The sequence below is a fragment of the Amycolatopsis sp. NPDC004747 genome (genome assembly GCF_053601335.1).
Map to the genome: position 1 here is coordinate 108,161 of NZ_JBSGBQ010000016.1, position 53,720 is coordinate 161,880.

Below are 53,720 nucleotides of genomic sequence, written 5' to 3' on the forward strand. Positions count from 1 at the left end.
CGGGGTGTTCATGGGCCTGGCCAACGGGCTGCGCACCGGCGACGTCGGCGGCTCGCTCGCGGACACCCTGGCCGGGATGCTGGTCCAGCTGCCCGCGGCCTGGGTGGTCGTGGCGCTGGCGGTGGCGATCTTCGGGCTGCTGCCGGGCTTTTCGGCCGCGGCCTGGGCCGTCGGGGCGCTCGCGCTGCTGCTGAGCCTGTTCGGCCCGGTCGTGAACCTGCCGCAGGCGGTGCTGGACGTCTCGCCGTTCCAGCACCCGCCGAAGCTCCCCGGCCAGGCCTTCACCGCGACCCCGCTGGTCTGGCTCGTGGCGGTCGCCGTCGTCGCACTGGTCGCCGGCCTGGCCGGCTGGAAGCGCCGGGACGTCGGCTAACGCACCCGCAGCTCGTGGTCGGGACCGGCCACGAGCTGCGCCTGCGGGCCGTCCTTCCCGCAGCCGGGCCCGTTCGCCTCGGTCAAGGCCGGGGTCACCTCGACGGTGTGCGGTTTCCCGTCGTCGAACCGGACGGTGACCTTGACCGGTTCGGCGGGCAGGCCCGGGATGTCCGCGAAGCCGTGCAGGCCGCCGGTGGGGACCATCGACGTGCCGCAGGAGCTGTCCGGGCCGGTGCCCGTGCAGGTCGTCGCGCCCGCCGACGTCTCGGGGTACAGGCCGACGTCGCGGGTGACGCACTGGCCGCGCCAGCAGGCTTCCAGCGTCGCCTTCGAGACGCCGTTCGGCGCCGGAACGGACAGGCTGATGCCGATCGGGACGCCGATCGCCGTGCAGGCGCGCTCCGGCCCGGCACACCCGGCCACGGCGGTGGCGAGCACCGCGAACCCCAGAACCCAACGCATGCCGACCAGACGGCGCCGGCGGCCCGCCGGGTTGCATCCTCAGTCGCGCCAGATCGAGGTCAGCGGCAGCGGGGGCGAAGTCGAGGTGGGCGTGACGGAGGTCGCCGAGGTCGGCGGCTGCACGGTGACCTCGACGACGCTGGTGGTGGTCGTCGGCGACGGCGTCTCGACCGAGGTGACGGTGGCCGGTGGCGCGGACTCGGTCACCGTGACGGGCACCGCGGAAACGGTCCTGGTCGGCGGCGCGGGCGTTTCGACGCTGCGCGGAGCGGGCCGCCCGGCGACGAGCATGGCGGCGACGAGCAGCCCGGTGGCGAACCCCGCGAGGCCGGTGACCGCGGCGGAGCCCCAGGTAGGTCGGCCGCTCATCGGGCACCCCCTCGCCACGCGCAGCGCAGGTACGAGGACTAACTCGCGTTGATCTTACGTGGTGTTACCCGATGTGCACCTTGAGCGGATGAGCCTCAAGTTTCTTGCGCCGACTACGCTCATGTGCCAGCTTGGAACGATGGGGGTACTGAGGAACCGAGACTTCCGCCGTCTTTGGCTCGCCGACCTGGTGAGTCAGCTCGGCAGCCGGATCGACGTCTTGGCCGTGCCGCTGCTCGCGGTCACCGCGCTCGGCGCGCCGGTCTTCGAGGTCTCGCTGCTGCGGACCGCGCAAGCCCTGCCGTACCTGGTGCTCGGCCTGCAGGTCGGCGCCTGGTGCGACCGGATCCGCCACCGCCCGGTCCTGATCGCCGCGGACGCCGGGCGGGCCGTGCTGATCACCTCGGTCCCGGTCGCCGCGCTGTTCGGCGTGCTCGGCATGGCCCAGCTGCTCGCGGTGGTCCTCGGCGTGGGCCTGCTCGGTGTCTTCTTCGACGTCGCCCACCAGACCTACGTCCCCCGGCTGGTGGCGTCCGGACAGCTGCCCGAAGCCAACGCGCGGCTCCAGACGAACCGCTCGATGGCGGCGGTCGCGGGCCCCGGCCTCGCCGGGGTGATCGTGCAGGCGCTCGGCGTGGCGGCGGCGCTGGCCGTCGACGCCGTCAGCTACCTCTGGTCGGCGCTCTGGCTGCGCCGGATCGAAACACCCGACACGCGGCCCGCGCCGCGGGAGCGGCGGCTGTGGCGCGAGATCGGCGAGGGGCTGCGGCTGGTGCGCGGCGACCGCGTCCTGCTGGCGATCAGCGCGCACGGCGCCGTGTCGAGCTTTTTCCAGTCTGCGCACCTGGCGATCGTGATCGTCTTCCTCGCCCGCGACCTCGGGCTCTCGCCCTGGGTGATCGGGGTGCTCGGCACCGCGTCGCTGACCGGCGCCGTCACCGCCGGGTTCACCGCGCGCCGGCTCGGCGACCGGATCGGCCAGGCACGTGCCCTGTGGGGTGCGGCGGTGCTGTTCGGCCTGGCCTACCAGCTCTACCCGTTCACCGGCCGCGGCTGGGCGCTCACCTGCTACGTCCTCGCCGGCTTCTTCACCAGCTACAGCGTGATCGTGCTGAGCGTGTTCGGCGTGAGCTTCCAGCAGGCCGTGACACCGCCGGAGCTGCTGGGCCGGGTCAACGCCATCTCGCAGACGCTGGTCTACGGCGTCGTGCCGCTCGGCAGCCTGCTCGGCGGCGCGCTGGCCGGCCCGATCGGCATGCGGGCGACCCTGCACGTCGCCGCGGCCGGCGTCCTGGCCTCGGCGGCGATCATGGTGTGGTCGCCGCTGCGGAAGCTGCGCGATCTGACGCCCGCAGGCCGTCGATGACCACCCGGACCAGGTGCGCGCTCCCCGGCGCGTACCGCTCGACGGCGAGGCAGCCGACGATGAGCGCCCGCAGGTCGTCGCCGTCGATGTCGGCGCGGACGGCGCCGGCCGCCTGCGCACGGGCGAGCAGCTCGGCCAGCGCGGCGCGGAACTCGTCGCCGGCGCCGGCCTTGACGGCGTGGCCGCCGGACTCGGCGAGGGCGTCACAGATGGCCCGGTTGAGCGACGCCTGCTTGATGACGCGGACGAAGTACTCGACGAACACTTCGCCGGGATCGTCGGCTTCGGCGAGCGCGCGGGCTTCCTCGGCGAACTGCTGGATGCGTTCGAGGACGACGGCCTGGAACAGCGCTTCCTTGCTGGGGAAGTGCCGGTAGACGGTCCCGGCCCCGACCCCGGCGAGCCGCGCGATGTCGTCGAGCGGCACGGCAAGGCCGTCCAGGGCGAAGGCCTCCTCCGCGGCGGCCAGCACCTTGGCCCGGTTGCGCCGCGCGTCGGCGCGCATCTTCTCCATCACGTCTCCTCGTTGACAACCGGAACGAGTACTCCGTATCGTCGTAAGCGGGCTCACCGTTCCGATTCAACGCCAAGTCTCCCAGGAGAATTCCGATGCCGCTCACCGTGCCCGAAATCGCCGCGTTGGTCCGAACCGGAATGTCCGCTTTGGACGCCTCGCGGTTCACCTCCCTGTTCGCCGCCGACGCGGTGTTCGAGGTGCCGTTCCTGGGCCAGCGCATCGAAGGCCGCGACGCCGTGGTGTCGGCCCTGTCCGGCGGCGGCGACCGGGCGCGGGCGGCCGGCCTGACGAAAGCGGAGGTCACGACGACCATCACGGAGTCGGGGTTCGTGGTGGAGGTGGTGGTCTCCGGCCCCGGCGTGGAGTTCCCGTCGTCGGTGGGCATCGTGACCGTCTCCGACGGCGAGATCACGTCCTACCGGGACTACCCGAACGTGTCGGCCCTTTCGGGACTCACGCGCGCGGTGTTCGACCGGTTCCTCGCCGCCTCGGTGGAGAACCGGTGGGACGACCTCGCCGACCTCTACGCCGAGGACGTCACCCTCGAGATGCCCTTCACCCTCCCGGGCATGCCCCGCGTGACGAAGGGCCGGGAAGAGCTGCGCCGCCGCTTCCACGCCGCCGCCGGGCTGCGCCGGGTCACCAAGGCCGAAAACGTCGTGGTCCACGAGACGACGGACCCCTCGGTGCTGGTGGCGGAGTTCGACCTGCACCAGGAGGTCCACGGCACGGCGTTCACCGCGTCCTACGTCCTGGTCCTGACCATCCGGGACGGCCTGATCACCCACTCCCGCGACTACACCGACACCGCCGCGGCGGCCGAGCGGCTCAAGGCGTGGTCGCCTGCTGGGACGACGGCGGGATGAACAGCCGCTCGAACGTGCTCACCGTGTGCTCCCACACACCCGGCACCAGCAGCACGCCGAGCAGCGCGAACACCGGGAAGACCAACCGCTTCTCGACCTTCTTGCCGGTCCGGAAGCGCAGGGCCTTCGGCGGCCGGATCTCGTACCACGTCTCGCCCGCGATCGGGATCGGGAAGAGGAACGGGCAGCCGGCCTCCGTGAGCGCGTCACCCAGGCAGTGGGTCACGCAGCCGGCCGCCACCGCGACGCCGAGCCAGCCCGAAATGGCCGCCAGTTCACCCGCCCGGTCGGGTGGGGCGGTGAAGAACCACCACGCCACCGCCGCCCCGCTCACCGGGAGGAGCCAGTCGCCCAGCGCCCCCTCGGCCAGCATCAGGCCGAAGACCACCACGCCCACCACGGCCCAGGGACCACCTTGGACGGTCCCCCACGACGTCAGCAGGCCCAGGCCGGCCGCGAAGAGGACTGTGTGGGACAGGTGGCGATGCTTGCCGGAGACCTTCTCGTCCCGCGGGCCCTTCGTCAGCGCGTAGAAGCCCGCCGACACCCGGCGCAGCACCCACGACAACGCGCCCGTCAGCCAGCCGAGGAGGCGGGACGCGCTCGCTCCGGGGTGGTCGAGGTCGGGCAGCAGGGCGAACCCCGCCGTGGTCGCCGCGAAGACGACCGCCTGGTGCACCGAGCCCGCCCCGACCGCGGGCGCCAGGGCCAAGCCCGCGCACCAGCCGGTCAGGGCATGCGTCCGCCCCATCATCGTGCCGCCCCCAGGTCCGCGCGGAAAATCGGTCCGCGGAACCGTAGCGGGCGGTCAGGCTTGGGGGTCTTCCGACACGCTCAGGTGTTCGGCCACGCCGGTGAGCTCGATCACTCGGCTCACGGCGGGGCTGGGGACGACCGCGAGTTCGACGTCTTGCTCGCCGGCCTGGCGTTGTGCGCGGAGCACCACGTTCAGCGCGGAGGAATCGAAGAAGGTCACCCCGGTCAGATCGGCCACGACCCGCTGGGCGCGCTTGTCCGCGATCAGCCCGGCCAGGGCCTCCTGCAGCTGCGGGCTGGTGAGCAGGTCGAGCTCGCCGGTGACCACCACCCGGGGTTCCGTCGCGTCGGTGTCCAGCGTGATGCCGAACCCGGGCGGGGTGGCGTTCTGGTCGGCTGCGGGCATGCAGTTTCTCCTCGTCAGGCGCTGCTCCTGCGCCGGGTACGCGCCTGCTGTCTCAAGCGGCAACCGTGTCACCGTGCCTTCCCAAAGCTCGCGCCGGGCACGGTCAAGGCAACTCCGGGGCCAACCCTAACCCAGGAAGCGGCCACGCCCGCCACGGCCGCCGCCCTTTCGCGTGTACTGCTCACCGGCGATCAAATCCTGCCTGCTCAGCGCTCTGCTCAGTGCGCACTCATCGTCTTGCGGGCCGCCCTGCGCTGGCGCAGGAACAGCTGCCGCCGCTCGATCTCGCCGAGGCCGCCCCAGATGCCGTACGGCTCCTGTACGGTCATCGCGTGCGTGCGGCACTGGGCCAGGACGGGGCAGGACTGGCAGATCGCTTTGGCCCGCGCCTCCCGCCGCTCCCGCGCCGAACCCCGCTCGTTGTCCGTGTGGAAGAACAGGCTGCTGTCCGCACCCCGGCACGAGCCGTGCAGCTGCCAGTCCCACTCTTCAGCAACCACGTTGGGCAGCCGGCTCACGTCAGCCATGTCGTCCCCGCCTTTCCCAGGATCAGCATGTCGACCGCTACATGCCCGCCGGTGGAGCGGATCAAACCCGGGTTTGGTTTGCTCACCCCACGGGCATCTCGCTGACCGGGCGTGGCAGAGACCGCCGATCCCCGGCAGCGCGAGTGCGGAGAAAGGAACAAACGTGGAGGACAACGCCCCGCTCGTCCCGGAAGGCGCGCAGGTCATCGAGGTGCGGACGGCAGCGATCCCGCACGTCGTGCCCACGCTCCGGACCATCGTGGCCGACATCGCGATGCGCCAGGACTTCGACCTCGACGCCGTCGAGGACCTGCGGATGGCGGTGGACGAAGCCTGCTCGCTGCTGCTCCCCGCCAGCGCGGACGGCCGCCTGACCTGTGTCTTCTCCTGGAACGGGCCGCGCATCGAGGTTTCCGTCTCGGTGTTGTCCGACAGCGCCGACCACGAGGACGACGCCGGCCTGTCGTGGCAGCTGCTGACCGCACTCGCGACGACGGCCGAGCGGACGATCACCCCGGAGAACGGCCGCTACCTGTCGCGAGTGGACCTCGTCCGGGAGAGCCAGGCGGCGGACTCGTGAGCGATCCCGCCGGGAGCAGCGGGGGCGACCTCGACGCCGGCGCGCTGTTCTCCCGCCTCGCCGCACTGCCGGCGGACTCGCCGGAACGCGAACGCATCCGCGACACCCTCGTGCGCGCGCACCTGGAGCTGGCGCGGAACCTGGCCCGGAAGTTCCGCAACCGCGACGAGGCGATGGAGGACCTGGTCCAGATCGCCACGGTCGGGCTCATCCACGCCGTCGACCGGTTCGACCCAGAACAGGGCACGGACTTCCTGGCGTTCGCCGTGCCGACCATCTCCGGCGAGCTGCGCCACCACTTCCGGGACAACAGCTGGTCGGTGCGGGTGCCGCGACGGCTCAAGGAGCTGAACGCGAACATCTCCGCCGCGCGCGAGGAGCTCACCGTGCAGCTTTCGCGTGCGCCCAAGCCGAGTGAGATCGCCGCGCGGCTCGGGGTGCCCATCGAGGACGTCTACGAAGGCCTCCGTGCGGGCCAGGGGCGTTACGGCGCCTCGCTGGACCACCTGCTGGAGAACGCGGCGCACACGCGCTTCGGGGCGCCGGACGCCGAACTCGGCCAGGCCGAGCTGCGCGAGGCGCTGCGCCCGATGCTGGAGAGCCTGCCGGAGCGGGAGCGCAAGATCGTCGCGCTGCGGTTCGGCTCGGGGATGAGCCAGTCCGACATCGCCCGCCGCGTCGGGGTGTCCCAGATGCAGGTTTCGCGGCTGCTGGCCGCGACGCTGAAGAAACTGCGGTCCGGGCTGGACGAATCCGAGCTGGCCGACGGCACCTGATTAGCCGATCGGCCGCTTGGGTACTTGGCGGGCGGTACCGAACTCACTGGGAGGGGGACCGGATGACGACGTCGAAGACGCCGCAGCGCGCAGCCGCGGCCATCGCTCAGCTGAGGGTGCTCCTCCCGGCCGACGTCACGGCGCCGGCGCTGGCCCGGCACGAGGTCCGCACGGCGCTGCTGAGGTTCGGCGTGCCCGAGCGGCAGCTCGAGGACGTCCTGCTGGCCACGTCGGAGCTGGTCACCAACGCCTTCGAGCACGGCGAACGGCCCCAGCGGCTCGAGCTGGAGTGCACCGGGGGCCGGCTGACGCTGCGGGTGCACGACACCGGCCGGATGCTGCCCGAGCTGCGGGCACCGTCCCCGGCCGAGGCGCGCAGCCGCGGGCTGGTCCTGGTCCAGGCGCTGTCGCTGGACTGGGGCTTCGAACGCTGCCCCGGCGGCAAGTACGTCTGGGCCGTCTTCCCGCTGCCGGACGCCTGATCAGCGCTCCAGCAGCTCCCGCGCGGCGGTGGTCTCCGCGATCCGCTGCCGGAACGGCTTCCGCTCCAGCGCCTCGACGATCGCCGCCAGCACCCCGCGCAGCGGGTAGGGCAGCTCGGCTTCCAGCGCCTCGGACGCCTCGGTCGTCGCCGTCCACTCCGCCTCGATCAGCGGCAGCAGGCCGCGCGTCTTCTCGGTGAGCGACACGATCCGCTGCCGGGCGTCCGCGCCCGGTTCGAGGGTGACGAACCCCGCGCGGTTCATCTGCGCGACGGTCTGGCTGGCCGCCGAGTGCGTCACGCCGACCTCCGCGGCCAGGTCGCGGATGGCCAGCGGGCCGCGGGCGAGCAGCGCCCGCACCACCGGCGAGTACCGCGGCCGGTAGTCGTCGAGGCCGATGTCGACGAGGAAGCGTGCGACATCGGTTTCGAAGATCTCCAGGACGTGCCGCATCCGGGTCCCCAGTCCGTCCGGGCCCCGCCGTTCCCAGTCGCCCGTCATCGCCATGACGGCGAATCATAGGCGCCGGGCGTGTGCTTGGATCGCGCCATGGAGAACCGGAAGATCGCCCGCCTGGGCCGTGAGGTGTCCGTCGTCGGGCTCGGCTGCTGGCAGCTCGGGGCGGACTGGGGCGAGGTCGACGAGAACGACGCGCTGGGCGTGCTGCACGCGGCCGCCGACAACGGTGTCACCTTCTTCGACACCGCCGACGTGTACGGCGACGGCCGCAGCGAGCGGCTGGTCGGCCGGTTCCTCGCCGAGCGCGGGGGCGTCTTCGTGGCGACCAAGATGGGCCGCCGGGTCGAGCAGGTGCCGGAGAACTACGTCGCCGCGAACTTCCGCGAGTGGAACGACCGGTCGCGCCGCAACCTCGGCGTGGACACGCTCGACCTGGTCCAGCTGCACTGCCCGCCGACGCCGGTGTACTCCTCCGACGCGGTGTACGACGCCCTCGACGCGATGGTCGACGAAGGCCGCATCAAGGCCTACGGCGTCAGCGTCGAGACCTGCGAAGAGGCGCTGACGGCGCTGGCCCGGCCGCATGTGGCGTCCGTCCAGATCATCCTGAACTGCCTCCGGCTCAAGCCCCTGGAGCGCGTGCTGCCCGCGGCGGCGGAGGCGGGTGCCGGGATCATCGCGCGGGTGCCGCTGGCCTCCGGCCTGCTGTCCGGCCGCTACAGCGCGCAGACGACGTTCGCCGAGAACGACCACCGCAACTACAACCGCCACGGCGACGCGTTCGACGTCGGCGAGACGTTCTCCGGCGTGCCGTACGAGGTCGGTCTGGAGGCCGTCGAGCGGCTGCGCGGGCTCGTGCCCTCCGGTCAGACGCTCGCGCAGTTCGCGCTGCGCTGGATCATCGACCAGCCGGGCGTCAGCACGGTCATCCCGGGCGCCCGCAACGCTTCGCAGGCTTCGGCCAACACCGAGGCGGCCGCGCTGCCGCCGCTGTCCGCCGAAGCGGCCGCCGGCGTCCGCGAAACCTACGACGAGCTCATCCGGCCGCTGGTGCACGATCGCTGGTGAGCCCGGCATGATGGGCCGATGATGACGCCCGAAGAGCTCCTGACCACGACCAGGACCGTCCGCAAGCGCCTCGACCTCGAGCGGCCGGTGCCGCTCGACCTGGTCAAGCACTGCGTCCAGGTCGCGCTCCAGGCGCCGAGCGGTTCGAACACGCAGCGCTGGCAGTGGCTGGTCGTCACCGACGCCGGGCAGCGCGCCGCGCTCGGCGAGATCTACCGCCGGGCGTGCCAGGAGTACCTGGAGTCGCCGAACGCGGCGGGCAAGCTGTTCGCGGACGACCCGGCGCGAGCGGCGGTCCAGCAGCGGGTCGGCGACAGCGTCGCCTACCTCGCCGACCGGATGGGTGACGTCCCGGTGCTGGTGGTCCCCTGCCTGGAGACGCCGTCCTCGGAGCTGCCGGCCGGGAACCAGGCCGGGCTGTGGGCGTCCCTCCTGCCGGCGGTGTGGAGCTACATGCTGGCGGCCCGTTCGGTGACGCTCGGAACGGCGTGGACGACGCTGCACCTGAAGTACGAGCAGGAGGCGGCGGAGGTGCTGGAGCTGCCGAAGAACGTCCACCAGGCGGCGCTCGTCCCGACGGCCTTCTACACGGGCGAGGGGTTCAAGCCGGCGGCGCGCCAGCCCCTCGAGGAGGTCCTGCACCTCGACCGCTGGTGACCCGTGAAAGCCTCCTTGCCGGGGCGGTTGGGGGACGTCGGCAAGGAGGCCGTCACGGCCTTTCGGCGGTCAGGTGGCCTACCGCACGGTGAGGGTGAGCCGCTGGATGCCCCAGGCGTCCGCCTGGGACCCGGGCAGCCAGACGTCGACGATGTCGCCGGAGATCCAGCTGCCGATGTCGGCCGCGTAGCACTCGCCGTAGCCGGGGACGGAGAACCGGGTGCCCCACGGGATGTTGCGAGCGTCGACCGCGCAGAAACCCGGTCCGGCCTGGTAGCCCAGCGCCGTCTGCGCGACGTCGTTGTAGGACGTGACGCGGTAGCTCAGCGTCGTGCCCGCCGGGATGCGGTAGGCCGAGAGCCGGTTCGCGCCGTCGAGGCGGTAGGCGGTCGAGATCTGGCCGAGCGAACCCGGGGAGTTGTCCTCCGCCGTCATCGCGTAGAGCTGGTAGTTCGCGTCCTGGCAGGGACTGGCGTCGGTGACGGTCAGCGTCGGCTGGCCCCAGTCGCTGATCCACTGCAGAGCTTGACCGTTGCGGAAAGCGCGGTAGGCCTTGGCGCCGGCGACCCGGGCGAAGGTGAAGGTGACCTTGCCGTCGCTGCCCAGTCCCCCGCTGACCGAGCCGGGCGCGGGCAGGCGGTTGCTCACGTCCACGGCGCCGACGAGGGTGCCGGGACCGTGCCCGCCGGTGACCGGGCGGTCGGGGATCGGGCCGTTGTAGAAGTGCCGGCAGGCGGGCAGGGTCGCGGCCGAGGCCGCGGGGGCGACGAGGAGGCTGCCGGCGAAGGCCGCCAGCGCGAGGACGTGCGCGAGACGCATGACGGGAACCTCCGTGGTGGGGACCGGGTGGAGGTGACGCGAGCGGGTTCGCCGCTGGTCAAGACCGTAAGTGGCCTGGACCACACAGTCAATAGGTCTAGACCTTTAAGCGCCGATCGGCGCAGTCAGAGGTAGCTCACCAGCCGGTCGGCCAGCGCGGCCGGGTGGCTGAGCGGCACGCAGTGCGGGCCGTCGAGCTCGTCGGGCTCGATGCCGAGGCGTTCGCGGGCCACCCGCCGCTGGAAGTCCGGGACGAAGAACCGGTCGTCACGCGCCAGCAGCACCCGGGTCGGGACGTCCGGGTGGGCCGGGAGCGGCCACGGTTCGTCCCACTCCTTGCTGACCTGCTCGCGCCCGTGCGCCACGCACGCCTCGGCGAGTTCCGCCGGGACGCCGTTGAAGAACTGCTCGGTCTCGGTCAGGCCCTTCGGCGATTCGAAGCCGGTGTTGCCCCACCACTGCCCCGGCTGCTCCCCCGGCGCCGGGACCATCCCGGCCAAGTACACGAGCAGCCGCGCCCGGACCTTCGCCGCGACGAGCGGCGCGGTGAACCCGCCGTAGGAGTGGCCGAGGACGGCGACGTCCGTGCGGTCGCCGAGCGCCGCCAGCACCGTGCCGGTGAACTCCGCCAGCCCGGCCGAGCGATCGGTGATCGGCAGGTCCGGGGCGACGGCGTCGTGGCCGCGGGCCTGCAGCTCCGGGATGAGCAGGTGGAAGTCCCAGCCGCTGCCACCGCCACCGTGGATGAGCGCGAAAGTCGTCACACGGGCCAGCTCAGCAGCGGCGGAGCATGTCGGTCAAGGCGGTCTTCTCGGCCTGCGTGATCGTCAGCCCGTAGTAGTGCTTCACGACGATCCAGTCGGTCGCGTAGGTGCACCAGAAGGCCACCAGCGGCGGCTTCCACTGGTCGGGCGCCTTGTCGCTCTTCTGCTGGTTGACGTTGTCGGTGACGGCGAACAGCTGCGGCCGGGTCAGGTCGTTGGCGAACTGCTCGCGCTTCTCGGTCGTCCACGACTTCGCCCCGCTCGCCCACGCCTGCCCGAGCGGGACCATGTGGTCGATGTCGAGGTCGGTGGCCTTGGTCCAGGTCTCGTCGTCGTAGACGCTGGTCCAGGTGCCGGACAGCGCCTTGCAGTCCTTGTCGGTCTTGACGTCCTTGCCGTCGCGCTTGAGGACGACTTCGCGGGTGTCGCAGCCGGACCCCTGGCTGTCCCAGTGCGGGAACTTCTCGCGCGAGTAGCCGTCCATGGACGTCCGCGCGGCGATGGTCAGCTCGTCGAGCTGCTTCTGCGCGTCGGCCGCGCTGACCGGAACCGGCGCACCCGAGGTGGGCGGGGCCGCGCCCGCACCTCTCGTCGCCCAGTACCCGAAGAGCGCGACGGCGAGAACCACGATTACCAGCAGAGTTCGCTGCGTCACGCTCAGCCGAAAGCCCCGGGCCGCCACGATTTTCTCCTCTCACCTGCGCGGTCGCGCGGCGTAGTGTCACCTCTGCCGACGTGGGACAACCGCGCCGACACGACGACCTGGCGCGAATGTGACGTCGCCCACCCACGGCGGATGTGTCACACGGAGCCGATCATCTGCGACTACCGGAGCAGGACCCATCCGGAGGGAGCAGCCGATGCCCGGCCGGCTCAAGAAGTTCGACGAGTTCTTCCAGCGCAAAGCCGCGGAAGGCGGCAACGTCGTCGCCATGGCCCGGATGGGGCTGGCGATGCGCGAGCGCGGAGAGCTGGCCGAGGCCGAGTCGTGGTACCGCAAGGCCGCGATGGGCGGCGACCGCGTCTCGATGACGGCGCTGGCCCACCTCCTCGCCGAACGCGGCGCGCGGGAGGAGGCCGATCGCTGGTACCACGAGGCCGCGCTGGCCGGCGAGCCGCACGGGATGCAGCACTTCGCCAAGTCCTGCGAGCGCCGCGGCAAGCGCGAGGACGCCCGCCACTGGTACGGCGAGGCGGCGCGGACCGGCGACCTGCCGTCGATGGCCGCGGTGGGCCGGCTGCTGCGCGAAGAAGGCAAGGGCGACGAAGCGGAGTCGTGGCTGCGGCAGGCCGCCGAGGCGGGCTTCACCGGCGCGATGATCGACCTGGGCGTCGTGCTGCGCGACCGCGGCCAGGCCGCCGAGGCGGCCCGCTGGTGGCGGTCCGCCGTGCAGGCGGGCGACCTGGCGGCCACCTGCCAGCTCGGCAGGCAGGCCGAACGGCTCGGCCGGCCGGGCGACGCCGAATCGTGGTACCGCCAGGGCGCGAGCGGCGGCCACGTCGAGGCGGTCACCCGGCTCGGGCTGCTGCTGCACCGCCGCGGCGACGTCGAAGAGGCGGAAAGCTGGTACCTGGAAGCGGCCGAGCACGGCGACCCGGCGGCGATGACCAACCTGGGCGTGCTGGCCCGCAACCGCGGCGACGAGGGCGAGGCTGCCGCCTGGTACCGCAAGGCCGCGGAGCACGGCAGCATCCCGGCACTCACCAACCTCGGCCACCTCGCCGAGCACCGCGAGGACCTGGCGCAGGCCGAGCAGTGGTTCCGCCGCGCCGCCGAGACCGGCGACGTCCAGGGGATGCTGAGCCTGGCGCGCATGCTCCGGGCGCGGGGCGCCGGCCACGAGGCCGAGCTCTGGCTGGCGCGGGCCGAAACCGTGCAGGACGAGCGGGAGCACCAGCACTGACCGTTTTGCGGGTTCCGGGTGGCGGAGCCCCGGCCCGGGGCGAAGCCCCGGATGTCAGCCCTGGATGTCACAGCCTATTGTGTGATCCAATTCACAGTTCTAGCCTGAAGGCGCACCCCAGGAGGTTGCGCAATGAGGCCACGTGTCCTGGTCGCGAGTATTGGCAACGTCTTCCTGCACGACGACGGCTTCGGCGTCGAAGTGCTCCGGGAACTGGACCGGGCGGGTCTGCCACCGTGGGTGCAGATCGCCGACTACGACATCGCCGCGGTCCACCTGGCGTACGACCTGACCGGTGGCTACGACACGACGATCCTGCTCGACGCGACCCCGCACGGCGGGCCACCGGGCACGCTGTCCCTCACCTCGGCGGCCGACACGCACGACCTGCCCGGCGACGCGGTCGTCCGCCTGCTGCGCCTGCTGGGCGGCGACGCGGGCCGCGTGCTGGTCCTGAGCTGCGAACCGGCCTGCGTGGACGGTGGGCTCGGGCTGTCGGCCGCCGTCGGGGCCGCGGTGCCGTCGGCGGTGCGTGTGGTGACCGAGCTGGCGTGGGGCGCGAGCCCGGAGCTGCCGGTCAGGGAGAGGACCGAAGTCTGACCAGTTCGGGCAGGTCGGGCAGCTGCCGCAGGGCTTCGAGGACCACGTTCACGCCCGCGCGCAACGGCGTCCCGCGGCGGACCACCGCGGCGATGGTGCGCGTCACCGGTGTCGCCAGCTCGCGCGTTGCCACGCGGTAGCGCGGGTCCACCGCCAGCCACGGCAGCAGCGCGATCGACAAGCCGGCCTCGACGTGCTGCAACGTCATCAGGTAGTTGCTGAAGCGGCACACCGCCCGCGGCTCGAAGCCCGACTCGCGGCACAGGCGCAGCGTCAGGTTCGCCATGTACGACTGCGGCATGTCCAGCGCCCAGTGCGCGTCCGCGTAGGCCGACAGGTCCGCCGGGCCGCGGGGTGCGTCCGGCGGCGTCACCAGCACGATCGGGTCCGTGGCCAGCGGGACGATGTCGAGGTCGGGACCCAGCGGGAGCTCGACGAAGTCGGTCGTGGTGATGATGACGTCGGCGTCGCCGCCGCGCAGGGCTGGGATGCTCTCGTGCGGCTCCAGCTCCAGGAGCTGGACCTCCAGGTGCGGGTGCGCGAGCCGGGTCACCGCCGGGACGGCCAGGGTGTGGATCGCGCTTTGGAACGCCCCGAGCCGGACCAGGCCGACCGGCTCCTCGCCGAGGCTGCGCAGCTCCGCCTCGACCGTCTCCATGTGGTCGAGGATCACCCGCGCCCGCCGGGCGAGCATCAGGCCGGCCGGGGTGAGCCGGACCCGGCGGCCGGTGCGTTCCAGCAGCTGGGTGCGGGTCTCCGCTTCGAGCACGGCCAGCTGCTGCGACACGCTCGACGCGCTCAGGTTGGCGTCCTGCGCCACCGCGCGGACCGTGCCCAGGGTGTCGAGCCTGCTCAGCAGCCGCAGGCGCCACGGGTTCAGCATGCGGGCCATTGTTGTTCGGCAGAACCGAACAAGGAAGCCGGAATTGTGAGATGGACGTGTCGCTCGCCGCGGACTTACCGTCGATGCCATGGCTGACACCTTCTGGGGTGACGTCGACCGGCACCTCGTGCGTTACGGCGGCGCCTTCACCCGCGAGATCATCGACCACGCCGAAGGCAGTTTCGTCTTCACCGAAGACGGCCGCCGGATCCTCGACTTCACCTCCGGCCAGATGAGCGCGATCCTCGGGCACGCACACCCGGAGATCGTCGAGACCGTCCGGCGGCAGGTGGGCCGGCTCGACCACCTGTTCAGCGGCATGCTGAGCCGCCCGGTCGTCGACCTCGCGCGGCGGCTGGCCGAGACGCTGCCGGCGCCGCTGGAGAAGGCGCTGCTGCTCACCACGGGCGCCGAGTCGAACGAGGCCGCCGTCCGGATGGCCAAGCTGGTCACCGGCAAGCACGAGATCGTCTCGTTCGCGCGGTCCTGGCACGGCATGACGCAGGCGGCGGCGAGCGCGACCTACAGCGCGGGCCGTCGCGGGTACGGGCCGGCCGCGCCCGGCAACTTCGCCATCCCGGCACCGAACGCCTACCGGCCCGACTTCACCGACTCCTCGGGTGAGCTGGACTGGCGTCGGCAGCTGGACTTCGGGTTCGAGCTGATCGACGCGCAGTCGGTCGGCAGCCTGGCCGCGTTCCTGGCCGAGCCGATCCTCAGTTCCGGCGGGATCATCGAGCCGCCACCCGGCTACTTCGCCGCGCTGGCCGAGAAGTGCCGCGAGCGCGGGATGCTGCTGATCCTCGACGAAGCCCAGACGGGCTTGTGCCGCACCGGGAACTGGTACGCGTTCGAGCGCGACGGCGTCGTCCCGGACATCCTGACGCTGTCCAAGACGCTCGGCGCCGGGCTCCCGCTGGCCGCGGTGGTGACCAGCGCGGAGATCGAGCAGGAGGCGCACGACCGCGGGTACCTGTTCTTCACGACGCACGTCTCGGACCCGCTCCCGGCGGCGGTCGGCAACACGGTGCTGGACGTGCTGACCAGGGACCGCCTCGACGAGCGGGCGCTCTCGCTCGGTGCGTCGCTGCGCCGGGGCCTGGAGGAGATGGCGTCCCGGCACGAGGTCGTCGGCGACATCCGCGGCCGCGGCCTGCTGGCCGGGGTGGAACTGGTGGTGGACCGGCAGACCAAGCGGAGCTCCGATGAGCTGGGCGCCCGGGTCACGCAGCGGTGCCTCGAGCTGGGGCTGCACATGAACATCGTGCAGCTGCCCGGGATGGGTGGGGTGTTCCGGATCGCGCCGCCGCTCACGGCGTCCGAAGAGGAGATCTCGCTCGGCGTGTCCATTTTGGACCAAGCGATCGGTGACGCCGTCAAGATGTCATGAGAACGGCCTCCTTGCCCACCCGGGGAGCAGGCAAGGAGGCCGCTTGCGACAGCGTCAGAAGCCCGCTGTCACCTTCGTGAAGTCCCAGTCGTTCTGGGCGATGCCGCTGCACGCCGACTGGACGCCGCCGCCGGGGCAGCCCCGGTCGCGGTTGACCGACCAGAACGCCAGCCGGGCGATCTTGTTCGACTTGGCCCAGTTGGTGATCTGGGTCCAGGTCGACAGGTCCGTCAGCTCCTGCTGGTCGGACAGGCCGTTCATGCCCGAGATGCCGAGGTGGGCGTACGCCGTGGCGTCCGACCACCCGAACGTCGACTTCAGCTTGTCACGCAGGCCGTTCGCCGCGCTCACCGTGCTGTTGTACATGTTCGCGCCGCCACCGAAGTCGAACGGCATGATCGTGTACACGTCCACGTTCGCGCCCAGCGCCTTCGACTGGTCGATGAGCCGGTTGCCGTAGTAGTTCGGGCCGGTCGTCGACGTGCCGAAGGTCAGGATCGTCTGGATACCCGGGTTGTTCTGCTTGACGATCTTGAGCGCGCCCAGGATGCGGTCCTGCACGGCCTCGTTCTCGAACTCGTCGGAGTTCTCGATGTCGATGTCGATCGCCTTCAGCCCGTAGGCGTTGATGACCTGCTGGTACGCCCCGGCCAGCGCGGCCGAAGTCGAGCAGTTCGGGCCCAGCTTGTTGCCGCTCCAGCCGCCGAAGGACGGCACGACCTGGCCGCCCGCCGCCTTGATCTGCGAGATCGCGGTGGCGTCGGCGCTGCCCGAGAGCGGACGGCTGCTGTCCCACGCCGGGTTGCAGCCACCGGAGGCGTTGATGAACGCCATGGTGAACCACTTGATCCCGGTCGCGTTCATCACCGTCTGCGGGTTCGGCGGGCTGCCCCAGCCCATGTACAGGTAGGGCGCACCCCGGCCACCCGGCGGCGGCGGCGTGGTGGTCGTCGGCGGGGTCGTCGTCACAGGCGGCGTAGTGGGCGGTGTTGTTGTCGGGGGTGTGCCCCCGGCGGCGCACGAACCCCCGTTCAGCTTGCAGTTCGACGGCGCGACGTACGAGCCGGAGTACGCCACGTTGAACCCGAAACTGGCGCTACCGCCGTTGGCGACGTTGCCGTTCCAGGTGTTCTTCACCGTGACGTGCTGGCCGGACGCCGTGTAGCTGCCGTCCCACAGCGAGGAGATCGTCGCGCCGGAAGGCAGGTCGAACTCGACGGTCCAGGTGGCGAGCGTCGAGCCCGAGCCGTTGGCGATCGTGTACTTGCCCTCGTACCCGGTGCCCCAGTCGGAGCCCTTCGAGAAGGTCGCGGACACGCCGCCCGCCGCGTTCGCCGGCGCGATCACGAACATCGCGCCGATCGTGGCGGCCGCGGCCGCCAGCCCGAGTGCGGGCAACCACCGGCGCGTCACGACAGGCCGTTCTTCATCGCGGTGATGAGCTCGCCGCCGGTGGTGTCACCGGTCAGCTCCCAGAAGAAGGCACCGCCGAGACCCTGCTGCTTGGCGTAGGACATCTTGCCGCCGATGGTGGCCGGCGTGTCGTAGCTCCACCAGTTGCTGCCGCACTTGGCGTAGGCGGTGCCGGCGAAGGTGCCGGTCGACGGGCAGGTGTTCTTGAGGACCTTGTAGTCCTCGATGCCCTGCTCGTACGTGCCCGGCGCGGGGCCGGTCGCCGTGCCGCCCGGGGCGTCCTGCGTGACGCCGGTCCAGCCGCGGCCGTAGAAGCCGATGCCCAGCAACAGCTTGCTCGACGGGACGCCCTTGCTCTTCAGCTTCTGGATGGCCGCGTCGGAGTAGAAGCCCGGGGTCGGGATGCCGGTGAAGTTGGTCAGCGGCGAGTGCGGGGCCGTCGGGCCCTGCGCGGCCCAGGCACCGAAGTAGTCGTAGGTCATCACGTTGTACCAGTCGACGTACTGCGCGGCGCCGCCGTAGTCGGCGACGTCGAGCTTGCCGCCGCTGCTGCCGTCCGCGGTGATGGCCGAGGTGATGAGGAACGACGAGCCGAACTTCGCCCGCAGCGCGGACATCAGGTTCTTGTAGGCCGCGGCACCGCTGGTGTCGCAGGACAGGCCGCACGCGTTGGGGTACTCCCAGTCGATGTCGATGCCGTCCCAGATGTCCGCCCAGCGCGGGTCCTTGAGCAGGTTGTAGCAGGACTGCGCGAAGGCGGCCGCGTTCTGCGACGCCTGGCCGAAGCCGCCGGAGTAGGTCCAGCCGCCGAACGACCAGATCACCTTGAGGCCCGGGTGCAGCTTCTTCAGCTTGCGCAGCTGGTTGAAGTTGCCCGCGACCGGCTGGTCCCAGGTGTCGGCGACGCCGTCGACGCTGCCCGCGGCGTCGTAGGTCTTCTGGTAGTCGGCGTACGGGTCGTCGTTCGCGGTGCACTGCCCGTTCTTGACGTTGCCGAACGCGTAGTTGATGTGCGTCAGCTTGCTCGCCGAACCGGACGTCTCGATGTTCTTGACGTGGTAGTTGCGGCCGTAGACGCCCCACTGCACGAAGTAGCCGACGTTCTTCAGCCCGCCCGGCGGGGGCGGCGTGGTGGTCGTCGGGGTGGTGGGCGTGGTCGGCGTCGTCGGGGTGGTGGGCGTCGTCGGGGTCGTCGGCGTGGTGGTCGGGGTGCCGCCGCCGGCGTCGCAGGAACCGCCGTTCAGCTTGCAGTTGGCCGGGGCCGAGTAGGTGCCGGAGTAGGCGACGTTGAAGCCGAAGCTGGCGGTTCCGCCGTTGCCGACGTTGCCGTTCCAGCTGTTCTTGACCGTGACGTGCTGGCCGGACGCGGTGTAGCTGCCGTCCCACAGCGACGAGATCTTCGCGCCGCTCGGCAGGTCGAACTCGACGGTCCAGCTCGGCAGCGTCGAGCCGGAGCCGTTGCTGATCGTGTACTTGCCCTCGTAGCCGGTGCCCCAGTCGGAGCCCTTGCCGAAGGTGGCGCTGACGCCGCCGGCGGCGTTGGCCGGCACGGTGACGAGGCCGACCGCGAGCGCGCCGACCGCGGTGAAGAGACCGAGGAGGTGCCATCTCTTTCTGGACATCGCTCTCCCTTGAGCCAGGTGCAGGGTGGCGGAAACCCACACCGCCGGCGGGGACCAGGGCGGTGTTTTGCGCCGTTTGCGCAAACGTTACGTGGTCCAGACCAATAGGGGAAGCGTCACCACGGAGCGTGGCCAGTGGTCAAGACCAGTCCTCGGTACAGCCGCCGTACTGGTCCAGACCGATTACGCAGTGCAGTGGTTCCGGCACGATCCACGACCGGACGCGCCCTGGCCCAACCGAGTGAAACCCGCGGGTCGCCAGACACATTGCTTGACGGGCGTACCGCAATGAGTCCACAGTCAGGACGGCGACTGGGAGCGCTCCCAAGATGGCCGATCACTCAGCGAAGAGGAGATCATCTTGCGCGCAACGAATTCCCGTGTCCGGCGGACGATGGCCGTCGTGGCGGCCGTGGCGGTGACGACCGCGCCCGCCGTGGCCGGCACGGCAGCGGCCGCCGCGGCCGCCGCCGGATGCCGGGTCGACTACACGATCGGTTCCCAGTGGCAGGGCGGGTTCGGCGCCGCCGTGACGGTGACGAACCTCGGCAGCGCGGTGAACGGCTGGCAGGTGACGTGGACGTTCTCCGGCGACGAGCGGATCACCCAGCTGTGGAACGGCACGCACACGCAGTCGGGCGCCCAGGTGTCGGTGACCAACGCGTCGTGGAACGGCGCCGTCGCCACGGGCGGAACGGTTTCCTTCGGCTTCAACGCCACGGCCGGCAGCAGCTCGGCCGCCCCGTCAGCGTTCACGCTCAACGGCGTCGCGTGCACCGGCTCGGTACCGACCCCACCGGCGGGTGGCGACCCCGCGGTGAACAACAACTTCCCGGTCACCCGCGAGGCGGCGTACGGCGACAACCGGTACACCGTGTTCCGGCCGTCGAACCCGCAGGCGGTGGGCGCGCCGATGCCGGTGCTGGCGTTCGGCAACGGCGCCTGCGCGCACACGGACAACAGCGAGGTCACCCGCGCGTTGACGGTCATCGCGTCGAAGGGCTTCGTCGTGGTGGACACCGGATCGGCGACCGGCTCGGCCAACGGCGTACCGAGCGGCTCCCCCATCCCGTCCCTGCTGACCGGAGCGATCACGTGGGCGGAGCGGGAGCAGAACCGGTCCGGGGCACCACTGTCGCAGCGGCTCGACCTGACGAAGGTGGCCACCGCGGGCCACTCGTGCGGCGGCCTCGAGGCCTTGGTCGCCGCGCAGGACAGCCGGGTCTCCGCCGCCGTCTCGCTGGACAGCGGCTTCTTCGCCGACGGTTCCTTCGGCTACTCCCGAGCCGAGCTGGGCCGCCTCCACTCGCCGACCTTGTTCATGGCAGGCGGTCCGTCCGACATCGCCTACGACAACACCCGGGCCAACTACGACCTGACCACCGTGCCCGCCGTGCTGGCGGTGCACCCCCAGGCCGGGCACGTCGGCTTCATCACCGGGAACCAGCTGACCGACGGCATGACCACGGTCGTCCAGTTCCTGGACATGGTGCTCAACGGCAACGCCACGGCCCGCACCTACATCCTGGACCCGTCCGGGCTCGCGTCCAGGTACCCGTGGACGGTGTCCAAGAAGAACTTCTGAGGGCCGAAAACAGCAAGGAACCCCCTGGCGTAAACCAGGGGGTTCCTTGTACTGCTGTCTCAACCAGACGTGCGCCCGAAGGGATTCGAACCCCTGACCTTCTGATCCGTAGTCAGATGCTCTATCCAGCTGAGCTACGGGCGCGTGTTCAGTTGTAACCTAGCACCCGGCGAACCGGGTACCAGCGGAGGCTCCGGGATTTGAACCCGGGAGGGGGGGTTACCCCCAACCGCATTAGCAGTGCGGCGCCATAGACCAGACTAGGCGAAGCCTCCTGGGCCCAACGACCACTGCTCAGATAGGTTACACACCCCCGATCACCCCTCGAACGGGACCCCCCTTACGCCCGCCGCAGCAGTCTGAGCAGGCGTGGGGAGCGGCCGCCGAGGCCCTCCGCCTCGAACGTCGCGATGCCCACGCGCGGGAGTTCGCGGACCCCCGGGTACACCAGGTACCTGGGTACCCAGCGCGGCTGGAACTTCGCGTTGAAGCGGTAGAGCGTCTCGATCTGGATCCAGCGCGAGAAGAAGTGCAGGACCTTCGCCGACATGCGGGCGACCGGTCCCGCGCCGATGCGACGGCCCTGCTCCATCAACGCGCGGAACGCCGCGAAGTTCAGCGAGACCTGGGAGACGCCGTGGCGGCGGGCAGCCAGGAGGAGCTCCGAGATCATCAGCTCGTTGACGCCGTTGTCCGCCGTGCGGTCGCGGCGCATGACGTCCAGGGAGAGGCCCGTCTTGCCCCACGGCACGAACTGGAGCACGCCGCGGACGCGGCCGCCCTGCTCGGCCGTCACCAGCACCGACCGCGGGTCGCCCATGCGGCCCAGTGCCATCGAGAAGCCGCGCTCGGTGTCCGTGCCGCGCCAGTTGGCCGCCAGGACCTCCAGCTCGGCCAGCTCGCCGGGGCGCAGGTCCTCGGCCCGGCGCACCAGCACCTTGTAGCCCGCGCGCTTGGTGCGGGCCACCGCCTGGCGGACGCCGCGCATGGTGCGGCCGTCCAAGGTGAACCCGGCCGCGTCGACGACCGCTTCGTCGCCGATCTCGAGGACCTCCAGGCCGAAGCGGGCCCAGACCGTCGCGCCGAGCTCCGAGACGCCCATCGCCGCCGGGACCCAGCCGCCGCGGCGGCAGACTTCCAGGTACTCCTCGATCGCGCCCGGCCAGGCCTCGTGGTCGCCCAGCGGGTCGGCCGAGCAGAGGGCCACCCCGGCGATCACGCGGTAGGTGACGGCGGCCTTGCCCGTCTTGGAGAACACCGCGAACTTGTCCCGCCGCAGCGCGAAGTAGCCGAGGGAGTCGCGCTCGCCGTGCTCGTCCAGCAGCCGGCGCAGCCGCGCGACCTCCTCGTCGGTCAGCCGCGGCGCCGGCTCGGCCGAGCGCAGCAGGAAGTACGCCGACACCAGCACCGCGGCGAGGCCGAACAGCAGGCCGACGGCGGCGGTGAGGTCCTCCAGCCACATCTGGTGGAACACCGCGGGGCCGCTGGCGGCGACCAGCGCGAGCGCGGACTCCGCGAGCCGGTCGCCGAAGCTCATCGGCTCCAGAGCCGTGCGCGGGGCCACCGACAGCAGGATGACGTTGATCACGAACCCGGCCAGCGCCAGCTGGACGAACACCCGCACCGCCCGCCAGCGCCCGACCACCGGGTCCGGCTTCGCCACGAAGTAGCGCCGGTTGGCGATCAGGCCCACCAGCAGCAGCACCGACACCAGGCCGGCCGCGAAGACGTGCTTGAGCCCGAGGTGCGACATCGTGAGCAGCACCGTCGCGCCGACCGCCAGCTGCCAGGCCCGGCGCTTGCGCCGCCGCAGCCCCGCGGCCAGCAGCACCAGCAGCACGCCCATGACCAGCGCCACGGTCGCCGCGGCGACCGTGGCCTCCTGCGGCAGCTCCAGCCACTCGGCCAGGTGCCCGCGCAGGCTGCGCCGGCCGGCCGGGATCAGGATCGAGCCCAGGGTCAGCAGCCCGGCCAGCCGGGTCACCCAGGTGATCACCCCGACGGTGGTGGTTCCCGCCACCTTCCAGGTGATCTGCGCGCGTGTCCCCGTCACCACCCGTACAACCCGCCGTGGCTGATCATGCTTCCCCCCGTCTACCCCCCGGCGAGCTCCACGAACGGCGCCAAGGCCGCCGGGTTGGCCAGCGCGTCCCGGCTGACGGCCCGGTCGGGAGCCACCCCGGCGAGAATCTTCTTCACCGGTACCTCACACTTCTTACCGTTCAAGGTACGAGGAATCTCGGAAACCACGACGAACCGATCGGGTACATGGCGCGGTGACAGTGCGCTACGGAGCTCCTTGCGCAGCCGCGGTTCGACGTCTTCGAGCGCGACGCCGCCGGCCAGCACCACGAAACAGATGAGCTGCCCGTCCTCGTTGCCGGCCGCCGAGGTGTCCACGACCAGGGAATCCGCGATTTCGTCGTAGCCCTCGACGACCCGGTAGAACTCCGCCGTGCCCATCCGGACGCCGCCGCGGTTGAGCGTCGAGTCGCTGCGGCCGTAGATCACCGCCGAGCCGCGGTTCGTGATGCGGATCCAGTCCCCGTGGCGCCACAACCCCGGGTACATCTCGAAGTAGGCCTCGCGCAGCCGCGAGCCGTCGGGGTCGTTCCAGAAGAACACCGGCATCGACGGCATCGGCTTGGTGATGACCAGCTCGCCGACCTCCTCGACGACGGCCTTGCCCGCCTCGTCGAACGCGTTGACCGCGGCCCCGAGCGCCGGGCAGGACAGCTCGCCGAGCCACACCGGCACGTCGGGCGCCGACGCGACGAACGCCGCGCACAGGTCGGTGCCGCCCGAGACCGAGCAGATCTGGACGTTCCTCCCGACCTCGGTCACGATCCACCGGAAACCTTCGACGCTCAGCGGCGCACCGGTGGAGCCCAGCGCGCGCAGCCCGGTCAGGTCGTAGCGCTCGGCGGGCTTGATGCCGGCCTTGAGGCAGCTCTGGATGAACGGCGCCGACGTGCCGAAGTAGGTGACGCGGTGCTGCTCGGCCAGGTGCCAGAGCGCGTTCAGGTCCGGGAAGCCTGGGCTGCCGTCGTAGAGCACGATCGTGGTGCCCACCAGCAGGCCCGAGATGAGGAAGTTCCACATCATCCAGCCGGTGGTGCTGAACCAGAAGAACCGGTCGCCGGGCCCGAGGTCGGTCTGCAGCGCGAGCGCCTTGAGGTGCTCCAGCGTGATGCCGCCGTGGCCGTGCACGATGCCCTTCGGCAGGCCGGTGGTGCCCGACGAGTAGAGCACCCACAGCGGGTGCGCGAACTCGACCGGCTCGAACAGCAGCGGCGCGCCCTCGTGCTTCGCGAGCAGCTCGGCCCAGTCGAGAGCGCCGTCCATGCGGCCTTCGCCGACGTACTCGACGAGCACGGTCGCGGCCAGCGACGGCAGCTGTGCCTGCAGGTCGGCGATCGTCGTCCGGATGTCGAACCGGCGGCCGTTGTAGGCGTAGGCGTTGACCGCGAAGAGCACCTTCGGCTCGATCTGGACGAACCGGTCCGCGACCGCGCGGACCCCGAAGTCCGGCGAGCACGACGACCAGATCGCCCCGATGCTCGCCGCGGCGAGGAAGGCGACCAGCGTCTGCGGGCAGTTCGGCGCCAGCGCGACGACCCGGTCGCCCTTGCCGACGCCGAGTTCGAGGAACGCGGCCCGGGCGGCGGCGACCTGCGCGCGCAGCTCGCCGTACGTCAGGTGGCTCGCGAAGCCGTCTTCGCGGTGGAAGATCACCGCCGTCTCGTCGTCGCCCTTCGCCGCGCCGGCGACGCCCGGGGTGAGCGCGTGCTCGGCGTAGTTCAGGGTGCCGCCTTCGAACCAGACGGCGTCCGGCATCTCGCCGGAGAGCACCTCGCCGGGCTGGTCGTGCCAGCGGACGCCGAGGAAGTCCGCGACCGCCGCCCAGAAGTCCGGGCCGCGCTCGACCGAGAACTCGTGCAGCGCGCGGTAGTCGTCCACCTCGACGCCGCGCTCGGCGCGCAGCCACCGGCGGAAGGCTTCGATCTTGGTGTCGGCAACGTGGCCCGGCGCAGGGCGCCAGAGCACTTCGGGGGCGTCGGCGGTGTGCGTCACGCCCCGAGCCTAATCGTTCGGAACGGGAAGTCACCGTGGTCGAAGCCGACATGGAACCCGGCCTACGAATGTGTGCGGCCCACATCTACCGCAAGTGGGCGTCGAACCAGTTCAGCGTGCGCTGCCAGGCTTCCGCGGCCGCGCCCGGATCGGCGTCGAAGCGGTGGTTCGCGCCCGGGTAGTGGACGACGTTCGTGGCGACCTTCGCCGACGCGGCGGCGTCACGCAGGCGCTCGACTTCGGCGCCACCCGCCTCGTCGCCGGCGTCGCCGTACATGCCGAGCCACGGGCTGGTGAGCCGCCCGGCGATCTCGACCAGCGCGGGCAGTTCGGCGGCCTGCTGGCCGCCGACGCTGACCGCGGCACCGAGCTTGCGGTGCGACGCGACGACCAGCGCCGCGGTGCCGCCGAGGTCGAAGCCCATCACGCCGAGCAGGTCGGCCTGGACGCCCCGCTCGACCAGCCAGGCGAGGGTCAGGTCGGTCGCGTCGAGCAGGTCCTGCTGCGTGAGCTCGGCGTTCTCCAGGTGCGGGGTGACGGTCAGCCAGCCCTCGGTGGCCAGGCCCGCGAGCAGCATCTTCACGCCGTCGGTGACGCCGTCCGCTTCGTGCAGCACCACCAAGCCGCCGCGTAGCGCACCCTCGGGTTCCGAGAAGGTCAGGCGCAGGGTGCGGCCGTCGGTGCGCTGGTAGTCCACGGTGCTGGTCGACGTCATTGCGTCACCCAATCACTTCGAGGTGAACGGAAGGAACTCAGTGTCGCAGGTCACTGCCGTGGTTACCGTCTGAAGGCAGTCGCGGGGCGGCGGGCGGAAAAGCTACGGTGAGCGGGTCGTCCCGTCGAATTCCAGGAGCGCCGAAGATGCCGTCCGTGTCCCCGCGTGCCGATCTCGAATCGTTGCCGAAATACGTCCCCGGCCGGACGATCGAAGGCGCGATCAAGCTGGCGAGCAACGAGGTGCCCGGCGGTGCGCTGCCGAGCGTCGCGCAGGCGATCGCCGAGGCCGCGGCGGGGATCAACCGCTACCCGGACACCGGTTCGCAGGCGCTGCGCGAGCGGCTGGCGCGCGAGCTGGACGTGCCGGTGGAGCGCGTCGCGATCGGCTGCGGCTCGGTGTCGCTGTGCCAGCAGACGATCCAGGCGGTGTGCGCGCCGGGCGATGAGGTCATCTTCGGCTGGCGCTCGTTCGAGGCATACCCGATCGTCACGCAGGTCGCGAACGCGGTCTCGGTGAAGGTCCCGATCACCGAGGGCCAGGAGCTCGACCTCGACGCGATGCTCGCGGCGATCACCGACCGGACGCGCGTGGTCTTCGTCTGCAACCCGAACAACCCGACCGGCACGGCGGTGCGCCGCGCCGAGCTGGAGCGGTTCCTCGACGCCGTCCCGGAGCACGTGCTGGTCGTGCTGGACGAGGCGTACAAGGAGTTCGTCACCGACCCCGAGGTGCCCGACGGCGTCGAGTACACGCGCAGCCGGTCGAACGTCATGGTGCTGCGCACGTTCTCCAAGGCGTACGGCCTCGCGGGCCTTCGCGTCGGTTACGCGGTGGCGCCCGAGCCGATCGCGGACGCGCTTCGCCAGGTGTACGTGGCGTTCTCGGTGAACATGCTGGCCCAGGTGGCCGCGCTGGCCTCCCTCGACGCGGCCGACGAGCTCATGGCCCGCTGCCAGGAGATCGTCGCCGAGCGCGGCCGGGTGCGGGAAGCGCTGCTGGCGGCGGGTTACCGGGTACCGGAAACGCAGGCGAACTTCGTCTGGCTGCCGCTCGGTGACCAGGCCGTCCCGTTCGCCGAGCACGCGCTGGACCGCAAGCTGGTGGTGCGCCCCTTCGCCGGCGACGGCGTCCGCGTGACCATCGGGACCCGCGAGGAGAACGACCTCTTCCTGGCCGCGGCCCGCGAATTCACTTCGCGAACTGCTTGACCGCCAGCTGGACGACGGCGGCGACGCCGATCACCACGATCACGCCGCGCAGCACCGCCGGCGGCAGCTTCCGGCCGATCTTCGCGCCGAGGAAGCCGCCGGCGGTCGAGCCGACGGCCAGCCACAGCACGACGGCCCAGCTGACCGGCGCGACGAACGCGTAGATGACCCCGGCGACCAGGTTGACGACGGCGGCGAGCACGTTCTTGACACCGTTGAGCTTCTGCAGCGGCTCGGACAGCAGCATCCCCATCACGGCCATCAGCATCACGCCCTGCGCGGCGGTGAAGTACCCGCCGTAGATGCCGATGAGGAAGATGAAGAACATCAGCAGCGGCCCGGGTTTGTGCTCGGTCCCGTTCTGTTCGCGCCGCGCGGCGACCCACTTCGACACCTTCGGCTGGATGATGACCAGCACCACGGCCAGCCCGACGAGCACCGGGACGACGGCTTCGAAGGCGTCCTTCGGCAGCGACAGCAGCAGGATGGTGCCACCGATGGCGCCGAGGAAGGACGCGACGGCGAACTTCGCGGTCTGCGGCCAGTAGCCCTTGAGCTCGTGCCGGTAGCCCCAGGCCCCGCTGATGGTGCCGGGGGCCAGGCCGATGGCGTTCGAGGTCGTGGCGGTGACCGGCGGGTAGCCGAGGGCGACGAGCACGGGAAAGGTGACGAGCGTCCCGGAGCCGACGACGGCGTTGATGGTCCCCGCCCAGATCCCGGCGACCACGATGATCAGCGCGTGCCACCACGTCATGAAGCAATCACGTGCGGAGCCTAAGCATCGTGGGCCGCTCCCGCGCGGCAGATGTGTCAGGTCAGACACTCACGGCGATGCAGCGCTTCGGGCGGCCGCCGCGTAAGAAGCACGCCGGCCTGCGTGCCGAACCGGCCACGGCGCCGGGTGGCCGCCGGCCGTTCCGCGAGCTGAGAGGATGAGCCCGTGGACACCGAGCAGGTCTGGAGCGCGACCGTCGACCGGCTGCGGGCGCGGATCGACTCCGGCGACCTGCCGCCCGGCAGCAGGCTGCCCGCCGAACGCGTCCTCTGCGAAGAGCTCGGGATCAGCCGGGGGTCGTTGCGGCAGGCCCTGCGCGTCCTCGCCTCGATCGGGTACGTCCAGATCCGGGCCGGCTCCGGCACCTACGTCCGCGAGCAGCAGGAACAGCCCCTGCGGACCTGGTTCACCGAGCACGACCAGCTCGTCGAGAAGCTCTTCGACCTGCGCGCGACCGTCGAGCCCACCCTGGCCGAGCGGCTCGCCCGGCACGCCACCGCCCGGACCGTCAGCCGGCTCGAGGACAACGTCGCCGAGATGGCGCAGGCCGCCGAAGACGGCGACATGCTGCACGTCATCGCGGCCGACGCCGAGTTCCACCGGGTGATCGCCCAGAACGCCGGCAACGACGACGTCGCCGGGCTGCTGCGGTCCGTGCTCGCCCTGGTCGGCGAGGAGCGGCGGGCGGCGCTGCGGCTGCCGGGGCAGATCCGCAAGGCCGTCGCCGACCACCGGGCCATCCTCGACGCCATCCGCCGCTCCGACCCGGCCGCGGCCCGCGAGCTGACCCTCAGGCACCTGGTCGAGGCCAAGACCTACGCGCACGACTTCGCCGCGAACCCGGAATCGCGCTAGACTTTTCACAAGGTTGTGAAACTTCTGGGGGTCGTGATGGAGAAGGTCCGCTTCACGGAGGAGAAAGCCACCAACCTGGCCACGCTCTACGGCCGCGCGCTCGACTACCGCAGCGCCCACCCGATCCTCGGCGACAAGGCGGCCGACGACGCCGTCCGCCGGATCGACTACGACTTCACCAAGATCGGCATCTCCCCGGACCGCGCGGTGTCGGTCGTCCTGCGCGCGAAGCCGATCGACGACTGGACCGCGGAGTACCTGCGCGCCCACCCGGACGCGACCGTGCTGCACCTGGGCTGCGGCATGGACACCCGGTTCCAGCGCCTCGCGCCGCCGGAGAGCGTGCACTGGTACGACGTCGACTACCCCGAGGTGATCGAGCTGCGGGAGAAGCTCTACGACAAGGCGCCGAACCAGACGCACATCGGCTCGTCGGTGACCGACTTCGCGTGGCTGGACCAGGTGCCGTCGGACCGGCCGGCGTTGATCGTCGCCGAAGGCCTCACGATGTACCTGAAGCCCGAGACCGGCACCGAGCTGTTCCGCCGGCTGGCCGCGAAGTTCCCGTCCGGCGAGCTGATCTGCGACCTGTTCAACCGGACGGCCATCAGGATCCAGAAGCTCAACGCGCCCGTGCGCAAAGCGGGCGCGACGCTGTACTGGGGCGTCGACGACCCGCGCGAGCTCGAACGCTGCGGCCTGACCCTCGAGTCCTCATTGGACGCCGCGCACTGGGCGACCCCGGACGTGCTGGCCAAGATGGGCCCGGTCACCCGGTTCCAGCTGCGGCTGCTGAAGGTCTTCCCGCCGCTGGCCCGGACCGCGCACATCGTGCGGTACCGCTTCTAACCGGATTCCAGCACCCGCGCCACGAACTTGTGCAGCTTCTCCTCCAGCCGCGTGATGCGCTCTTCGAGCGTGAGCGTCTCGAACGGCTGGGGGACGTCGGACTTCAGCTCGCCGCGGACGTACTGGCTGCAGGCCAGGTTTCCGCAGGCGTAGATGCCCAGCGTGTTGCCGTCGCGGCCGGCCTTCCCGGCACGCTTGCCCGAGAACAGCGTGATGTCGGCGAGCCCGTGGGTCGTGGTGCAGAAGCCGCAGGTGTTGCTGCGCAGGCGTGACTTCGGCGGCGGTGCCGCACGCAGGGCGAGCCCGACGACTTCGCCGCCGTAGGGCAGCACGAGGTAGGCGCGCGCGGGCGCCTTGGGGTCGCGCCAGCCGAGGAAGTCCCGCTTCTCCCACGGGATTTCTTCGGGCCGGGCGGGCAGCGTCACGCCCTTGGCTTCGCCGCGGGTGCAGTTCACGAACGAGGCCCGGATCTCCTCCTGGCCGAGTGGGTCCATGGACGCACGGTAACCAGCCGCCACCGGCGGTGGCCACGCATTTTCGGCCGTACGATCAACGCCGTGCGCAAGATCGCCGTGAAGAACGTCCGCGTGGTGTTGCGCACCAGCCTGGGCTTCGCCGCGCTGGGCCTCGGCTCCAGCGTCGCCGGATCCGGCGTGGTCGCCCTGCTGCTCGTGCTGCAGGGCCTGCCGGGCGACGTCGGCGACCGTGGCTGGGTGCTCGGCCTGACCGCGACCGGCATCGTCGCCGCGGCACTGCTCGCCGGGACGCTGTGGACGGCGTGGGTGCAGCGCCGCACCGCGATCTGGTTCGTGCTCGGCCGCCCGCCGTCGGTCAGCGAGGCCCGGCGCGCGCTGCGGCTGCCGGTCGATATGGCGGTGGTCAGCGGCACGCTCTGGCTGATCGGCACCGTGGTCCTCACCGCGCTGGCCGGCGTGCTCGGCTCGGCGGGCGACGCCGTCGGCATGGCCACGGTGATCGGGCTCGGCGGGCTCACCACCGTCGGCCTCACCTACCTCGCGGCCGAGTGGGTGGCGCGGCCGGTGATGACGATCGCGCTCGACGTCCTGCCGCCGCGCGGCTCGCTGCCGGTCACCGTGCTGACCCGGCTGATCGTCACCTGGGCGCTGGCCAGCGGTGTGCCGTTCGTCGGCGTGCTGCTCATCGCCACCCCGCCGGAGCTGGGCTCCGGCGACCACACCGCGAGCCTGATCATGCTTTCGGTGCTCGGCCTCGGCGTCGGCGCGATCGGCACCGCGCTGCTGGCCAGGGCGGTCGCGGCGCCACTGCACCGGCTGCGCGTGGCGCTCGACGAGATCGCGCGCGGCAACAACGACGTCGCCGTGGACGTCGACGACGCCAGCGAGATCGGCCGGCTCCAGACGTCGGTGAACCAGCTCGCCGCCGGCCTGCGCGAGCAGGCGCGGATGCGGGACCTGTTCGGCAGGCACGTCGGCGCCGACGTCGCCCGGCACGCCCTGGAGTACGGCGCCTCCCTCTCCGGCGACGTCCGCGAGGTCACGGCGCTGTTCGTCGACGTCGTCGACTCGACCGCACTGGCCTACCGCACCCCGCCGGAAGAGCTGGTCGGGAAGCTGAACCGGCTGTTCGCCGCGGTCGTCTCCGCGGTCAACGCGCGCGGCGGCCTGGTCAACAAGTTCCAGGGCGACGCCGCGCTGTGCATCTTCGGCGCGCCGACGCGGCTCGCGGACGGCCCGACGGCCGCGCTGGCCGCGGCCCGGGCGATCCGGGACGCGGTGCGCGAGGCCGGCGAGCTCGACCTCGGCATCGGCGTCTCCAGCGGCCCGGTGTTCGCGGGGCAGCTCGGTTCCAGCAGCCGGCTCGAGTACACCGTGATCGGCGACGCGGTCAACGAGGCCGCGCGGCTCACCGAGCTCGCCAAGACCGTGCCGTCACGGGTGCTCGCCAGCGACGCCGTCGTCTCCGCGGCGCTGCCGGGCGAAGCCGCGCACTGGGACAAGCACGGCGAGCTGGAACTGCGCGGCCGCCAGGAGGCGACGCCGACCTGGACGACTCAGGACGGCTGACCGAGGTCCGGCCAGCGCAGCACCGTCGAACCCCAGGTCAGCCCGGCGCCGAACGCGCTGAGCAGCACGCGGTGGCCGGGGACGAGGGTGCCGTCGGCGCGGGCGTCGGCCAGCGCGAGCGGGATGGACGCGGCGCTGGTGTTGCCGACCCGGTCGATGTTGGCGACCACGGCGTCGGCGGGCATGCCGAGCTGCTTCGCCGTCGCCTGGAGGATCCGGATGTTCGCCTGGTGCCCGACGAAGCGGTCGACGTCGCCGACCATCCAGCCCGCCCGGCCCAGGACGGTCCGCGACGACTCCGCCATGCGCGCGCAGGCGTGCCGGAACACGGCCGTGCCCTGCATGGCGAGGAAGCGGTCGCTCGGCTGGTCGGACAGCCGCCGCCGGGCGCCGCCGGCCTCGACCCAGAGCAGTTCGGCGTGCTCGCCTTCGCTGTGCAGGTCGAACGGGCCGAACGCACCCGGCTCGTCGGCGTCACCCGCGCGCAGGAGCACCGCGCCGGCGCCGTCGCCGAAGATCGGCACGGTCGTGCGGTCGCCGGGGTCGATGAGCGTGGTGAAGGTGTCCGCGCCGATGACGAGCACGCGCTCGGCCAGCCCGCCCGCGATGAAACCGGCCGCCGTGGCCAGTGCGTAGACGAAGCCGCTGCAGACGGCGTTGACGTCGAACGCCGCGGCCGTGCCGAGCCCGAGGCGGGCGGCGACCTGCGGCGCGCTGGCCGGGCAGGGCTGGTCGGGCGTGGAGGTGGCGAGGACGACGGCGTCGGCCGTGCCGCCCGCGAGCGCTTCGCGGCCGGCCCCGACCGCGAGGTCCACAGTGGATTCGTCCGGGCCCGCGACGCGGCGCTCGCGGATCCCGGTGCGGGTCCGGATCCACTCGTCCGAGGTGTCGAGCCGGGCCGCGATTTCGTGGTTGTCCACGACTTTCGTCGGCAACCACGAACCGAGACCGGTCAGCACGGCGGCAGGTGCGGGCACGGGAGAGCCTCCCCACGCCGGCGGGTTGGCTGGCGACCGGCTGGTCTTCCACTTGTATGGGCTACCCCCTGGTAGACCGGTCAGTTGTGTTCCAGCTCACGCAAAAAGTTGTTTCATCTTCGCCCCGAACGGAGTAGTGAGCGACGTCACCCGGAAGTGATCTCCGGCGGATTGTCGGGGGTGCCGGTTAGCCTGCTGAAGTGCGGACACCTGACCTCGACCAGCTCGACATCGCCATCCTCGCCTGCCTCCAGTCGGACGCTCGCACCATCGCCGAGACGATCGGCGCGAAGGTCGGCCTTTCGGCCGCGGCGGTGCAGCGGCGGATCAAGCGGCTGCGCGAGGCGGGCGTCATCGAGCGCGAGGTGGCGGTGCTTTCGCCGGAGGCGCTCGGCCTGGGCATGACGTTCGTCGTGACGGTCGAGATGGAGCGGGAGAACCTCGCGGTCTTCGAGGACTTCCGCCGTCAGGTACTGGCCGAAGACGCCGTGCAGCAGTGCTACTACGTCACCGGGGCGGCGGACTACGTGCTGATCGTGACGTGCCCGGACATGGCGGGCTTCGAGGCGTTCACCCGGCGGATGTTCTTCGACAACCCGAACGTCCGGCACTTCACCACGAGCGTGGCGATGGACCGCGTGAAAGTGGGGCTAAGCCTGCCGCTCGACCCGTAAGCCGGCCCGCTGGGGGAAGCATGCTTCGGATCTTTCTGGCCGCGACGCTGATCGACGCGCTGGGCAGCGGGCTGTGGGTCCCGTTCGCGCTGCTGTTCCTCGTGCACGGGCAGGGCATGGGCCTGGTCGACGCGGGTGCGTCCCTGACCACCGGCGCCCTGCTGGCCCTGGTCACCGGCCCGGCCACGGGGGCGGCGATGGACCGCTTCGGGCCGCGGGCGCTGCTCGTCGCGGGCAACCTGGTGCGGCTGGCGGCCTTCGCGGCCTACCCACTGGCGCACACGAGCTGGCAGGTGATCGCGGTCTCGGCGGTGGCCGGCTTCGGCGACAGGCTGTTCTGGACGTGCAACGCGCCGATGGTGGCCCGGCTCACGGCCGGAGCCGACACGGACCGCGTGCTGGCAACGCAGACGGTGGGCCGGTTCGCCGGGGCAGGCCTCGGCGCGGCGGCGATGGCGGTGCTGCCGACGATCACCAGCCCGTGGGCCTTCCACCTGCTCGCGTATGTGAACGCGGCGAGCTTCGGAGTGGCGGCGGCGCTGATCCGGCTCCTGCCACGTGACGGCAGGATCGGCTCGGCGGCGGCGGAGGCGGCTCCAACGGGGGCAGCCCGGGCGCAGGCAGCTCCAACGAGGGCAGCCCCGGCGCAGGCAGCCTCGGCAAACGCAACCTCGGCGGAGACAGCTCCTGCGGAGGCGGCCGCAGCGGCGGCGGAGGCGGAGGCGGCGCTGGCCGCAGCGGAGGTTCGTGGCTCGAAAACGGCCGCCGTCGGGAGCAGTGGCAGGGCGGGCGCGGCCACCACCCCGCCGTTCTCCCGCCGCGGCAGCTGGCGGGCCGTTCTCGGCGATCGGGCCTTCACCGGGTTCTGCGTCACCCACATGGCGTTCACCCTCGCCAGCGCGAGCAAGTTCTCCGTGCTGCCGATCGTCGTGCGGGACCTCCTGCATGGTCCACAGTGGATCGCCGGGACCGCGATCACCGTCGGGACCGTGGTCGTCGTCAGCGCGCAGCGGCCGATCGTCGGCCTGCTCGCCGGGCGGAGCCGGACCGCCGGGCTGATCGGGTCCGCCGTTCTCTTCGCGATCTGCTTCGCGCTGCTGATCCCGCTCGAAGCCGTCCCGCTGCCGGTGGCCACCGCGCTGATCCTGCTCACCAGTCTCGGCTTCTCGATCGCCGAAGCCCTCTTCGGGCCGACCGCCACCGCCGCGGCCGCCGCGGCGGCTCCGCCGGGGGCCGAAGGGCGGGCCAGCTCGATCTTCCAGCTCTCCTGGGGCCTGCCCATCGCGCTCGCGCCGGGCCTGCTGGCCGGCCTGCTCAACGCGAGCAACGCGCTCACCTGGTCGATTCTGGCCCTGACCTGCGCATCCGCCGTCCCCGCGCTGCTCGTGCTGCGGCGGAAGCTGCCGGCCGCCCTGCGCGAACCGTCACCACCCGTGCCCGCCTGAGCGCAAGGGGTATGTGCCCGGTGTTACACCACAATGGACGGATGCAACCGATCAAGTGAACGTGAGACTTTCTCCGTCATGACCGTTGGCCCTGGTCATCTCCTTGCCGAACAGTTCGCGCCGCGCGAACCGACCGCGAGACTCCAGGAGGGGCCGTGCACACCGACGCCGTACACCAGAGCCAGTTCGTGCTGCTGAACGAGAGCACCACGCCCGTCCTGTCGCGCCTGTCCTACCACTCCCACGAACCCTTCGCGGTGACCGTGGCCTTCCGGACCGAGCGCGGCCGGTGGATCGAGTGGACCTTCGCCCGCGACCTCCTCGTGGCCGGGCTCGACGAGCCGGCCGGCCTCGGCGACGTCCGGATCCGCCCGGACCTCTCCGACGACGAAGACTTCCTGACCCTGGAAATCGAGTCACCGGACGGCTATGCGTCGTTCGAGCTCGAGGTGGAAGACGTCCGGACGTTCCTGGACGCCTCCATCGAGCTGGTGCCGCTCGGCGAAGAGAGCGCGCACTTCGACGTCGACGGGCTGATCGAGGAGATCAGCAACGTCTGACCCCTGAACCTCCCATTCCCGCGGCGAGGACGAAGGGCGGGTTTCGGGCGCGCTGGAGGCGCCCGAAACCCGCCCTTTCGCTGTCTTACGGACCTCAGCTGGTCTTGAGGGTGGTGCCGGTGCCCGAAAGCGCGGCGCCGATCGGGAAGAAGTACGTCGTGGACGTGTTGCCGCCGGACAGGACGCCCTGCGCGCTGTTGCCGGCGATGAAGCCGCCGCCCGAGTCACCGGCCGCCGAGCGGACGTTGGTGGCGGTCATCCCGTACACCGTGCCCTCGGAGTAGCGGACGGTCTGGTTCTTGGCGCCGATCGTGCCGCAGGTCCAGCCGGTGGTCGAGCCGGCCTTGCAGACCGACGTGCCGGTCGCGGCGTTCGACTGGCCGCGCACCGCGGTGCCGTTGTTCATCTGGGCGACCGGGGTCCAGCTGCTGTTGGTCCGGACCGCCGCGTAGTCGTTGGTCGGGAAGCTGTACCGGCCCCAGGAACCGAGCGAAGCGCCGTTGGACCCGGTCAGCGCACCGGCGCCGGTCAGCGCGGCGCAGTGCCCGGCGGTCACGAAGCCCGTCGTCGTGGCGAACCCGACCGAACACCGGGCCGAACCGCCGATGTAGTAGGCGTCACCGCCGCGGATGTTGGCGTAGGTCGTCGGCGTCGACGCCGTCTCGCGGATCGTCACCGCGGACTTGTCCACACCGGACTTGGCGAGGAACGCCTGCGCGGCGGCCCGCTGGCCCTGCAGCACGTCCAGGGTGACGCGGTTGGTGGCGTCGTCGACACCCCAGCCGGTGACCGCGGCCGGTGCCGCGGCGGCGTTCAAGGTGTCCACAGTGGAGTTGAGCTGGCGGGCGCTGAACTTCACGACTTCCGCTTCCGCACCGGCTTCGCGGATCTTGGCGGCCAGCGCGGCGTTCGTCGTGGCGACGTGCGCCTTGCCCGTGGCGGCGTTGTAGGTGGCGCCGCCGAACGCCTCGCCGAGCGCCGCGGTCAGCGATTCGGTGACCCGGTTCGCGACGTCCTCGCTCTTCAGCCGCGCGAGCGCCTGGTCGTGGGTCAGGCCGAGGTCCCGCTGCATGGCGGGCACCATGTCCGGGTTCAGCAGGTCCTGGCCCGACGCGGGGACGGCGGTCGCGGCCAGCGCGCCCGTCGCCATGACCGCGGTGGCAGCGGCACCGAGAAGTCTCGCGATCTTCATGCTTCTCCCTAGATGGTTACGCGCGGCTCCGCACCGGCCACGCAGTGGTACTCCCCCGGGTGAGCGTCCCCGCAGTGGGCGTTACGGTGCAATCCGGGCGCCCGGCGAATGGGTATACGCATTCACCGAGGACGAAACCCCTGCTCCAGCCGGGCCCAAGCGGTCGGTGTCACCCGGTCGGACAGGTCCGTAAGTAGGGTTTCTGTGAACTACTTTCAGTAGCCATTTGGAGTACTCGATCGCGTGAAGCAGCGCTCGAACGTGCGATCGGCCCGCGTTTCGCACGCAGGGTGACCCGATCTCCCCGGTTCCCGCAGCAAACCGGTGACGGTGGGTAGGCGGACGTGTGACAACAGCTCTCACCACGTATTCGGTGAAAGGTTTACGGACGCATCGCCGCTGCTTAGGCTCCCGCGCACTGGTTTCCGGTGCGCTGCGAGGAGGGTCAAATGTGGCTGACCACCCCCCGCCCCACCTCGGTGTCCATCCGGTCGGGACCCGCCCGGCTGACCGGCCGCGACACCGAGCTCGACGCCATCGTGGCCGTGCTGCGCCGCCGCCCGGCCGCCGTCCTCGTCGAAGGCGAGCCGGGCATGGGCCGGACCCGGCTGCTCGCGGAGATCGGACGGCGCAAGGAGTTCGACGGCGGCCGCGTGCTCACCGGCGCCTGCCAGCCGCTGCGGCACCCCTTTCCCTACGGGCCCGTCCTGGAAGCGCTTCGCGCGGTCGGCGACGCCCCGCTCGGCCCGCTCAGCCCGGTCGCCGGCGTGCTGCGGCCGCTGCTGCCGGAGCTCGCGGAAGCGCTTCCCCCGCAGCCCGAACCCCTCACCGACCCGGTCGCCGAGCGCCACCGCGTGTTCCGCGCGGTCCGGGAGCTGCTGACCGCCTGCGGACCGGCGCTGGTGCTGATCGACGACCTCCAGTGGGCCGACGAGGACACCCGCGACCTCCTGCGGTTCCTCGCCGGCGCGATGCCGCCCGAACTGGCGCTGGTGGCCGCCTACCGGTCGGCGCCCGACGCGGTGGGCACCCCGTTCCGCGCCGGCCCGGCGGTCCACTCCGCCCGCGTCGCGCTCGGCGCGCTCGACGTCGCGGCTGTGCGCGAGCTGGCCGTCGAAATCCTCGAACTGCCACGGGTGACCGACGACTTCGCGGCGAAGCTGCACGAGTGCACGGCCGGGATCCCTTTCGTGGCCGAGGAAACGCTGCGGGCGCTCAAGGAAGCGGCCGGACGGCTCCCGGTCGGCGAGGCCCTCTCCGAGCGCCTGCTCGAAAACCTCGAAGTCCCGGTGCTGCTGCGGGAGGCGGTCACCGAACGGCTCGCCGCGCTCCCGGAGCCGTCCGTGCGGCTGGCCGGCGCGGCCGCGGTGCTCGGCGTCGCCGCCGAAGCCGCGGTGCTCGGCGAACTGGCCGAGCTGTCCGGCGAAACCCTGCGCACCACGCTGCTCGACGCCCTCGCCGCCGGCGTGCTCGGCGAAGCCGGCGACGGCAAGTACGGCTTCCGGCACCCGCTGGCGCGCAAGGCGGTCTACGACACGGTGAGCGGTCCCGAACGCGCGTTGCTGCACGCCCAGGCGATCCGCGTGCTCGCCGCGCTGCCGTCGCCGCCGCTCACCCTGCTGGCCCGGCACTCCCGCGCCGCCGGCCGCGTCGACCAGTGGCGGCACTACGCGGAAGCAGCCGCCGACGAGGCGATCACGCGCGGCGAGACGTCCCGCGCGATCGACCTCCTGCAGTCGGTGCTCGCCGAACCCGGTCCTTCGCAGGCCGACACCGGGCGCGTGGCGGGCAAGCTGAGCCAGGTCGCGCTGCGGGGGTTCCGGCCCGAGGTGCTCGGCACGCTGCAGCGCGTCCTCGAAGAGGTGACGCTGCCGCCCTCGGTGCGCGGGTCGATCCGGCTGAGCGTCGGCATGCTGCTGGTCCGGACCATCGGCGGGCTCGGCCGCGGCCGGCTGGAGGTCGAGCGCGCGGTCGGTGAGCTGACCGACCGGCCGGACCTCGCCGCCCGCGGGATCACCCTGCTCGCCCAGCCGATCGACGGCCTGACGCCGTTGTCGTGGCACGAAACCTGGCGCGCCCGCGCGGGCGAGGTGTACGACCGGCTCGACGACCCCGAGCTGCGGCTCGCGCTGACCGCCGACCGCATCGCCGCCGCGTCGCACGTCGGCGACGGCTCGGCGTGGACGGAGTTCGAAGCGCTGTCGGACACGGTCGGCACCGTCGCCGAGCGCGTCCAGCTGGCCCGGCTGTGGTGCAACCTGGCCGACGGGCAGTCCTGGGCCGGGCACCTCGACCGCGCCGAACGGCTGGTGACCGAGGGCGTCCGGCGCGCGACCGACGCCGGCGCGCTGTACGCGATCGGCCTGATCGAGGGCACCCGCGTCCGGCTGGATTGGGTGCGCGGGCGCTGGTCCGGCCTGACCGAAGCCGCCGAGCAGCTGCGGGACAGCTACCCGGAGCTGGGCCCGATCGTCATGGAGTCGTCGCTGGTGCTGGGTGGGCTCGCGGCCGTGCGCGGGGAGTTCGCGGCCGCGCAACGGCACCTGGCCGCGGCGAGCGTGCACGCACCGGACCGCGGCCCGATCCCGGTGGTGCTGTCGGCTGCCGGGGTGCTGATCTCGGTGCTGCTGGCGACCGACGACGTCGACGGCGCGTGCGCGGCGGCCGACACGGCGGTGGCCGCGGCCGGGCGCAAGGGCGTCTGGATCTGGGCGGCGGCGCTGGTCCCGGCGGCGGCGCAGGCGTACGCGCGGGCCGAGCGCTGGCCGGACGCCGACAACGTGGTCGAGGCGTTCGCGCGCGGGATCGAAGGCCGTGACGCGCCGGTGGCCGCGGCCGCACTGGTGGCCGGTCGCGCGGTGCTGCTCGAGGCGCGCGGCAAGCACCTGGCCGCGGCGGCGTTGTTCGACGAAGCCGCGGCCGGCTACGCGGCCCTGCCGATGCCTTACCCGGCGACGGCCATGCGGGAACGCGCTTCGATGTGCCGGCTCGCCGCGGGCAACCGGTCGGCGGTGGACGAGCTGACCGCGGCGGCCGAGGCGTACGAACAGCTGGGAGCGACCCGAGACGCCGGACGCTGCCGTCACCAGCTGCGCGAGCACGGCGCTTGGGCACCCTCGCAACGCGGACGCCGGGGGTACGGGAGCGAGCTGTCGCCGCGCGAGCGCGAAGTGGCGCGGATGCTCGCGGAGGGCCGCACGAACCGGGAGATCGCGGACGGGCTGTTCCTCTCCCCGCGCACGGTGGAGCAGCACGTGGCCAAGGTGCTGCGGAAGCTGGGAGCGCGTTCGCGGACGGACGTGGCGCGCAAGCTCCCCGGCGAGGTGACGACGGCACCGGCTGGCTAGCCGGGCGTCGCCGTCCTACCTTGAGCGCGTGACAGAAGAGGCACTTCCCGCCTGGCGCCGGCGGACCTCCGGGGAGACGCGCTGGCCCGCGATGGGCGTCGTCGTCGCGACGCTCGTCCTGCAGGTCGCCGTGCCCGACGACATGGCGCTGCACCCGCGGTGGCTGCTGCCCGCGGTCTCGGCGCTGCTCGTGGTGGCCCTGCTGCTGGTCAACCCGGGGCGGATGTCGCAGTTCAGCGCCGTCGAGCGGGTCATTTCGCTGCTGCTCGTCGCGGCTGTCACCGCGGTGAACGCCGGGTCCGCGGTGACGCTCGTCTACAACATCGCCACCGGCTCGATCGGCGACCACGCCGGCGCCGTGCTGGTCACCGGCGCGATCGTCTACTGGACGAACATCGTCGCCTTCTCGCTCTGGTACTGGGAGTTCGACCGCGGCGGCCCGGGCAGGCGGGCCGCGGGCCGGGCCGAGTACCCCGACCTGCAGTTCCCGCAGATGGCCGACCCGGGCCTGGCGAACCAGGACTGGGAACCGTCCTATCTGGACTACCTGTACTTCTCGTTCACCAACGCGGCGGCCTTCAGCCCCACCGACGTGATGCCCCTGCGGATCTGGGCGAAGATGACGATGATGCTGCAGGCCGTCGTGTCGCTCGTGCTGGCGGTGATGGTCGTCGCCTGGGCCATCAACAACCTGAAGTAATTGTCTAGTTCTTGACAATTGACTGGGCCTCGGGACGTCGGCGATTCTTGACGCGGACCGACCGAGGGATGCATGACCGACAAGAACGACGACGTGGTCAACCAGGTGGAAGGCGATCCCACGACCGCCGTTCAAATACGCGACGTACGAGGCCACCTCTACGTGAATTCCCAGGTGTACAACGGCGAACCGCCGGCGCCACCTCCGAAGGCCGGACGGCTGAACGTGCTCGCGGTCGACGACGAGGCCTACGCGCTGGAGGAGATCGTCCACCTGCTGCGCGCGGATCCCCGCGTCGGGAAGGTCGACGGTGTCTCGGACGCGCTCACCGCCACGCGCTACATCCACCAGGTCCTGAGGCAGAAGGAACAGCTGGACGCCGTGTTCCTGGACATCGAAATGCCGGGGCTGAACGGCCTCGACCTGGCCCGGATGATCGCCCGGTTCGCCGTACCGCCCGGGCTGGTGTTCGTCACCGCGTGGGAGCAGCACGCGATCGAAGCCTTCGAGCTCGAAGCCGTCGACTACCTGCTCAAGCCCGTCCGCACGGACCGGCTCTCCGACGCCGTGCGCAAGCTGATCGACCGCACTTCGTCGAACGAGGGCGGAGTGCCGGGAGATCCGCTCATCTCCGTGGAGCGCGACGGCGTCGAGGAACTGCTCCGCCTCTCCGACGTGTGCCTGGCCGAGCTGGACGGCGACCGCGCCCGGCTGTCCACCCGGGCGGGCGAGTTCTCCGTCCGGGTACCGGTGTCGGTGCTGACCGCCGACTGGGCGGCAGCCGGGTTCGTCCGCGTCGACGAGCAGCACTGGGTGGCCGTCGAGCACGTCGAGAACGTCCGGCTCGCCGATCGGGAGATGACCGTGCAGGCCGCGGGCCGCAGTCTGGTCGTCAGCCCGGAGTACCTCCAGGAGGCGCGCAACGTGCTGGTCCGCACCCGACGGCGGCCGGAGCGCTACTGACGTGCCGCACGTGACGGACGTCGCGGCGATCGTGTGGTTCGTGGTGGCCTTGTTCCTGGTGCGGGCCGTCCAGGCGCGGCGCCGCCGGAAACTGGTCGAGCCGGTCCGGGAGCGGATCTTCGCCATCCTGTCGATCGTCGCGGGGTTCCGCCGCGGCATCGGCGCGGAAAGCGCGGCACGGCTTCGAGCGCTGCTCCAGGTTTCCGCCGTGGTGATCGTGACCGACCGGGGAACCATCGGCTGGGACGGCGCGGTCGACCAGGAGCACATCGAACGGGCCAGGCTGTTCGCGGCGCGAACGCTGGCGACCGGGGTGCCGGAAGCCGCCGCGCCGCACGGTGTCTCCTGCAGCGGTTCGTCCTGCCCGGTCCGGTACGCGGCGACCCTGCCGCTCAAGGTCGACGACGAGGTACGGGCGGTGCTGGTCGTCTACTCGGCGGACCGGTCCGCCGCCCGGGACGTGGTTCTGCGCGCGCTGGCCGGCTTGATCTCCGACCAGCTGTGCCTCGGCGAATGGGAGCGGTTCGAGCCGTCCGCCGACGAACCACCCCTGCTCGTCCTCCCGGACCCGATCCCGGCCACGTTCGTTTCGCGGTCGCTCACCACGGTGGGATCGCTGACGAGAACGGACCCGGAATGGGCGACCGAGCTGCTGCGCGAGTTCGCCGACTTCCTCCGCTACCGCTCCCGGCAGTACGGCGAGTTCACGGTGCTCGCCGACGAGGTGCGGTGCGTCGACCAGTACCTCATCCTGGCCCGGGAACTGCTCGGTGACCGGCTGACCGTGGTGATGGACATCGCCCCCGAGGTGCTGCCGCTCAAGGTGCCGTTCATGTGCCTGCAACCGCTGGTCGAGCGAGCCGTGCAGTTCGCGCCCGGCCCCAGCCTGGCGATCACCGTCGAGGACGGCGGCACGGACGTCGTCCTCGGCGTCGAGCACGAGGACCCGCGGCTGGCCTACCCGGACGTTTTCCGGCTCGCGTCGGGCCACCGCAGGTGGGAGCGCCACCGACCGGGCTACCGGGGTATCTCCGGGCTACCCGCGCTGGCCAAGCGCCTCGCGCACCTCTACGGCGAGGATTTCGCGCTCGAAGTGGACGTGCGGGCCGAGGTGAGCGCGAAGATCACCGTGCGGCTGCCGAAGCTCTGACGCCCCCGGGCGGGTCCGGGGGCGTCAGGTCGCTCAGTGCCGCGAGATGGTGAAGCTCTGGCCGTCCGAGCCGATCGCGCCCGGGATCCACGTGTAGGTGCCGCGGTCGTCGGCGTTCAGGCCGGACGGGCTCGTCGAGGCCAGGTTCGTGCCGTTGAACTTGACGCCGGTGAACTTGACCCCGCCGGAGATCGACGGGTACGAGTCGGTGGGCGACTCGATGATCGCCTCGGCCGACGCGTGCTTCGAGGTCAGCGACTTCGTCGTGGACTTCGACCAGCCCTTGGTCGTGTCGGAGAGGTCCAGCCGGTAGGTGTTGGTGGCGGTGCGCGTCACCGTCGCGGTGATGTGGTCGCCCGCGCTGACCGACACGCTGTAGTACACCGGTGCGGCTGGGTACATCTCGTACCAGGCCGAGTACACCGGACGCCCGCTCGAGCAGTCCGTCTCGACACCGGTCTGCTCCACAGTGGACGATCCGTCGCCGTCGATGCCGACCCAGGGCGCGAACAGGTCGTTGGTGGAGTTGCAGGTCACCGACGGTTCGGTCCAGCTCGCCGTCGCCGTGGTGAAGCTGCCGAAGCTGACGTAACCGCCCCAGTTGCCGCCCGAGAACTGGTGCCCGTGGAAGTGTGCGCCGTACTCGACGGCGGCGTGCGCGGTGCCCGTGACGGCGAGACCGGCGGCAGCGGCGGCGATCGCCGTGAGGACGCGAAGGGTTTTGGACATGCGGGGACTCCGTTCACCGAGGGGGACCGGGAAAACCGTGTCCCCAAGTGTTGGAGCCGCACCGAAAAGAAGGTAGCTACTTTCGAAGGGTCTTCACATTCCGGGAAATACTCACCATTTGCCGGAATTGCGCAAAAAAGACCCGTGAAGGCCTCCGCGGGGGATAAGAGGCCTTCACGGGTCCATGTCGCTCACCTACCGCCCGGTCAGGTGAGCGGAGCTACTGCTGGGCCTGCGCGTGGGCGGCGTCCACGAACTGGGTCGTGTACGTCTTCGACAGGTCGATCTTGTCCTTCTTCGGCTTGACGTTGCTCGACGACTCGCCGAGCACCTTGAGCACGTTCCGGGCCCCGGCCGGGTCCATCCGGCCGTCCTTGGTGAACATCGGCAGGCTGTCCCGCAGCGACTTCACGTACAGCGCCTTGTCCCCGCCGGCGAACGACGGCGGCATCATCGCGGCGACCTGTTCCGGGGTGTGCGAAGAAATCCACTTCAGCGTCTCGACGTACGCATTGGCCAGTTTCTGCACGATGTCCGGATACCGCTTCACGATTTCGCAGCCCATGTACAGCGAGCTCGCCGGGTACAACCCGCCCAGGGCGGCTTTCGTGCCCTCGACCGTGCGCATGTCGTAGAGCACCTTCGCCTGGCCCGTGTTCGTCAGCTGCGCGATCGTCGGGTCGGTGGTCATCCCGGCGTCGATCGAGCCCTGGTTCATCGCCGAGATGAACGTCTGCCCGGCACCGACCTTCACCGGCGTGTACTCCTTCGACGTGACGCCACCGCGCAGGGCCAGTGCCTTGGTCAGGAAGTCCGTCGACGAACCCAGCGACGTGACGCCGAGGTTGCGGCCCTTGAAGTCCGCGCCCGACTTGACCTCGCCCGCCTTCTTCGTCGCGACCATCTCGGCCTCGCCCGGCACGTTCGCGAACTGCACCACGCTCTCGATGCACTGTTCCTTGGCCTGCAGGTCGATCGTGTGGTCGTAGAACCCGACGACCGCCTGCACCTCACCGGCCAGCAGCGACGTCTCGGCGTTCGCGCCGGACGGCTGGTCGAAGAGCTCGACGTCCAGCCCCTGCCGCTGGTAGGCCCCGATCTGCTGGGCGAGCTGCCCGGGCAGGTAGATCACCTTCGACAGGCCGCCGACCATGATCTTGATGTGCGGCTGGCCGGTGGTGCCGAGGGCGATCTCCCGCGAGTCGCGGCACGCGGTGACCCCGGCCAGGGTGACCGCGAGCGCGGCCACCACGCCGACTGTCCTGTTGAGACGCATGTCAGACCGCCTTGACCGCGGCTTCGGAGGCGGACGGCGGCCGCCACCGCAGCAGCCTGCCCTCCAGCGTGCTGATCCCCCACTCGGCCAGCAGCGCGACGACGGTGATGATCAGCATGCCCGCGTACACACCCGCGGTGTCGAACGTGCCCTGCGCGTTCGCGATCAGGAAGCCCATGCCGGCCTTCGCGCCGGTGTACTCGCCGACCACCGCGCCGATCAGCGCGAAACCGAACGCCACGTGCAGCGACGACAGGATCCACGACGTCGCGCTGGGCAGCACGATCGACTTCAGCACCTGGCCGCGGGTCGCGCCGAGGATGCGGGCGTTGTCGATCAGGTTGCGGTCCACCTCGCGAGCGCCGGTGAAGGCGTTGAAGAACACCGCGAAGAACACGAGCACGACGACGGTCGCGACCTTCGACGACAGCCCGAGCCCGAACCAGATGACGAACAGCGCCGCGAGCACGATGCGCGGCAACGCGTTGGCGGCCTTGATGAACGGCGCCAGCACCTGCGCGAGGTAGGCGCTGCGGCCGAGGATCACGCCGAACACGACACCGGCGATGGCGCCGATGACGAACCCGATCGCCGCCTCCTCGACGGTCACCAGGATCTGGTACCAGATCGAGCCGAAGTCGGTGCCGGTGCTGAACCACTCGACCAGCCGTTCCCAGATCTTCGACGGCTTCGAGTAGAAGAACGGGTCGATCCAGTAGGTCGCGGTCAGCTCCCAGCTGCCCAGCCAGACGACGACGATCGCCAGCCGCAGCAGCCAGATGTTGCGCTTGCGGCGCGCGGTGGCCTGCTTCGCGCGGGCCAGGATGTCCTGCTCGGTCTCCAGGACCGGGAGGGGTGCGGAGGTGGCCGCGGGTGTCTCAAGCGACATTGCTCGCTCCCTTCTCACGGGCCTTGTCGACCTCGCTGCGCAGTGATTCCCAGATGTCGGCGTAGAGCTTGCGGAAGTCCTCGGTCAGCCGCAGCTCCTCCACCTTCCGCGGCCGGTCGAGGGGGATCTCGAAGACGTCCTTCACGGTGGCCGGCCCGGTCGTCAGCACGACGACCTTGTCCGCCAGCGCGATGGCCTCGTCGAGGTCGTGCGTCACGAAGATCACCGCGGCCCCCGAACCGGACCACAGCCGCAGCAGCTCGTCCTGCATCAAGGCCCGCGTCTGGACGTCGAGCGCGGAGAACGGCTCGTCCATCAGCAGGATCTTCGGCTTGGTGACGAGGGTCTGGGCCAGCGCGACGCGCTTGCGCATGCCGCCGGAGAGCTGGTGCGGGTAGTACTTCTCGAACCCGGCGAGCCCGACCCGGGCGATCCAGTCCACGGCCTGCGCGCGGGCTTCGGCCTTGGGCACCCCGCGGAACCGCGGCCCGGAGGCGACGTTCTCCAGCACCGACCGCCACGGCATCACGGCGTCGGTCTGGAACATGTACCCGACGCCGTCGGGGATCGACTTCACGTCCTCGCCGTTCACCCGCACCCGGCCGGCCGACGGCGGCTGCAGGCCCGAGACCAGCGAGAGCGTCGTCGACTTGCCGCAGCCGGTGGGGCCGACGACCGCGACGAACTCGCCGGGCTGGACGGTCATGGTCAGATCGCGGACGGCCGTGTGCACGGACCCGGACCCGCTCGGGAACCGTTTGGTGGCTCCGGTGAGTTCGATCAGTGGGGGAACCATGGTGGAGGTGACTCCTTCGTCACGTGGTGGGGCTCACGTTGGGAAGGGACGTTAAGTAGGTGTGGCGCCCAGGTGAAGCTTGTCGACGTTCTCCGCGCGAGCTGCGCGTTCTGAATGTTTTGCTCATTTAGCGCACTGCCGTGACCTGGGGGTATGGTCCCGGCCATGCCAAAGTGGGCGCTCTTCCCGCGGATGCGGTTCAGCAGGCAGGTCCTGCTGCTGCAGATCGGCGTGGTCGCCTTGGTCGTCGGGCTCGGCGTGGCCCTGGTCAGCGTGCTCCTGCGCACCACCCTCACCGACCAGTACGGCCGCCGGGCGCTGGCCATCGCGAAGTCCGTCGCCGCGGACCCGGTCGTGGTGGCGAACACCGCCGCGAAGCTCCCCGGCGGCCCCCTGGAAGAGCGCGTGCTCGCCGTGACGGAAGCCAACGACGCGCTGTTCGTCGTGATCACCGACGACAAGGGCATCCGCCTCGCCCACCCGACCCTGTCCGAGATCGGCAAACCGGTCAGCACGTCGCCGGAGCGGGCGCTCGCCGGGTTCGACGAGGTCAGCGCGGTGCAGAGCGGCACGCTGGGCCTGTCGGTCCGCAGCAAGACACCGATCTGGACGGCGGGGCACGAGCGCGTGGTCGGCGAGGTGAGTGTCGGGTTCGAGGTGGCGCAGCCGATCAGCGCGTTCAACCAGCTGCTGGTGTACACGCTGCTGTTCGCCGGTGGTGCGCTGCTGCTCGGCGCGGGCGCGTCGGCCCTGCTGAACCGGCGGCTGCGGCGCGTCACGCACGGCCTCGAACCGCACGAACTCACCGAACTGCTCTACGAACGCGAAGCCGTCCTGCACGGGATCGGCGAAGGCGTCCTGGCCGTCGACGAAGCGAACCGCGTTTCGGTGCGCAACGACGAGGCCGAACGCCTGCTCGGCACCGAGCTCCCGATCGGCGCGGCGATGTCCGAGCTCGAGCTCAGCCCGCGCCTGCACAAGGCCGTCGGCGAGGGGCTTCCGGTCGACAACCTCCTCGCGGTGGCCGGGAACCGGGTGCTGGTGATCAACTCGCGGGCCGTCCGGCTCGACGACCGGCCGATCGGCACCGTGCTCACCTTCCGCGACCGCACCGACCTCGACACGCTCACCCGCGAGCTCGACGGCATCCGCGCGCTCTCCGACGGCCTGCGGGCCCAGCGCCACGAGTTCGCCAACCGGCTGCACACGCTCTACGGGCTGCTCCAGCTCGGCCACCACACAGAGGCCGTCGAGTACCTGCAAACGCTGACGGACTCCTCGTCCGCGCGGCCGAGCGAGCTGGGCGACGCCGTCGCGGACCCGTACCTGCAGGCGCTGCTCGTCGCGAAAACCGAGCAGGCGCAGGAAAAGGGGCTCACGCTCAAGCTCGCCGAAGACACCTGGGTGCCCACGACGGTGACCGACCCGATCGCCGCGAACACCGTGATCGGCAACCTCGTCGACAACGCCCTGCACGCCGCCCGGATGGGTCCGCGGCGGCCGGCGACGGTGGAAATCGGCCTGCTCGCCGAGGGCGGCACGCTGCACGTGTCCGTTGTGGACAGTGGGCCGGGTGTGCCGGCGGACCTGCGGCGGACGTTGTTCGACGAAGGCGTTTCGACGAAGATCGCGCCCGGGCACGGCCTCGGCCTGGCGCTCGCCCGGCAGGCCGCCCGTGCCCGCGGCGGCGACGTCTGGCTCGCCGACCCGGGTGCGGGCGAGACGGGTGCCCTGTTCGTCGCCAAACTGCCCGGCATGCTGACGGAGGACGGATGATCCGCACGCTGATCGTCGACGACGACTTCCGGGTGGCCGGCGTGCACGCCGGGTTCGTCGAGGAGGTCGAGGGCTTCGCGGTGGTCGGCACCGCGCACACCGCCGCCGAGGCGCGCGCCCGCGTCCGGGAACTCGCGCCGGACCTGATCCTGCTCGACGTCTACCTGCCCGACGAGTCCGGCCTCGCGGTGCTCCCGGAGCTGCAGACCGACACGATCGTGCTCTCCGCGGCGACCGACAGCGCGTCGGTGGCCGCGGCGATCCGGGCCGGCGCGCTGAACTACCTGATCAAGCCGTTCACCACCCGCCAGCTCGCGGAACGGCTGACGTCCTACGCGCGCTTCCGCGGCCTCCTCGCCGAAGACCGCGCCTTGGCGCAGGACGACGTCGACCGCGCGTACCGCGTGCTGCACGACCAGGACCGCACGACCGCGCCGAAGGGCCAGTCGACGGCGACCTCCCGGCTCGTCTCGGAGCAGCTGCGGCGAGCCGGGCGCCCGCTGTCGGCCGCCGAGGTCGCGGGCGAACTCGGCATGGCGCGGGCCACGGCGCAGCGGTACCTCACCGCGCTGGCGGAGTCGGGGACGGTCCAGATGCGCCTGCGCTACGGCGCCACGGGCCGCCCCGAGCACGAATACCGCTGGTCGGGAACCTGACTCAGCGGCCGCCGTAGCGCTGCGCCATGCTCTCGGCGACCTCGACCCAGGCCTGGATCGGGTTGGGCGTCGGTGACGGGGTGGCCGACGGCGGCAGGTCGGCCCGCGCTTCGGCTTCCTCGTCCGGCACCGGCTTCTTCGGCTGCGGTTTCGCCTGGGCCTGGGCCTGGACCTGCTTCGGCGCCGGCTTCGCGGGCACCGGCACGTACACGGTCTTCGGGGCGGGCGTGACGACGACCGGCGCCTGCGGGACCGGCGGCGGTTCCGGCGCGGGTGCCGCGGCCACCGCGGGGCGCGCCTCGAGCTGGGCGACATCGCGTTCCGGCGCCGGGGCGAACAGCCCGCCGGTGAAGAGGCCACCGCCCAGCCAGCCGGCCGCGACGAGCAGCACCGCGGCCCCGCCGCCGAGCCAGGTGCGGGCGCGCCGCCGGATCACCACCGACTTCTCGCGCAGGTCCTGGTCGCACACCGGCGGCCGGGTGTAGATCGGCACCTCCGCGCGGGCCGCCTCGTCTTCGGTGCGGCGCCGCCGGGGCAGGCTCGCCGCGACGATGCCGGTGCGGTCCAGCAGTTCCACCGCGGTGCGGTCGCTGGACGAACGGGTCGCACTGCGCGGTGCGGTGCGAAGCATCGGGGACCTCCGGGACGGGGCTGGCGGACCCCACGCATTCTGGACCATTTCGGACGGTGCTGTCCGAAACGCAACTCCATTGAGTGACACGGCGGTGGGAAACTGCGTCGCGTGACCCTGCCGTGAAAGGGATTCGGCTTTCCGCTACGCCTTGAGCCCGAGCCGCGCGAGCGCCGCCAACGGCCGCTGGTAGGCCGAGCCGAGCACGCGCGGAATCGCGTCGATCACGTAGGCGTCCGGTCCGATGAGGATCCGCGCCGACTTCCGCTCGATCCCGCGCAGGATCGTCTGCGCCGCTTTCTCCGGTGTCGTGCGGGCGATCCGTTCGAAGCCCTGCGCGGCCTTTTCCTGGTCTTCGGCCGCGCCGCGGGAGTTGCGCACGATGTTGGTCTTGATCCCGCCCGGGTGCACGCAGCTCACCGCGACCGGGTGCCGGGCGATCAGCATTTCCTCGCGCAGCGCCTCGGTGAACCCGCGGACCGCGAACTTCGCCGCGTTGTAGGCGCTCTGCGTCGGCACGCCGACGAAGCCGAACACGCTGGAGATGTTGACGACGTGCCCGTCGCCGGAGGCGATCAGGTGCGGCAGGAACGCCTTGGTGCCGTTCACGACCCCACCGAGGTTGATGCCCATCAGCCAGTCGTAGTCCTCGAACGTCATTTCCTCGACGGTCGCGCCGAGGGCCACCCCGGCGTTGTTCACCACGACGTTGACCGCGCCGAACTCCTCGGCGACGTCTTCGGCGTGCGCGAGCACGGCGCTGCGGTCGGCGACGTCCAAGGTGTACGCGCGGGCGTTGCCGCCGGCGAGCTCGGCCGTCTCCTCCGCGTTCGCGGTGACGACGTCGGACAGCGCGACCCGGGCCCCGCGCCGGGCGAACTCGCACGCGAGCGCGCGGCCGATGCCCGAGCCCGCTCCGGTGACCACCACGACCTTGCCCGCGAACTGCTTCATCGGCCCTCCCGACCGTCCGGTGTTACTCCCGAGTAGCCGATGCTAGCGGCTGTGAGCTTGCTGTGGGTGTGCTGATTGTGCCGCTGCGTCGTCCTATGGTGGATCTCGTCGGCGGCACCCGGACGAGGAGGCGATGCTCTTGCGGCGACCGTTCGTCCTGCTCACGCTCGCCGCGATCGTGCTGCTCGGCATCACCGTCGTCGTGGTCTTCGCGGCCCGGCCGGCGCCACCGGCGATCGCGACCACGCCGGGTGTCGCCACGGCCGAGGCGGCGGCCCCGGTGACCGATCTGCCGTCGGTGTCCAGCCCCGCGGTCGGAGCGCTGTTCTCCGACGGCGCGCACTACTGCACGGCCAGCGTCGTGCACAGCGAGCGGGGCGACGTGCTGCTGACCGCGGCCCACTGCATCCACGACGGCGAGGGCGGCGGGTACCTCACCGGGATCACCTTCGCGCCCGCCTACCACGACGGCGTCGCCCCCTTCGGCTACTGGACGGTGTCGGACGAGCTCGTCGCCCCGGGCTGGGCGGCAACGTCGGACCCGGACCTCGACGTCGGCTTCGCGACCGCGCACCAGGCGGGCGCCACGAAGTCACTGGAGAGCCTGGTCGGGGCGAACCTGCTGGCCACCGGCACCGCGTTCGAGCAGCCCATCACGCTCACCGGCTACCCGGACGACTCCGAGGTCCCCGCGGTCTGCCAGAACACCACCCGCAAGCAGGACACCTTCCAGCTGCGGGTCGACTGCGCGGGCTTCCCGACGGGCACGAGCGGCGGCCCGTGGGTCACCCGGGAGAACCCGGAAACCCGGCTCGGAACGGTCATCGGCGTGATCGGCGGCTTCGAGTTCGGCGGCGACGACGCCGACACGTCGTACTCGAGCTACTTCGACACCGACGTACTGGCGCTCTACCGGCAGACGACCGCCCGCACCTGAGAAGGCATGATGCGTGCATGAGCGAGCCCGTCGACGTACCCATCACCGGACAGCCGATCCGCCTGGGCCAGTTCCTCAAGCTGGCGGGCCTGGCCGAGGACGGCTCCCACGCCAAGGACCTGATCGACGCGGAAGAGGTAACGGTCAACGGAGAGGTCGAAACCCGCCGCGGCCGCCAGCTGACCAACGGCGACATCGTGGCGGTGGGCCCCGACCGAGGCAAGGTGGTCCTGGTCCACTGAGGCCTGGTCCCAAGCGAGTCCGGGTTCAGCCGACGCTGGTCAGCGGCGGCAGGCCGAGTGAGGCGGCGAGGGCGTCCAGCTCACGGCGCACGGGCCCGGCGAGCGGCACTCCCAGTGCCCGGCACTGCTCGAGGTGCTGCGCCTCGCGCCAGCCGGGGTACCGGATCGGCGCCCCGCCCTCCCAGCCGAGCATGCTCCCGAACAACGCGCTTGCCGCGCGGTAGAAACCGTCGGCGCTGCGCAGCGTCGTCGGCGCGATCGCGAGCACCAGCAGCCCGGTGTCGTGCTCGTGGTCGGCAACCCCGGAAAGCACCCCGGCGAGGACCTCGACCAGCAACGTCAGCCCGGCCGCATCCGAACCGGGGCGGTCCATGTCGAAGACGAACTCCGGGTACGCCCCTCCAGGCGCCGCCATGCCCAGCGGGTTCATCGGCTGGTCCGGCTCGCCGCCCGCGGCCAGCACCAGCCCGATCATGGCGTGCGGCAGGGCCCGCGCGGCGTGGTGGCCGGCCCGGCCGAACGGCCCGATGCCGCGCAGCGAGACGAGCCCGACGCCGAAGCGGCCGGCGCGGGTCACCGCCCGGTCCATCGCGTCGCCGACGGCCCAGAGGCCGGGCGCGCGGCGGTAGTCGATCAGCGCGGCGGCCCCGCGGTCGGCGATCATCAGCGGCTCGGCGTGCGGCACGACGAGCCCGTTCTTCAGCAGGGGCAGGTGCACGCGGGTCAGCTCGGCGACCCCGGTCTCCGGCGAGCCGGTGAGGTCGCCGTGGCAGAGCGCTTCGGCGGCGATCCGGGCGCGCGTTTCGGGGAGGCCGTGCGCGGCGAAGACGTGTGCGACGAGGGTGACCAGCTCGTCGGCCCGCACGCGGGGCCAGGCCTGCTCCGGGATCGGGGTTTCCGGGGGTTCTTCTTCGAGGATGCCGGGTTCGGGGCGGGCGGAGCGGAACGGGCGCGGTCTGAGGGGCACTTCCCCGACCTTGCCCAGCACCGGTTCGGCCGTCAACGAAGCCGGGCCCGGCCTACCCGACCGTGTGATCGGCGCCCGCGAAAAGCCGTACCCTGGGCGGCATGTGCCGAAACATCACCACCCTGCGGGGGCTCCAGCCGGCCGCGACGGGCGAGGAGATCGAGGCCGCGGCCCGTCAGTACGTCCGCAAGGTCACCGGTGTCCAGTCGCTTTCGGACGCCACGCGCGAGCCGTTCGAGGCGGCGGTCGCCGAAATCACCGAGATCACCGCCCGGCTGCTGGAGCAGCTGCCCGAGCGCCGCCAGCCGCCGGCGACCGTGCCGCCGCTGCGCCGGCCGGAGGTGCGGGCGCGGATCGCCGCGAAGGCCCTGCGCCAGCCCTGAGTCAGCGCACCGGCTGGGCGTAGCCCCGCTCGCCGGTGTGGTCGACGCCGTCGTCCTTGGAAAGGCTGTAGAGCCGGATCTCGGTGCCGTCGGGGTCGGTGAAGCGGACCATCCAGCCGGTGGTGGCCTCGAACAACGGCGGGTGCTCGACACCGAGCTCGTCCAGCCGCGCGATCCACGCCTCGGCGGCCGCCCGGTCGGCGATCGAGAAGCAGACCGGGTCGAACCCGGCGAGCCCCGCGGCGGCCTTCTCCTGCACGCGCAACGCCACCGGCACGCCGTCGACCGACCCGGCGACCCCGCGCACGACGCCGTCGTCGTCCGGGAACTCGTGGCTGACCTCGAGCCCCAGCACGCGCTCGTACCACTCGCGGCTGCGCGCCAGGTCGCGCACCGGGAACTTGACGTGGTGGAAGCCTTCGATCCTCGCGGTCATCGCCGCCCCTCTCGCCGCACCGACCTGGAGGGTAACCCCGGCGGCCCGGAATTGTCGGACCTGATCGTTAGGCTGCCCGCATGGGCGGACAAGCATTGGTTTTGGGCGGCGGTGGGGTCGCCGGGATCGCGTGGACGACGGGGCTGCTGGCGGGGCTGGCCGAACACGGCCAGGACCTGACGGGCGCGGATCTGCTCGTCGGGACGTCGGCGGGGTCGGTCGTGGCCGCGCAGGTGACCAGCGGGCTGCCGCTGGCCGAGCTGTACGCGCGCCAGGTCGACCCGGCGCGGCAGGCGCCGGAGATCCCGGCCGAGATCGATTTCGAGAAGTTCGCCGCCGAGTTCGGCGGCGCGGTCACCGGCGCGACCGATCCGGCCGAGGTGCGGCGGGCCGTCGGGAAGCTGGCGCTGGCGGCCGAAACGGTGTCCGAAGCGGATCGTCGCGCGGTGATCGAGGCGCGGCTGCCGGTGCACAAGTGGCCGGCGCGGCGGCTGGTGATCGTGGGGGTGGACGCGGAAACGGGCGAGCCACGCCGCTTCGACCGCGAGTCCGGCGTCCCGCTGGTCGACGCGGTGGCGGCGAGCTGCGCGGTCCCGGGTGTCTGGCCGGCGGTGACGATCGAGGGCCGCCGGTACGTCGACGGCGGCGTCCGCTCGGCCGAAAACGCCGACTACGCGAGCGGGTCCAAGCGCGTCACCGTGGTGGCACCGCTGGGCGTGGACGCTCCCCTGCCGATGGAGAAGCCGCTGCTGGAGGTCCTGGACGACCTGCGCAAGGCGGGTGCGGAGGTCGCGCTGATCACGCCGGACGAGGCGTCGCAGGCCGCGGTCGGCGAGAACCCGCTCGACCCGGCCCGGCGCACGCCGGCCG

At 71.5% G+C, this 53,720-nt stretch carries 57 protein-coding genes and 2 tRNA genes (2 of these 59 running past the window's edge); 29 read left to right on the plus strand and 30 right to left on the minus strand.

Annotated elements, in window-relative coordinates:
- Positions 1 to 373 carry the 3' portion of an ABC transporter permease gene (locus ACWEGE_RS25705; RefSeq protein WP_449662996.1) on the plus strand. The gene continues 1,262 nt to the left of window position 1, outside the view, so the window shows 373 of its 1,635 coding nt (coding positions 1,263–1,635); its start codon lies beyond the left edge, outside the window; the stop codon is at positions 371 to 373.
- Here the strand turns inward: ACWEGE_RS25705 and ACWEGE_RS25710 are convergent.
- Both ACWEGE_RS25710 and ACWEGE_RS25715 read right to left on the minus strand, forming a co-directional pair.
- Positions 370 to 837: a hypothetical protein gene (locus ACWEGE_RS25710; protein ID WP_449662997.1), complete on the minus strand. Its 468-nt coding sequence runs from the start codon at positions 835 to 837 to the stop codon at positions 370 to 372. The genes ACWEGE_RS25705 and ACWEGE_RS25710 overlap by 4 nt on opposite strands.
- Positions 838 to 876: 39 nt before the next feature.
- The gene (locus tag ACWEGE_RS25715; RefSeq protein WP_449662998.1) at positions 877 to 1,206 is read right to left on the minus strand and encodes a hypothetical protein; all 330 of its coding nucleotides are present in this window, start codon (positions 1,204 to 1,206) and stop codon (positions 877 to 879) included.
- A gap of 139 nt (positions 1,207 to 1,345) precedes the next feature.
- Between ACWEGE_RS25715 and ACWEGE_RS25720 the strand changes: the two genes are divergently transcribed.
- On the plus strand, positions 1,346 to 2,572 hold the full coding sequence (locus ACWEGE_RS25720; RefSeq protein ID WP_449662999.1) for an MFS transporter: 1,227 nt from the start codon (positions 1,346 to 1,348) through the stop codon (positions 2,570 to 2,572).
- Here ACWEGE_RS25720 and ACWEGE_RS25725 read toward each other — a convergent pair.
- Positions 2,514 to 3,086 carry a TetR/AcrR family transcriptional regulator gene (locus ACWEGE_RS25725; RefSeq protein ID WP_449663000.1) on the minus strand — a complete coding sequence of 191 codons (573 nt, stop codon included), beginning with the start codon at positions 3,084 to 3,086 and terminating at the stop codon, positions 2,514 to 2,516. The genes ACWEGE_RS25720 and ACWEGE_RS25725 overlap by 59 nt on opposite strands.
- Positions 3,087 to 3,181: 95 nt before the next feature.
- Between ACWEGE_RS25725 and ACWEGE_RS25730 the strand changes: the two genes are divergently transcribed.
- A complete protein-coding gene (locus ACWEGE_RS25730) occupies positions 3,182 to 3,955 on the plus strand; it encodes a nuclear transport factor 2 family protein (RefSeq protein WP_449663001.1) in 774 nt (257 codons plus the stop codon).
- On the opposite strand, the gene ACWEGE_RS25735 is transcribed toward ACWEGE_RS25730, so the two are convergent.
- The 3 genes from ACWEGE_RS25735 to ACWEGE_RS25745 all read right to left on the minus strand — a co-directional run bounded on the left by ACWEGE_RS25735 (position 3,918) and on the right by ACWEGE_RS25745 (position 5,644).
- Positions 3,918 to 4,706, minus strand: a complete 789-nt coding sequence (locus ACWEGE_RS25735; RefSeq protein WP_449663002.1) for a metal-dependent hydrolase — start codon at positions 4,704 to 4,706, stop codon at positions 3,918 to 3,920. The genes ACWEGE_RS25730 and ACWEGE_RS25735 overlap by 38 nt on opposite strands.
- Positions 4,707 to 4,763: 57 nt before the next feature.
- Positions 4,764 to 5,117: an STAS domain-containing protein gene (locus tag ACWEGE_RS25740; protein ID WP_003078104.1), complete on the minus strand. Its 354-nt coding sequence runs from the start codon at positions 5,115 to 5,117 to the stop codon at positions 4,764 to 4,766.
- A gap of 218 nt (positions 5,118 to 5,335) precedes the next feature.
- A complete protein-coding gene (locus tag ACWEGE_RS25745; protein WP_176173588.1) occupies positions 5,336 to 5,644 on the minus strand; it encodes a WhiB family transcriptional regulator in 309 nt (102 codons plus the stop codon).
- Positions 5,645 to 5,807: 163 nt separating this feature from the next.
- Here ACWEGE_RS25745 and ACWEGE_RS25750 point away from each other — a divergent pair, with 163 nt between their 5' ends.
- From ACWEGE_RS25750 to ACWEGE_RS25760, 3 genes are all read left to right on the plus strand, one after another.
- Positions 5,808 to 6,224 carry an anti-sigma factor gene (locus ACWEGE_RS25750; protein WP_449663003.1) on the plus strand — a complete coding sequence of 139 codons (417 nt, stop codon included), beginning with the start codon at positions 5,808 to 5,810 and terminating at the stop codon, positions 6,222 to 6,224.
- Positions 6,221 to 7,000, plus strand: a complete 780-nt coding sequence (locus tag ACWEGE_RS25755) for a SigB/SigF/SigG family RNA polymerase sigma factor (RefSeq protein ID WP_449663004.1) — start codon at positions 6,221 to 6,223, stop codon at positions 6,998 to 7,000. The genes ACWEGE_RS25750 and ACWEGE_RS25755 overlap by 4 nt, the downstream gene beginning before the upstream one ends.
- Positions 7,001 to 7,062: 62 nt before the next feature.
- A complete protein-coding gene (locus tag ACWEGE_RS25760; RefSeq protein ID WP_449663005.1) occupies positions 7,063 to 7,482 on the plus strand; it encodes an ATP-binding protein in 420 nt (139 codons plus the stop codon).
- Here ACWEGE_RS25760 and ACWEGE_RS25765 read toward each other — a convergent pair whose 3' ends face one another.
- Positions 7,483 to 7,989, minus strand: coding sequence for a MarR family winged helix-turn-helix transcriptional regulator (locus ACWEGE_RS25765; RefSeq protein ID WP_449663006.1), 507 nt, complete (start codon positions 7,987 to 7,989; stop codon positions 7,483 to 7,485).
- A gap of 42 nt (positions 7,990 to 8,031) precedes the next feature.
- On the opposite strand from ACWEGE_RS25765, the gene ACWEGE_RS25770 reads away from it, so the two are divergent.
- A complete protein-coding gene (locus ACWEGE_RS25770) occupies positions 8,032 to 9,009 on the plus strand; it encodes an aldo/keto reductase (protein ID WP_449663007.1) in 978 nt (325 codons plus the stop codon).
- A gap of 18 nt (positions 9,010 to 9,027) precedes the next feature.
- Positions 9,028 to 9,666, plus strand: a complete 639-nt coding sequence (locus ACWEGE_RS25775) for a nitroreductase family protein (protein WP_449663008.1) — start codon at positions 9,028 to 9,030, stop codon at positions 9,664 to 9,666.
- Positions 9,667 to 9,744: 78 nt separating this feature from the next.
- Here the strand turns inward: ACWEGE_RS25775 and ACWEGE_RS25780 are convergent, their stop codons facing one another.
- The 3 genes from ACWEGE_RS25780 to ACWEGE_RS25790 form a co-directional block, all read right to left on the minus strand.
- A complete protein-coding gene (locus ACWEGE_RS25780) occupies positions 9,745 to 10,485 on the minus strand; it encodes a 3D domain-containing protein (RefSeq protein WP_449663009.1) in 741 nt (246 codons plus the stop codon).
- A gap of 125 nt (positions 10,486 to 10,610) precedes the next feature.
- Entirely contained in the window at positions 10,611 to 11,249 is a 639-nt protein-coding gene (locus ACWEGE_RS25785) for an alpha/beta fold hydrolase (RefSeq protein WP_449663010.1), read from the minus strand.
- A 10-nt stretch (positions 11,250 to 11,259) separates the two neighbouring features.
- Positions 11,260 to 11,931, minus strand: coding sequence for an HNH endonuclease family protein (locus ACWEGE_RS25790; protein ID WP_449663011.1), 672 nt, complete (start codon positions 11,929 to 11,931; stop codon positions 11,260 to 11,262).
- A gap of 178 nt (positions 11,932 to 12,109) precedes the next feature.
- On the opposite strand from ACWEGE_RS25790, the gene ACWEGE_RS25795 reads away from it, so the two are divergent.
- Positions 12,110 to 13,153, plus strand: coding sequence for an SEL1-like repeat protein (locus ACWEGE_RS25795; RefSeq protein WP_449663012.1), 1,044 nt, complete (start codon positions 12,110 to 12,112; stop codon positions 13,151 to 13,153).
- A 132-nt stretch (positions 13,154 to 13,285) separates the two neighbouring features.
- Positions 13,286 to 13,753, plus strand: a complete 468-nt coding sequence (locus ACWEGE_RS25800; RefSeq protein WP_449663013.1) for a hydrogenase maturation protease — start codon at positions 13,286 to 13,288, stop codon at positions 13,751 to 13,753.
- Here ACWEGE_RS25800 and ACWEGE_RS25805 read toward each other — a convergent pair.
- Positions 13,731 to 14,636 carry a LysR family transcriptional regulator gene (locus ACWEGE_RS25805; RefSeq protein WP_449663014.1) on the minus strand — a complete coding sequence of 302 codons (906 nt, stop codon included), beginning with the start codon at positions 14,634 to 14,636 and terminating at the stop codon, positions 13,731 to 13,733. The genes ACWEGE_RS25800 and ACWEGE_RS25805 overlap by 23 nt on opposite strands.
- A gap of 88 nt (positions 14,637 to 14,724) precedes the next feature.
- On the opposite strand from ACWEGE_RS25805, the gene ACWEGE_RS25810 reads away from it, so the two are divergent.
- Entirely contained in the window at positions 14,725 to 16,026 is a 1,302-nt protein-coding gene (locus ACWEGE_RS25810) for an aspartate aminotransferase family protein (protein ID WP_449663015.1), read from the plus strand.
- A gap of 54 nt (positions 16,027 to 16,080) precedes the next feature.
- Here the strand turns inward: ACWEGE_RS25810 and ACWEGE_RS25815 are convergent, their stop codons facing one another.
- Together ACWEGE_RS25815 and ACWEGE_RS25820 are read right to left on the minus strand one after the other, a co-directional pair.
- The gene (locus ACWEGE_RS25815; RefSeq protein ID WP_449663016.1) at positions 16,081 to 17,439 is read right to left on the minus strand and encodes a cellulose binding domain-containing protein; all 1,359 of its coding nucleotides are present in this window, start codon (positions 17,437 to 17,439) and stop codon (positions 16,081 to 16,083) included.
- Positions 17,436 to 19,061 carry a glycosyl hydrolase family 18 protein gene (locus ACWEGE_RS25820; protein WP_449663017.1) on the minus strand — a complete coding sequence of 542 codons (1,626 nt, stop codon included), beginning with the start codon at positions 19,059 to 19,061 and terminating at the stop codon, positions 17,436 to 17,438. Before ACWEGE_RS25820 ends, ACWEGE_RS25815 begins: the two co-directional genes overlap by 4 nt.
- Before the next feature lie 361 nt (positions 19,062 to 19,422).
- Between ACWEGE_RS25820 and ACWEGE_RS25825 the strand changes: the two genes are divergently transcribed.
- The gene (locus ACWEGE_RS25825; RefSeq protein ID WP_449663018.1) at positions 19,423 to 20,646 is read left to right on the plus strand and encodes a cellulose binding domain-containing protein; all 1,224 of its coding nucleotides are present in this window, start codon (positions 19,423 to 19,425) and stop codon (positions 20,644 to 20,646) included.
- 70 nt (positions 20,647 to 20,716) lie between these two features.
- Here the strand turns inward: ACWEGE_RS25825 and ACWEGE_RS25830 are convergent.
- The 5 genes from ACWEGE_RS25830 to ACWEGE_RS25850 all read right to left on the minus strand — a co-directional run bounded on the left by ACWEGE_RS25830 (position 20,717) and on the right by ACWEGE_RS25850 (position 25,435).
- Positions 20,717 to 20,790, minus strand: a tRNA-Arg gene (locus ACWEGE_RS25830).
- A 41-nt stretch (positions 20,791 to 20,831) separates the two neighbouring features.
- Positions 20,832 to 20,921, minus strand: a tRNA-Ser gene (locus tag ACWEGE_RS25835).
- Between the two features lie 65 nt (positions 20,922 to 20,986).
- Positions 20,987 to 22,702: a phosphatidylglycerol lysyltransferase domain-containing protein gene (locus ACWEGE_RS25840; RefSeq protein WP_449663019.1), complete on the minus strand. Its 1,716-nt coding sequence runs from the start codon at positions 22,700 to 22,702 to the stop codon at positions 20,987 to 20,989.
- A 38-nt stretch (positions 22,703 to 22,740) separates the two neighbouring features.
- Positions 22,741 to 24,720: an acetoacetate--CoA ligase gene (locus ACWEGE_RS25845; RefSeq protein WP_449663020.1), complete on the minus strand. Its 1,980-nt coding sequence runs from the start codon at positions 24,718 to 24,720 to the stop codon at positions 22,741 to 22,743.
- Between the two features lie 85 nt (positions 24,721 to 24,805).
- On the minus strand, positions 24,806 to 25,435 hold the full coding sequence (locus tag ACWEGE_RS25850; protein WP_449663021.1) for a dienelactone hydrolase family protein: 630 nt from the start codon (positions 25,433 to 25,435) through the stop codon (positions 24,806 to 24,808).
- A 146-nt stretch (positions 25,436 to 25,581) separates the two neighbouring features.
- On the opposite strand from ACWEGE_RS25850, the gene hisC reads away from it, so the two are divergent.
- A complete protein-coding gene (gene hisC / locus ACWEGE_RS25855; RefSeq protein WP_449663022.1) occupies positions 25,582 to 26,646 on the plus strand; it encodes a histidinol-phosphate transaminase in 1,065 nt (354 codons plus the stop codon).
- On the opposite strand, the gene ACWEGE_RS25860 is transcribed toward hisC, so the two are convergent.
- A complete protein-coding gene (locus ACWEGE_RS25860; RefSeq protein WP_449663023.1) occupies positions 26,627 to 27,400 on the minus strand; it encodes a sulfite exporter TauE/SafE family protein in 774 nt (257 codons plus the stop codon). The genes hisC and ACWEGE_RS25860 overlap by 20 nt on opposite strands.
- 186 nt (positions 27,401 to 27,586) lie before the next feature.
- Here ACWEGE_RS25860 and ACWEGE_RS25865 point away from each other — a divergent pair, with 186 nt between their 5' ends.
- A complete protein-coding gene (locus ACWEGE_RS25865) occupies positions 27,587 to 28,276 on the plus strand; it encodes a FadR/GntR family transcriptional regulator (RefSeq protein ID WP_449663024.1) in 690 nt (229 codons plus the stop codon).
- A gap of 15 nt (positions 28,277 to 28,291) precedes the next feature.
- Positions 28,292 to 29,125: a class I SAM-dependent methyltransferase gene (locus ACWEGE_RS25870; protein ID WP_449663025.1), complete on the plus strand. Its 834-nt coding sequence runs from the start codon at positions 28,292 to 28,294 to the stop codon at positions 29,123 to 29,125.
- Here the strand turns inward: ACWEGE_RS25870 and ACWEGE_RS25875 are convergent.
- On the minus strand, positions 29,122 to 29,619 hold the full coding sequence (locus tag ACWEGE_RS25875) for an FBP domain-containing protein (RefSeq protein ID WP_449663026.1): 498 nt from the start codon (positions 29,617 to 29,619) through the stop codon (positions 29,122 to 29,124). The two genes, ACWEGE_RS25870 and ACWEGE_RS25875, sit on opposite strands and share 4 nt — an antisense overlap.
- A gap of 63 nt (positions 29,620 to 29,682) precedes the next feature.
- Here ACWEGE_RS25875 and ACWEGE_RS25880 point away from each other — a divergent pair, with 63 nt between their 5' ends.
- Positions 29,683 to 31,170, plus strand: coding sequence for an adenylate/guanylate cyclase domain-containing protein (locus ACWEGE_RS25880; protein WP_449663027.1), 1,488 nt, complete (start codon positions 29,683 to 29,685; stop codon positions 31,168 to 31,170).
- Here the strand turns inward: ACWEGE_RS25880 and ACWEGE_RS25885 are convergent.
- Entirely contained in the window at positions 31,158 to 32,147 is a 990-nt protein-coding gene (locus ACWEGE_RS25885; RefSeq protein ID WP_449663028.1) for a beta-ketoacyl-ACP synthase III, read from the minus strand. The genes ACWEGE_RS25880 and ACWEGE_RS25885 overlap by 13 nt on opposite strands.
- Positions 32,148 to 32,347: 200 nt before the next feature.
- On the opposite strand from ACWEGE_RS25885, the gene ACWEGE_RS25890 reads away from it, so the two are divergent.
- The 3 genes from ACWEGE_RS25890 to ACWEGE_RS25900 all read left to right on the plus strand — a co-directional run bounded on the left by ACWEGE_RS25890 (position 32,348) and on the right by ACWEGE_RS25900 (position 34,826).
- Positions 32,348 to 32,821, plus strand: coding sequence for an Lrp/AsnC family transcriptional regulator (locus ACWEGE_RS25890; protein ID WP_449663029.1), 474 nt, complete (start codon positions 32,348 to 32,350; stop codon positions 32,819 to 32,821).
- Positions 32,822 to 32,841: 20 nt separating this feature from the next.
- The gene (locus ACWEGE_RS25895) at positions 32,842 to 34,266 is read left to right on the plus strand and encodes an MFS transporter (RefSeq protein WP_449663030.1); all 1,425 of its coding nucleotides are present in this window, start codon (positions 32,842 to 32,844) and stop codon (positions 34,264 to 34,266) included.
- A gap of 155 nt (positions 34,267 to 34,421) precedes the next feature.
- Positions 34,422 to 34,826, plus strand: coding sequence for an SsgA family sporulation/cell division regulator (locus tag ACWEGE_RS25900; RefSeq protein ID WP_449663031.1), 405 nt, complete (start codon positions 34,422 to 34,424; stop codon positions 34,824 to 34,826).
- Between the two features lie 94 nt (positions 34,827 to 34,920).
- Here the strand turns inward: ACWEGE_RS25900 and ACWEGE_RS25905 are convergent, their stop codons facing one another.
- Positions 34,921 to 36,018, minus strand: a complete 1,098-nt coding sequence (locus ACWEGE_RS25905; RefSeq protein ID WP_449663032.1) for a S1 family peptidase — start codon at positions 36,016 to 36,018, stop codon at positions 34,921 to 34,923.
- A 449-nt stretch (positions 36,019 to 36,467) separates the two neighbouring features.
- Between ACWEGE_RS25905 and ACWEGE_RS25910 the strand changes: the two genes are divergently transcribed.
- The 4 genes from ACWEGE_RS25910 to ACWEGE_RS25925 all read left to right on the plus strand — a co-directional run bounded on the left by ACWEGE_RS25910 (position 36,468) and on the right by ACWEGE_RS25925 (position 42,178).
- Positions 36,468 to 39,365, plus strand: a complete 2,898-nt coding sequence (locus ACWEGE_RS25910; RefSeq protein WP_449663033.1) for an ATP-binding protein — start codon at positions 36,468 to 36,470, stop codon at positions 39,363 to 39,365.
- Between the two features lie 91 nt (positions 39,366 to 39,456).
- Entirely contained in the window at positions 39,457 to 40,065 is a 609-nt protein-coding gene (locus ACWEGE_RS25915) for a hypothetical protein (protein ID WP_449663103.1), read from the plus strand.
- Between the two features lie 72 nt (positions 40,066 to 40,137).
- Positions 40,138 to 41,028, plus strand: a complete 891-nt coding sequence (locus ACWEGE_RS25920) for a LytR/AlgR family response regulator transcription factor (RefSeq protein ID WP_449663034.1) — start codon at positions 40,138 to 40,140, stop codon at positions 41,026 to 41,028.
- Between the two features lie 10 nt (positions 41,029 to 41,038).
- Complete coding sequence (locus ACWEGE_RS25925) at positions 41,039 to 42,178, plus strand: sensor histidine kinase (RefSeq protein WP_449663035.1); 1,140 nt, start codon at positions 41,039 to 41,041, stop codon at positions 42,176 to 42,178.
- Between the two features lie 33 nt (positions 42,179 to 42,211).
- Here the strand turns inward: ACWEGE_RS25925 and ACWEGE_RS25930 are convergent, their stop codons facing one another.
- From ACWEGE_RS25930 to ACWEGE_RS25945, 4 genes are all read right to left on the minus strand, one after another.
- Positions 42,212 to 42,907 (minus strand): G1 family glutamic endopeptidase, encoded by a 696-nt coding sequence (locus ACWEGE_RS25930; protein WP_449663036.1) that lies wholly within the window; start codon positions 42,905 to 42,907, stop codon positions 42,212 to 42,214.
- 220 nt (positions 42,908 to 43,127) lie between these two features.
- Positions 43,128 to 44,183 (minus strand): ABC transporter substrate-binding protein, encoded by a 1,056-nt coding sequence (locus tag ACWEGE_RS25935; protein ID WP_449663037.1) that lies wholly within the window; start codon positions 44,181 to 44,183, stop codon positions 43,128 to 43,130.
- A gap of 1 nt (position 44,184) precedes the next feature.
- A complete protein-coding gene (locus ACWEGE_RS25940; protein ID WP_449663038.1) occupies positions 44,185 to 45,072 on the minus strand; it encodes an ABC transporter permease in 888 nt (295 codons plus the stop codon).
- Complete coding sequence (locus ACWEGE_RS25945; RefSeq protein ID WP_449663039.1) at positions 45,062 to 45,868, minus strand: ABC transporter ATP-binding protein; 807 nt, start codon at positions 45,866 to 45,868, stop codon at positions 45,062 to 45,064. The genes ACWEGE_RS25940 and ACWEGE_RS25945 overlap by 11 nt, the downstream gene beginning before the upstream one ends.
- Before the next feature lie 192 nt (positions 45,869 to 46,060).
- On the opposite strand from ACWEGE_RS25945, the gene ACWEGE_RS25950 reads away from it, so the two are divergent.
- Both ACWEGE_RS25950 and ACWEGE_RS25955 read left to right on the plus strand, forming a co-directional pair.
- The gene (locus tag ACWEGE_RS25950; RefSeq protein WP_449663104.1) at positions 46,061 to 47,644 is read left to right on the plus strand and encodes an ATP-binding protein; all 1,584 of its coding nucleotides are present in this window, start codon (positions 46,061 to 46,063) and stop codon (positions 47,642 to 47,644) included.
- A complete protein-coding gene (locus ACWEGE_RS25955) occupies positions 47,641 to 48,300 on the plus strand; it encodes a response regulator (protein WP_449663040.1) in 660 nt (219 codons plus the stop codon). The genes ACWEGE_RS25950 and ACWEGE_RS25955 overlap by 4 nt, the downstream gene beginning before the upstream one ends.
- A 1-nt stretch (position 48,301) precedes the next feature.
- Here the strand turns inward: ACWEGE_RS25955 and ACWEGE_RS25960 are convergent, their stop codons facing one another.
- Together ACWEGE_RS25960 and ACWEGE_RS25965 are read right to left on the minus strand one after the other, a co-directional pair.
- The gene (locus ACWEGE_RS25960) at positions 48,302 to 48,931 is read right to left on the minus strand and encodes a hypothetical protein (protein ID WP_449663041.1); all 630 of its coding nucleotides are present in this window, start codon (positions 48,929 to 48,931) and stop codon (positions 48,302 to 48,304) included.
- Between the two features lie 144 nt (positions 48,932 to 49,075).
- Positions 49,076 to 49,885 carry an SDR family NAD(P)-dependent oxidoreductase gene (locus ACWEGE_RS25965; RefSeq protein WP_449663042.1) on the minus strand — a complete coding sequence of 270 codons (810 nt, stop codon included), beginning with the start codon at positions 49,883 to 49,885 and terminating at the stop codon, positions 49,076 to 49,078.
- Between the two features lie 133 nt (positions 49,886 to 50,018).
- Between ACWEGE_RS25965 and ACWEGE_RS25970 the strand changes: the two genes are divergently transcribed.
- Positions 50,019 to 50,822, plus strand: coding sequence for a trypsin-like serine peptidase (locus tag ACWEGE_RS25970; protein WP_449663043.1), 804 nt, complete (start codon positions 50,019 to 50,021; stop codon positions 50,820 to 50,822).
- A 17-nt stretch (positions 50,823 to 50,839) separates the two neighbouring features.
- Entirely contained in the window at positions 50,840 to 51,064 is a 225-nt protein-coding gene (locus tag ACWEGE_RS25975; protein ID WP_449663044.1) for an RNA-binding S4 domain-containing protein, read from the plus strand.
- A gap of 25 nt (positions 51,065 to 51,089) precedes the next feature.
- Here the strand turns inward: ACWEGE_RS25975 and ACWEGE_RS25980 are convergent, their stop codons facing one another.
- Entirely contained in the window at positions 51,090 to 52,031 is a 942-nt protein-coding gene (locus tag ACWEGE_RS25980) for an Ldh family oxidoreductase (protein WP_449663045.1), read from the minus strand.
- A gap of 101 nt (positions 52,032 to 52,132) precedes the next feature.
- On the opposite strand from ACWEGE_RS25980, the gene ACWEGE_RS25985 reads away from it, so the two are divergent.
- A complete protein-coding gene (locus tag ACWEGE_RS25985) occupies positions 52,133 to 52,414 on the plus strand; it encodes a DUF2277 domain-containing protein (protein ID WP_364245121.1) in 282 nt (93 codons plus the stop codon).
- A 1-nt stretch (position 52,415) separates the two neighbouring features.
- Here the strand turns inward: ACWEGE_RS25985 and ACWEGE_RS25990 are convergent, their stop codons facing one another.
- A complete protein-coding gene (locus tag ACWEGE_RS25990; RefSeq protein ID WP_449663046.1) occupies positions 52,416 to 52,850 on the minus strand; it encodes a VOC family protein in 435 nt (144 codons plus the stop codon).
- An 80-nt stretch (positions 52,851 to 52,930) separates the two neighbouring features.
- On the opposite strand from ACWEGE_RS25990, the gene ACWEGE_RS25995 reads away from it, so the two are divergent.
- Positions 52,931 to 53,720, plus strand: the 5' portion of a protein-coding gene (locus ACWEGE_RS25995) for a patatin-like phospholipase family protein (RefSeq protein ID WP_449663047.1). The gene runs 50 nt beyond the window's last position; only the first 790 of its 840 coding nucleotides appear in the window; the start codon lies at positions 52,931 to 52,933; its stop codon lies off the right edge, out of view.

What these genes read in the sequence shown, in the direction of transcription:
- ACWEGE_RS25710 (WP_449662997.1), bottom strand. Translation starts at nt 837, where the DNA reads ATGCGTTGGGTTCTGGGGTTCGCGGTGCTCGCCACCGCCGTGGCCGGG.
- ACWEGE_RS25715 (WP_449662998.1), bottom strand. Translation starts at nt 1,206, where the DNA reads ATGAGCGGCCGACCTACCTGGGGCTCCGCCGCGGTCACCGGCCTCGCG.
- ACWEGE_RS25720 (WP_449662999.1), top strand. Translation starts at nt 1,346, where the DNA reads ATGGGGGTACTGAGGAACCGAGACTTCCGCCGTCTTTGGCTCGCCGAC.
- ACWEGE_RS25725 (WP_449663000.1), bottom strand. Translation starts at nt 3,086, where the DNA reads ATGGAGAAGATGCGCGCCGACGCGCGGCGCAACCGGGCCAAGGTGCTG.
- ACWEGE_RS25730 (WP_449663001.1), top strand. Translation starts at nt 3,182, where the DNA reads ATGCCGCTCACCGTGCCCGAAATCGCCGCGTTGGTCCGAACCGGAATG.
- ACWEGE_RS25735 (WP_449663002.1), bottom strand. Translation starts at nt 4,706, where the DNA reads ATGGGGCGGACGCATGCCCTGACCGGCTGGTGCGCGGGCTTGGCCCTG.
- ACWEGE_RS25740 (WP_003078104.1), bottom strand. Translation starts at nt 5,117, where the DNA reads ATGCCCGCAGCCGACCAGAACGCCACCCCGCCCGGGTTCGGCATCACG.
- ACWEGE_RS25745 (WP_176173588.1), bottom strand. Translation starts at nt 5,644, where the DNA reads ATGGCTGACGTGAGCCGGCTGCCCAACGTGGTTGCTGAAGAGTGGGAC.
- ACWEGE_RS25760 (WP_449663005.1), top strand. Translation starts at nt 7,063, where the DNA reads ATGACGACGTCGAAGACGCCGCAGCGCGCAGCCGCGGCCATCGCTCAG.
- ACWEGE_RS25765 (WP_449663006.1), bottom strand. Translation starts at nt 7,989, where the DNA reads ATGGCGATGACGGGCGACTGGGAACGGCGGGGCCCGGACGGACTGGGG.
- ACWEGE_RS25770 (WP_449663007.1), top strand. Translation starts at nt 8,032, where the DNA reads ATGGAGAACCGGAAGATCGCCCGCCTGGGCCGTGAGGTGTCCGTCGTC.
- ACWEGE_RS25775 (WP_449663008.1), top strand. Translation starts at nt 9,028, where the DNA reads ATGATGACGCCCGAAGAGCTCCTGACCACGACCAGGACCGTCCGCAAG.
- ACWEGE_RS25780 (WP_449663009.1), bottom strand. Translation starts at nt 10,485, where the DNA reads ATGCGTCTCGCGCACGTCCTCGCGCTGGCGGCCTTCGCCGGCAGCCTC.
- ACWEGE_RS25795 (WP_449663012.1), top strand. Translation starts at nt 12,110, where the DNA reads ATGCCCGGCCGGCTCAAGAAGTTCGACGAGTTCTTCCAGCGCAAAGCC.
- ACWEGE_RS25800 (WP_449663013.1), top strand. Translation starts at nt 13,286, where the DNA reads ATGAGGCCACGTGTCCTGGTCGCGAGTATTGGCAACGTCTTCCTGCAC.
- ACWEGE_RS25805 (WP_449663014.1), bottom strand. Translation starts at nt 14,636, where the DNA reads ATGCTGAACCCGTGGCGCCTGCGGCTGCTGAGCAGGCTCGACACCCTG.
- ACWEGE_RS25810 (WP_449663015.1), top strand. Translation starts at nt 14,725, where the DNA reads ATGGCTGACACCTTCTGGGGTGACGTCGACCGGCACCTCGTGCGTTAC.
- ACWEGE_RS25820 (WP_449663017.1), bottom strand. Translation starts at nt 19,061, where the DNA reads ATGTCCAGAAAGAGATGGCACCTCCTCGGTCTCTTCACCGCGGTCGGC.
- ACWEGE_RS25850 (WP_449663021.1), bottom strand. Translation starts at nt 25,435, where the DNA reads ATGACGTCGACCAGCACCGTGGACTACCAGCGCACCGACGGCCGCACC.
- hisC (WP_449663022.1), top strand. Translation starts at nt 25,582, where the DNA reads ATGCCGTCCGTGTCCCCGCGTGCCGATCTCGAATCGTTGCCGAAATAC.
- ACWEGE_RS25860 (WP_449663023.1), bottom strand. Translation starts at nt 27,400, where the DNA reads ATGACGTGGTGGCACGCGCTGATCATCGTGGTCGCCGGGATCTGGGCG.
- ACWEGE_RS25875 (WP_449663026.1), bottom strand. Translation starts at nt 29,619, where the DNA reads ATGGACCCACTCGGCCAGGAGGAGATCCGGGCCTCGTTCGTGAACTGC.
- ACWEGE_RS25895 (WP_449663030.1), top strand. Translation starts at nt 32,842, where the DNA reads ATGCTTCGGATCTTTCTGGCCGCGACGCTGATCGACGCGCTGGGCAGC.
- ACWEGE_RS25905 (WP_449663032.1), bottom strand. Translation starts at nt 36,018, where the DNA reads ATGAAGATCGCGAGACTTCTCGGTGCCGCTGCCACCGCGGTCATGGCG.
- ACWEGE_RS25910 (WP_449663033.1), top strand. Translation starts at nt 36,468, where the DNA reads ATGTGGCTGACCACCCCCCGCCCCACCTCGGTGTCCATCCGGTCGGGA.
- ACWEGE_RS25915 (WP_449663103.1), top strand. Translation starts at nt 39,457, where the DNA reads ATGGGCGTCGTCGTCGCGACGCTCGTCCTGCAGGTCGCCGTGCCCGAC.
- ACWEGE_RS25920 (WP_449663034.1), top strand. Translation starts at nt 40,138, where the DNA reads ATGACCGACAAGAACGACGACGTGGTCAACCAGGTGGAAGGCGATCCC.
- ACWEGE_RS25930 (WP_449663036.1), bottom strand. Translation starts at nt 42,907, where the DNA reads ATGTCCAAAACCCTTCGCGTCCTCACGGCGATCGCCGCCGCTGCCGCC.
- ACWEGE_RS25935 (WP_449663037.1), bottom strand. Translation starts at nt 44,183, where the DNA reads ATGCGTCTCAACAGGACAGTCGGCGTGGTGGCCGCGCTCGCGGTCACC.
- ACWEGE_RS25940 (WP_449663038.1), bottom strand. Translation starts at nt 45,072, where the DNA reads ATGTCGCTTGAGACACCCGCGGCCACCTCCGCACCCCTCCCGGTCCTG.
- ACWEGE_RS25945 (WP_449663039.1), bottom strand. Translation starts at nt 45,868, where the DNA reads ATGGTTCCCCCACTGATCGAACTCACCGGAGCCACCAAACGGTTCCCG.
- ACWEGE_RS25950 (WP_449663104.1), top strand. Translation starts at nt 46,061, where the DNA reads ATGCGGTTCAGCAGGCAGGTCCTGCTGCTGCAGATCGGCGTGGTCGCC.
- ACWEGE_RS25955 (WP_449663040.1), top strand. Translation starts at nt 47,641, where the DNA reads ATGATCCGCACGCTGATCGTCGACGACGACTTCCGGGTGGCCGGCGTG.
- ACWEGE_RS25960 (WP_449663041.1), bottom strand. Translation starts at nt 48,931, where the DNA reads ATGCTTCGCACCGCACCGCGCAGTGCGACCCGTTCGTCCAGCGACCGC.
- ACWEGE_RS25965 (WP_449663042.1), bottom strand. Translation starts at nt 49,885, where the DNA reads ATGAAGCAGTTCGCGGGCAAGGTCGTGGTGGTCACCGGAGCGGGCTCG.
- ACWEGE_RS25970 (WP_449663043.1), top strand. Translation starts at nt 50,019, where the DNA reads ATGCTCTTGCGGCGACCGTTCGTCCTGCTCACGCTCGCCGCGATCGTG.
- ACWEGE_RS25975 (WP_449663044.1), top strand. Translation starts at nt 50,840, where the DNA reads ATGAGCGAGCCCGTCGACGTACCCATCACCGGACAGCCGATCCGCCTG.
- ACWEGE_RS25985 (WP_364245121.1), top strand. Translation starts at nt 52,133, where the DNA reads ATGTGCCGAAACATCACCACCCTGCGGGGGCTCCAGCCGGCCGCGACG.
- ACWEGE_RS25990 (WP_449663046.1), bottom strand. Translation starts at nt 52,850, where the DNA reads ATGACCGCGAGGATCGAAGGCTTCCACCACGTCAAGTTCCCGGTGCGC.